Genomic DNA, 56,387 nt, shown 5'->3' with positions numbered 1-56,387 from the left:
CTCCCTGCCCTACGCATGGGAGATGATCAGCTCTCTGGTGGCTCAGCTGAAGGTGGACGGTGGAGAGTTCGCCGACAACCAGACGCCCCCGCCGGACGAGCAGGCACGTGGTCAGCTGCTGCGCGCGCTCGCGAGTGATGCGATCCGCGGCGCGCTCCAGCGGCACTTCGGGGTGCGCCTGGCATTCCAGAACTGCCACCGCGTCGCGGTGTTCCCGCTGGACCCGTCGGTCGACGAGCGTCTGGCCCGCTTCACCTCGGTGAGGGGCCAGTTGCTCAACCAGTCGCCCGAACTGCGGGACTGCTAAACGCTTGCTGCCGTTCCGGGCCGAGACCGTGCGACTCGCTCCGGAGCGGCAGCCCCCGTACCTCCGACGACCTGTCAGGTGAGCAGCGGGAGCACTTCGGTGCCCAGCCGCGCTACGTTCTCCTCCGTGGCCGCCAGATCTCCCGACCCCTCCACCAGGAGCGCGAAGCGGGTGATGCCCGTCCGCTCGGCGGTGGCGGCGAGCCGGTCGGCGGCGAGCCGGGGCGGGCCCACCGGATGAAGACCGCACAGCAGCTCCGTGTACGCGACCGGATCGCGCATCACCCGGTGCCGGCCGTCGACCGTGACATGGGCCTCCAGGCCCTGCCGCAGCCAGCCCGGCATCGCCTTCACCAGCGTCTCCACCGCCTCCTGGGGACGGTCGGCGATCTGGGCCACCCCCGCGGACACGTGTCCGGCCTCGCGGACGCTCTCGGGCGAGCGGCCCGCGGCGAGCGCGGTGGAGCACCACAGGGCGACCATGTCGGCCTTCTCCTGGTCCCCGCAGTGCATCCCGAGCAGCATCGGCAGGCCCTTCTCCGCGGCGAGCCTCACCGTCTTCGGAGAGGTGCACGCGACGACCACCTCGGGGCCGCCGGGGCTCTCGCCGCCGTCCTCGGTGAGCAGCTCGTCGGCCCGGGGGACCACGGTGACCTCGCGGAAGCCGTACCGCTCGCCGCGCCCGGCCACCTTCGGCCTGCCCAGCCAGTCGAGCAGCAGCTCCAGGGATTCCGGGAAGCCCTTCTCGTACGCCTCCAGGCCCCCGCCGAACACCTCCAGATCCACCCAGGGGCCTCCCCGGCCGACGCCGAGTGTGAACCGGCCGCCGCTGGTGAGATGGAGCAGCGCGGCCTGTTCGCCGAGCGCCACCGGATGCTGGGTCGACAGCACGCTCACCGCCGTGCCCACCCGGATCCTGCGGGTGCGGCCGAGCAGCAGCGCGGCCAGCGTGACGGCGGACGGGCAGACCCCGTACGGCACGAAATGATGCTCTGCCAGCCAGACCGAGTCGAGGCCGGATTCCTCCGCGACCTCGGTGGACCGGACAGCGCGATGCAGCGCTTCACCCGGCCCCTGCCCCGGAAACTGGGCTGCCAGTACGAACGTTCCCACACGCATCGCCAATTGCCTCCTTGCGGCCGACGCGGCTCTCCCCTATTGAGCAACAACGTCTGACACGTGCCAAAGGCACGGTCCACCGGCAGGTTGTTGCGATTTTCCGGTAACTCACCCCTCCCTGGAGCTCCCGTGACACCGCCCCAGGAGGCTCTGGACGACCGGTTCGGCCGAATGGCCCTACGCTGGACGGGAACTGCCCAGCCTGCCCCGTGAGGTGTCACGTGTCCCCGCGCCGCAACCGCCCCCGAGGCGGCGAGAGTCCCCACGACAGCACAGCGGAGCCGCTGGGCCGGTACGGCGGCGGCGGACGTGCCGAGGAGTGGCAGGGCGAGCAGTGGTCGGTCCGCCCGGTCAGCGGCGCGAGCGCGGCGGGCAAACGGTACCGCTGCCCCGGCTGCGACCAGGAGATCCCGTCCGGCGTCCCGCACCTGGTGGCCTGGTCCGAGTACGGCGGGATCGACGACCGCAGGCACTGGCACAAGGCGTGCTGGAACGCGAAGGACCGCCGCACCACACAGGTGCAGCGGTCCAGGAACGCGCCTCGCTACTGAGCCCTTCGGGGCGGGCCCTACACGTCCCGGCGGTCCAGAGCGGCGAACGCCCCGAGCAGCGCCACGGCCGTGACCCCGAGCATGATCCACAGCGGGTCCCAGCCGGACGGCCCCGATTCGGCGACCGAGGTGGAGTAGAACGCGCTGAGCTGGTTGGGGATCGAGTACTCGAAGAGCTTCATCCGCAGGCCGGAGAGGGACTCCGCGAACATGAACATGGCCATCACGAGCGGCAGCAGCACCACGCCGATCATGATCGTGATCGCACCGGCGGAGTGCCGGATGAGAGCGCCGACCGCGAGCGAGAGCAGCCCCAGCGTCGCGATGTAGAGGCCGACGCCGACCGTCGCGCGCAGCCAGTCGCCGCCGGAGGGCGGTGCGCTGTCGATGATCGCCGTCTGCAACACCGCGACCAGCGCGGTCGTCACGGTCGTGATCACGAAGGTGAGCAGGAAGAAGACGATGGCCTTCGCGCTCAGCACCCGGGCCCGGCTGGGGCAGGCGGTGAGCGTCGTGCGGATCATGCCCGTGCCGTACTCCGACGCGATGGTCATCACGCCGAGCGTGATGACGCAGATCGAGCCCAGCAGCACCCCGAAGAAGCCGAAGCTGAGCACCGGCGTCGAGTCGAGACCGGCCCCGGAGGCGTTGACCGCGACCGCGGCGAGCAGCCCGATCCCGACCAGCAGCACGATCATGACGCCGAGCGTCCACATCGTGGAGCGCACCGAGCGGATCTTGGTCCACTCGGAGGCGATCGCATCGCCGAGCGTGGCCCGGCGCACCGGGATCGGTGAGGTGTACATACCGGCCGGTGCGGCCGACGGGCTGTGCGGCGGGGCCGGGACCTGCTGCTGGTACGGCGCCTGCGGGGTCGGCGGCGTTGTCATCGGGCGTCCTCGCTGGTCTCGCGCTTGGTCAGGTCCGGGGTGGCCGGTGCCGGGGCGGCCGGGGCCGCCGCGTACGGGTTCTGTCCGGGCGGCGGCGGGGCGTACCAGTTCTGCTGCGGCATCTCCGGTGGCTGTGGCGCGTACCCCTGCTGCGCGTACCCGTCGGGGACCGGCTGCTGCAGACCCGCCTTCTGGTCCGCCGTCGAGCGGTAGTCCACGGCGCCCTGGGTCATCCGCATGTACGCCTCCTCCAGCGAGGCCTGGTGCGGCGAGAGCTCCCACAGCCGGACGTCCGCCTCGTGCGCCGCATCGCTGATCCGCGGCAGCGGCAGCCCGGTGACGCGCAGCGCCCCGTCCGGCTCGGACATGACCTGTCCGCCCGCCTCGGTGAGCGAGGCCGTCAGCTTCTCGCGCCGCTCCGCGAGGCCGTCCGCGACCCGCACCCGGGCGAAGTCGGCCGAGTTGGCCGAGATGAAGTCCTTGATGCTCATGTCGGAGAGCAGCTGGCCCCGGCCGATCACGATCAGATGGTCGGCGGTGAGCGCCATCTCGCTCATCAGGTGGCTGGAGACGAAGACCGTACGCCCCTCGGACGCCAGCATCTTCATCAGATTGCGGACCCAGAGGATGCCCTCGGGGTCCAGGCCGTTGACCGGTTCGTCGAAGAGCAGCACCTGCGGGTCGCCGAGCAGCGCCGCCGCGATGCCGAGCCGCTGGCCCATGCCGAGCGAGAACCCCTTGGACCGCTTCCGGGCGACGTCCTGGAGGCCGACGACGCCGAGCACCTCGTCGACCCGGGCGGCCGGGATCCCGGCGAGCTGGGCGAGCGAGAGGAGGTGGTTACGGGCGCTGCGCCCGCCGTGCACCGCCTTCGCGTCCAGCAGCGCACCCACCTGGCGCGGCGCGTTCGGCAGGCTGCGGAAGGGGTGGCCGCCGATCGTCACATGGCCGGAGGTCGGCTGATCCAGGCCCAGGATCATGCGCATGGTGGTGGACTTGCCCGACCCGTTGGGACCGAGGAATCCGGTGACGGCGCCCGGCCGCACCTGGAAGGAAAGGTTGTGCACGGCCGTCTTCGCGCCGTAGCGCTTGGTCAGGCCGACTGCCTCGATCATGCTCCAGCCCCATCGACTCACATCTGTCGTCGGGGCCCAGGCCGTCCGGCCGCACGCCCCCGTAAGAGTTAGGAGGATATCCAGGCATTGACGGTTCCGGCCAAGCCGTTGCGGTTGAGCATCGGTCCGGTCGGAGCGGACGGAAGGCTTCCGGGCAGTCCGCGGGCACCGGCCGCCGACGCCGTCGAGGCGGCCGTTACGCGTCCCGCCTCTTCAGTACGACATAGCCGCCGATCAGCGCGGCAGCCACCCAGGCGACCAGAATCCCGAGCCCGCCCCACGGCCCGTACGGGGCCGGGTTGCTGTTCATCGCGTCGGGGACCACCTGCATGATCTTGGAGCCGGCCTGGTCGGGGAAGTAGCGGGCGACCTTCTTCGCCCCCGGCACCGCCGACAGGATCTGGGAGATCAGGAAGAAGAACGGCATCAGGATGCCGAGCGACAGCATGGAGCTGCGCAGCATCGTCGCGACGCCCATCGAGAAGATCCCGATCAGCCCCATGTAGATGCCGCCGCCGACGACCGCGCGCAGCACGTTTTCCGCGCCGATGTCCGTGTGGTGGTCGCCGAGCAGGGCCTGCCCGAGGAAGAACGAGACGAAGCTGGTCGCGATGCCGACCACCAGGGCCAGCGCCCCGGCCACCGCGATCTTGCTGAACAGGAACGAACCGCGCTGGGGCACCGCCGCCAGCGAGGTGCGGATCATGCCGGAGCTGTACTCCGTACCGACCACCAGCACCCCGAAGACGACCATGGCCAGCTGACCGAGGACCATGCCGGAGAAGCTGATCAGGGTCGGGTCGAAGGTGACTCTCTCCGCCACCGGGAGCTCGTCGAACTGGGAGTTCATCAGGGCGCAGAGCGCCGCGCTCATCGCGACGGTGACGACGAACGCGGAGATCAGCGTCCAGACGGTCGAGGAGACCGTACGGATCTTGGTCCATTCGGAGGTCAGGACCGCGGGTACCGATGCCATCGTCGTCACACCTCCTTGCCGCTGCCGGCGGCGGGGCCACCGGTCTGCTGGTTCCACTGTTCGCCCCACTGCGGGCCCGTCGGCGGTGGCGCCGCGGCATGGTCCGAGTGCGCGTGGTACTCCACGGAGTCCGCGGTCATCTGCATGAACGCCTCCTCCAGGGAGGCCCGCTGGGCACTCAGCTCGTGCAGCACGATCTGGTGCTGCGCGGCGAGCTCGCCCAGCGCCTCGGTCGTGGCACCGTCGATCTCCAGCGTGCCGCTGCCGGTCTCGACCACAATCAGCCCCGCCTCGTGCAGTACGTCGCGCAGCCGCTCCTGCTGCGGCGAGCGCAGCCGTACGTAACTGCGGGAGTTCTGATGGATGAAGTCGGCCATCGAGGTGTCGGCGAGCAGCCTGCCCTGGCCGATCACGATCAAGTGGTCCGCGGTGAGGGCCATTTCGCTCATCAGGTGCGAGGAGACGAAGATCGTCCGGCCTTCCGCGGCGAGCGCCTTCATCAGATTGCGGATCCAGTGGATGCCCTCGGGGTCCAGGCCGTTGACCGGTTCGTCGAAGAGCAGCACCTGCGGGTCGCCGAGCAGCGCCGCCGCGATGCCGAGCCGCTGGCCCATGCCGAGCGAGAACCCCTTCGACTTCTTCTTCGCCACCGCGGTCAGACCCACGGTGTCCAGCACCTCCGCGACCCGGCTCTCCGGGATGCGGTTGCTCTGCGCAAGACAGAGCAGATTGTTGTAGGCGCTGCGTCCGCCGTGCATCGACTTGGCGTCCAGCAGCGCCCCGATGTACTTCAGGGGTTCTTCCAGGTCGCGGTAGTGCTTGCCGTCGATGCGCACCGAACCGCTGGTCGGGTTGTCGAGATCGAGCATCATCCGCATCGTCGTGGACTTGCCCGCCCCGTTGGGCCCCAGAAAACCCGTCACCATTCCGGGCCTGACCCGGCAGGACAGCCGGTCGACGGCAACCTTGTTGCCAAAGCGCTTGGTGAGGCCATCGAGCTCGATCATGCGTTCACGCTAGAACGGCCGCGCGCCCGGCGCCACCACAAGGGCGGAACCGGGCGCGTCAGTGTCACTCCAGGGGTACAGCTGCAGTACCCGGGGGTCAGCGACCCTGCTGAGCCGGGACACCACGGGTGACCGGCTCGTCGTCGGCGGGGGCGCCGGCCGCGGCGACCGCGGCACCGGTCAGCGTGGCCAGCATCTCGCGGACGTTGGTCAGCTGGGCGTTGATCGAGTCGCGGCGGTTGGTGAGCGCCGCCAGCTCGCGCTCCGATTCGCTGCGGATCCGGTCGGCCTTGGCGTTCGCGTCGGCCACGATGTCCTCGGACTGGCGCTGCGCGGTCTCCACCGTCTGACGGGCCCGGCGCTCGGCGTCCGTACGGAGCTTCTCGGCCTCCAGGCGGAGCTGCTCGGCGCGGTGCTCGATCTCGGCGAGGCGCTTCTCGGCCTTGGCCTGACGGGACGCGAGGTCGCGCTCCGACTGGTCGCGGCGCTTGGCCAGGTTGGTCTCGAAGTCCGCGGCGGCCTGGGCGGCCTTGGCGCGGGTCTCCTCGAAGAGGGCATCCGCCTCCTCGCGCTTCTGCGCGGCGTCCTTCTGGGCCTCCGTACGCAGCGAGCCGGCCTCGCCCTTGGCCTTCTCGACGATACGGACGCCCTCGTCCTCGGCCTTCGCCTTGCGCTCGGCGGCGAACGTCTCGGCGTCGTTGCGCACCTGCTGGGCGGCCGACTCGGCGAGCTCACGGTGCTGCTCGGCGGCGCGACGGGCCTCCTCGCGCAGGTCCTTCGCCTCCTCCTCGGCCAGGCGGAGGATCTTCTCGACGCGGGCGCCGAGTCCGGCGTACGACGGCTCCGCGTCGTTCACCTGGGCCTGGGCGTTCTGCGTTTCGAGGTGGAGCTCCTCGATGCGCTTCTCCAGAGAGGTGATGCGGGTCAGGGCACTATCACGGTCGGCGACGAGCTTGGTAATGCGGTCATCCACCTGACCGCGGTCGTATCCACGTCGCACGAGCTCGAAGCCGAAGGGGGAGGAAGGGTCGCTCATGAGGTTCCTGTCGAATGAGACCGGTGAGGTGTTAGGGGGAATCCTAGGGGCCGGAACGGCGTGTCACCGAGCGGATGTGCTTTTGATCTGGAGAATGACACCTCTTTTGGGTGGCTGGGCCCCGTAGCCCTTGCCACTCGGAGGGTTGAACGTTCTTGACGGAGCATGGGAAAAGGCAAGGCGACTACCCCTCGGACGACTTGCCACTCGATCGAGTGCCCGCCGAGGCACCGGCCTTGACGCCGCCGGTGGAACCGCCCGCGCCCTTGCCGCCGCCCGTCGGCGTCTCGAAGGACTCCAACGCCTCCAGCACGTCCTGGACTCGGGAGATCTCGGTGTTGATGTCCTCGCGCCGGCGCACCAGCAGATCCAGCTCACGCTTGCCCTCGTCCACCGTACGCTTCGCCTCGGCCTCGGCGTCGGCCCGCAGCTTCTCGGCCTCGCGGACCAGCGTGGCCTTCTTCTGCTCGGCCTCCTTCAGCAGCGACTCGGCCCGCTTCACCGCGGCGATCCGGACCTTGCTCGCCTCCGAATTGGCGTCCGCCAGCAGCTCCTTGGCCTTGGCCGCCGCCTCGTCGCGCTGCTCCGTCGCCGCCTTCATCAGGTTGTCGACGCGCTCGCCCGCCGTCTTCATCTGCTCGGACGTCTCCCGCCGGGCGCGGTCGTGCAGCTCCTCGATCTCGCCCTCGATCCGGGCCCGCAGCTCCTCGGCCCGCTCCCGGATCGCGGTGGAGTCCCGGCGCGCGCCGACCAGCAGCTCGTCCGCGTCCGTACGGGCCCGCTCCACCAGGGAGTTGCCCTCGACCGTCGCCTCCGAGGTGATCCGCACGGCTTCCTTGCGGGCCGCGCCGACCATCGTGTCGGCCTGCTTCTCCGCCTCGGTGGCGGCGCGCAGCGCCTCCTCCTGGGCCTTGTTGATGAGCTGATCGGCCTGCTCCGCGGCATCGGCCCGGCGCTTCGCCGCGGCCTCCCGGGCCTCGTCGAGCAGCCGGTCCGCCTCCTGGCGGGCCTCCGCGCGCATCTGCTCGGCCGCCGACTCCGCCTCCGCGTGCAGCCGCTCCGCCTCCTCGCGGGTGCGGGCCGCGTGCTCCTGCGCCGAGCCGACGGTGGCCGCCGCCTCCGCGCGCAGCCGCTCCGCCTCGTCCGCGGCCTCGTCCGACAGCCGGGCCGCCTGCTGCTTCGCCTCGTCGACCAGCGTGGTGGCCCGTTGGGTCGCCTCTTCCACGAGGCCGGTGGCCTGCTGCGTCGCCTCTTCCACGAGCGTGGTGGCCCGCTGTGTCGACTCCGTGCCGATCCGCTCGGCCTCGCTCGTGGCCTCGCCCACCAGCCGGTCGGCCTGGGCCGCCGCGTCGGAACGCATCCGGTTGGCGTCCTCGCGGGCCTCGGCGCGGCTGCGCGAGGCGTCCTGCTCGGCCGAGGCCAGCGCGTCGGAGGCCTCGGTGCGCATCCGCTGGCTGTACTCGGCGGTGTCCGCCCGCAGCCGCTCCGACTCGGTGATCGCGTCCGCGACGGTCCGCTCGGCCATCGCCTTCGCGGCCTCGGACTCCTCCTGAGCCTCCCGGCGGATCCGGGACGCGTCCTCGCCGGCCCGCTCCCGCTCCGCGTGCGCGTCGGTACGGACCCGGTCCGCCTCCTCCTGCGCCTCGGACTTCGTCCGCTCCGCCACGTGCTCGGCGGTCGAGCGCAGCCCGGCGATCTCCGCCTCGGCCTGCTCCTGCAGCCCGCTGACCGAATCCCGCACCTGCTGGGCGGTCTGCTCGGCCGCGGAGACCAGCTCGGTCGCCCGGCTGTCCGCCTCCTCGACCAGGCGCTGCGCCTCGGCCTGCGCCTGCTCGACCCGCTTGCGGGCGGAGGCGAGCAGCTCCTCGCTCTGCTCGCGGGCCCGCTCGCGCTCCTGGTTCGCCTCGGTGCGCGCCGCGTCGAGGGTCTCCTCGGCCTCCCGGCGGCGCCGGTTGGCCTCCTCCTGGGCGGCGGCCAGCGCCTCGGCGGCCTCCGTGCCCACCCGCTCCGCGGCAGCGGCGGCCTCGGACCGAACCCGGTCGGCGCTCTCCTGCGCCTCGGACTTGAGCCGCTCCGCCTCGGCGGCCGCCTCGGAACGCAGCCGTACGGCGACGGCCTCGCCCTCCGCACGCGACTGCGACGCGTCCGCCACGGCCTCGTCGCGCAGCCGCTCCGCCTCGGTCTCCGCCTGCTCCCGCAGCGTCCGGATCCGCTCGGCGGCCTCCGTGCGCAGCCGCTCGGACTCCTCGTTCGTCTCGCGCCGGATGCGCTCCGCCTCGGCGCGCGCGTCGCCCAGCGCCTGCTCGGCGCCGGCGACCCGGGTCTCGGCCTCGGTGTGCAGCCGGGTCAGCTCCTCGGCCGCCTCCGCCTGCCGGGCCGCGACCGCGCGCTCGGTCTCCTCGCGCAGCTCCGCCGCCGCCTGCTCGGCCGCGGTGGTGGTCGAAGCGGCCTGCTCCTCGGACTCGGTACGCAGCTGCTCGGCCTCGGCGCGGGCCCGCTCCAGGGCCTCCTCGGCCTGCTTGCGCAGTGCGCCGGCCCGCTCGGCCGCCTCGCCGCGGACCCGCTCGCTCTCGGTGCCGGCGGTGGACCGCAGCTCCTCCGCGTCCGCCTTCGCCTTGGCCAGCAGCTCCTCGGCGGTCTTCGCGCCCTCCTCGATCTGCTGGACCGCCTCGCGGCGGGCCTCGCCGCGGATCCGCTCGCCCTCGGCGACCGCCTCGGAGCGCAGCTGTTCGGCCTCGCCGCGCAGCCGGCGCGCCTCCTCCTGGAGCTCGACCGTCTTGGCCCGGTACTCCTTGGTGTCGTCCTTGGCCGCGCCCTTGAGCTGGTCGGCCTGCTCGGCGGCCTCGCCGCGCAGCCGGTCCGCCTCGGCCTCCGCCTCGCGGCGGATCCGGTCGGCCTCCTCGCTCGCCGCCCTGGTGGTGGACTTCGCGTCCTCGGACGCCTTGGTCAGCACCTCCTCGGCGCTCCTGGCGGCCTTGGCGAGCTGCGCCGCGGTGTCCTCGGCGGCGGCCGTGCGGGCCTTCTCGGACGCCTCGGACTTCAGCCGGTCCGCTTCGGCGCGGGCGTCGGCGAGCGCCTGCTCGGCCTCCGCCTTGAGCGTCTCGGCGTCCTTGGTGGCCTCGCCGACCAGCCGGGCGATCTCCGACTTGGCCGTACGGGTGCGCTGCTCGTTCTGCGACTCGGCGGCGGCCAGCCGCTTGACGGCGGCCTCCTTCGCCTCGGCGGTGACCTTCTCGGCCTCCAGCCGGGCCTCGCGCAACCGGGTCTCGGCCTCCTGCATGCGCTGCTCGGCGGTCCGGTTCAGCTCGGCGGTACGCTGCCGGGTCTGCTCGGTCTCGGCCGTCGTCGACGTACGCAGCTGCTCGGCGTGGCTGGTGGCCTCCTGCGCCTGGCTGGAGGCGGCGTCCAGCAGCCGTTCGGCGTCCTTGCGGGCGCGCAGCAGGATCGCCTCGGCCTCGCTCCGGGCCGTCTCCGCCTCGGAACCGAGCCGCTGCCGGGTCTCCTCCGCCAGCCGGCTCGCCTCGGCGCGCGCGGCCGACAGGGACTGCTCGGCCTCGGCCCGGGACTCCTCCAGCAGCCGGCGGGCCTGGGACTCCGTCCTGGCCCGGAGCTGCTCGGCCCAGGCGACGTTCTCGTTGACGTGGGACTCGACGGTCTGGCGGCGCTCCGCCAGCTCCTGGTCGAGCCGCTGGCGCCGCTGCACCGCCTCGTTGTGCAGCTCGGCCTGGAGCCGGGCCTGGTGCTCGGCGTGCTCCTGGAGGATCCGCTGCGTCTGCGCGCGGGCGTCGCGGAGCTCCCGCTCGGCGTCGGTGCGCAGCTGTTCCGCCTGGATCTGGGCGTTACGGAGCAACTGCTCGGCCTGATAGCCGATGTCCGCGCTGTCGTACGCGGGACGGGTCGCGAGATTGCGCCGAGCCTCGTGCAGCTTGGCGCGCAAGACCTCGACCTGGTAACCGAGGTCCTCGGCGTGCTGGACGGCCTTCTCCCGGTCGGTCTTCAGCCGGTCCATCTCGGCTTCGAACCGCGAGAGATGGTCGTCTTCAGCTCGGTGGCTCTCCTGGCGTTCGTAGCCCCGCACTGCGCGGTCCCATCCGTCCCCTGGTCGCAACTCTCCAACGAGTACCGTTCACCGGTGAACGGTCCCCCGGGGAATGGTGACAGATCAACGGCTGGGGACGCGGCGCGGCCCCGACCCGGCCCCGGCCCGGAACAGCCCACTCTACCGGGCCAGGTATCCGGAGGTCAGTGCTCCGCTGCGGACGTGACCAGTTCGGTGAGGACTCCGTGGCAGTCCTTGGGGTGCAGGAAGGTGATCCGGGACCCCATCGAACCCGTCCTGGGCTCCTCGTACAGCACCCTGACACCCTTCTCCCGGATGTCCGCGGAATCCGCGTCGACGTCCGCGGTGCCGAAGGCGATGTGGTGGACGCCCTCCCCGTTCTTCGCCAGCCACTTGCCCACGGCCGAGTCCTCCCGGGTCGGCTCCAGGAGCTGGAGGTAGGAAGCACCGCCGTCGGACGTATCGTTGATCTTGAGCATGGCCTCCCGTACGCCCTGCTCCTCGTTGATCTCGGAATGGAACACCTCGAACCCGTAGGTCGAGCGGTAGAACTCGACGGTCCTGTCGAGGTCGAAACAGGCGATCCCGATGTGATCGATTCGCGTCAGCATGGAACCAGTGCAGCGCCACACGGATGGTTACGCAACGTGCGCGCCGTCACACCCGCTGCCGGATGACGGGCGAGGTACCGCTCAGTACATTCAAGTAAACCCTCGTTCACTCCTCATCCCAAGGGGCGCCCCTCATGTCTGGAACGACCGGTACCACCTCAGTGATCGTCGCGGGCGCGCGTACGCCCATGGGCCGCCTCCTCGGCTCGCTGAAGAGCTTCTCCGGCGCCGACCTCGGCGGTTTCGCCATCAAGGCCGCGCTGGACCGGGCCGGCATCGGCGGCGACCAGGTCGAGTACGTGATCATGGGCCAGGTGCTCCAGGCCGGTGCGGGCCAGATGCCGGCCCGCCAGGCCGCCGTCAAGGCGGGCATCCCGATGAACGTTCCCGCGCTCACCGTGAACAAGGTGTGCCTGTCCGGGCTCGACGCGATCGCACTGGCCGACCAGCTGATCCGCGCGGGTGAGTTCGACGTCGTCGTGGCCGGCGGCCAGGAGTCCATGACCAACGCCCCGCACCTGCTCCCCAAGTCCCGCGAGGGCCACAAGTACGGTGCGATCGAGATGCTCGACTCCATGGCGTACGACGGTCTGACCGACGCCTACGAGAACATCCCGATGGGTGAGTCCACCGAGAAGCACAACAACCGCCTCGGCCTGAGCCGCGCCGACCAGGACGAGATCGGCGCCCTCTCGCACCAGCGCGCCGCCGCGGCCCAGAAGAACGGCCTCTTCGAGGCCGAGATCACCCCGGTCGAGATCCCGCAGCGCAAGGGCGACCCGGTCCTCTTCGCCAAGGACGAGGGCATCCGCCCGGAGACCACCGTGGAGTCGCTCGGCAAGCTGCGCCCCGCGTTCTCCAAGGACGGCACGATCACCGCGGGCACCTCCTCGCAGATCTCCGACGGCGCCGCCGCGGTCGTCGTCATGAGCAAGGCCAAGGCCGAGGAGCTGGGCCTGGACTGGATCGCCGAGATCGGCGCCCACGGCAATGTGGCGGGCCCGGACAACTCGCTCCAGTCGCAGCCGTCCAACGCCATCAAGCACGCCCTCAAGAAGGAGGGCCTGGAAGCCGGCGACCTCGACCTGATCGAGATCAACGAGGCGTTCGCCGCCGTCGCCGTCCAGTCGATGAAGGACCTCGGCGTCACCCCGGACAAGGTCAACGTCAACGGCGGTGCCATCGCGCTCGGCCACCCCATCGGCATGTCCGGCGCCCGTGTGGTGCTGCACCTGGCGCTGGAGCTGAAGCGGCGCGGCGGCGGCACCGGTGCGGCGGCGCTGTGCGGCGGCGGCGGTCAGGGCGACGCACTGATCATCCGTGTTCCGGGCAAGTAACAGGCAGTACGCGGCAGCAGTACGCGGTACACGTAGAGCAAGCGAGTGAGCGAGCGAACGGAGCGGTGATGGTGGACGTCCCCACCCTGGTCGAGCAGGCACGTGCGGGCCGGCCGCGGGCCGTGGCCCGGCTCATCTCCCTGGTGGAGGGGGCGTCGCCGCAGCTGCGCGAGGTGATGGCGGCCCTGGCGCCGCTGACCGGCAACGCGTACGTCGTCGGCCTCACCGGCTCGCCCGGTGTCGGCAAGTCGACATCGACGTCTGCGCTGGTCTCGGCGTACCGGAAGGCCGGCAAGCGGGTCGGCGTGCTCGCCGTCGACCCGTCCTCGCCGTTCTCCGGCGGGGCGCTCCTCGGCGACCGGGTCCGGATGTCGGAGCACGCCTCCGACCCGGGCGTCTACATCCGCTCCATGGCCACCCGCGGCCATCTGGGCGGCCTCGCCTGGTCGGCACCGCAGGCGATCCGGGTGCTGGACGCGGCGGGCTGCGAGGTGATCCTCGTGGAGACGGTCGGCGTCGGCCAGTCGGAGGTGGAGATCGCCTCCCAGGCCGACACCTCCGTCGTCCTGCTGGCACCCGGCATGGGCGACGGCATCCAGGCGGCGAAGGCCGGAATCCTGGAGATCGGCGACGTGTACGTCGTCAACAAGGCCGACCGGGACGGCGCGGACGCCACCGCGCGCGAGCTCAACCACATGCTGGGCCTCGGCGAATCGCGGGGCCCGGGCGACTGGCGGCCGCCGATCGTGAAGACGGTCGCCGCCCGGGGCGAGGGCATCGACGAGGTCGTCGAGGCGCTGGAGAAGCACCGGGCGTGGATGGAGGAGCACGGAGTGCTCGCCGAGCGGCGTACGGCACGGGCGTCCCGCGAGGTCGAGACCATCGCCGTGACCCGGCTGCGCGAGCGCATCGGCGACCTGCACGGCGACCGTCACCTCGGCGCGCTCGCCGAACGCATCGTGGCGGGCAGCCTCGATCCGTACGCGGCGGCCGACGAACTGGTGGCGGGGCTCACCGGCGAGGTGTGATCCGGAGCGACGGAGTACGGCCGGACGGGTGGGTCCGGGGCGGCGTGCGGGCCGCTTCCGGACCCGCCCGTCCGTGTCTCCCGGACATCCCGCCCGGCGCTGCGGCGGATGACGTGTCCGTGGCAGGATTACCGCCGGATACGGGCGCGGGACGCCCGTGGGTCCATGCGTGGCGACGGGGGGAGTGGCGCATGTTGGGTCCGCTGCGGGAGGACTCGCCGAGACGGATCGGTCCGTACGGGATACGGGCCAGGCTCGGCGCGGGCGGCATGGGAGAGGTCTTCCTCGGCGTCCGCGACGACGGCGGTGACCCGGTTGCCGTCAAGACCGTCCGCCGCGACGTGGCCAAGGACCCCGGCTTCCGCAGCCGCTTCCGCCGCGAGATCACCGTCGCCCGGTCCGTCGCCGGACCCCATCTCGCCCTGCTGCTCGACGGGGACGCCGACGCCGAAGTGCCCTGGCTCGCCACCGGATACGTGGCGGGGCCGACCCTGTCCGCCGCGGTACGCCGGGCGGGCGCGATGGACGAGGCCGAGGTACGGATGCTCGGCGCCGGACTCGCCCGCGCCCTGGCGGCCGTCCACGCGGCCGGGATCGTCCACCGAGATGTGAAGCCCGGCAACGTGATGCTCGCGGCGGACGGCCCGAGCCTGATCGACTTCGGGATCGCCCGCGACTTTGGCGCGACCCCGCTCACCACCACCAGCCGCATGGTCGGCAGCCCGGCCTTCATGTCCCCGGAGCACGTGGCGGGCAGCGGACGCGTCGTGCCCGCCTCGGACGTCTTCTGCCTGGCCTCCGTGCTCTGTTACGCCGCCACCGGACGCGACCCCTTCGGCGACGGCCCGGTCGCCGCCGTGCTCTACCGGGTCAAGTACGTCGAGGCCGATCTCGACGACGTGCCGGACGCGTTGCGGGCCGTACTGGAGCGCTGCCTGGTGGCGGACCCGGCCGCCCGCCCGGCCGCCGCCGAACTCGCGGAGCTGCTCGACCCCGGCGCGGCGGCCCGGTGGCCGGACCCGGTGGCGCAGCACATCGCCGAGCACGGGCGCGAACTGGCCCGGGTCGTGGCGCTGGGCGGCCCGCTGCTGCCGGGGTACACGCCCACCGAGGCGGCCGCCGTGAGCGGCCCGGACCTCCATCAACTGCCCACCCAGGGCCCCGGCCCGACCCCGCCCGTCGCCCCCGACCCGCACAGCGCCCCCACCCAGGGCCCCGGCCTCGCCCCGCCCACCCCTGTGGGCACCACCCAGGCCCCGCCCCCGCGCGGCTCCCGTCGCGCCCTGGCCGTCGCGCTCGCCGCGCTGATCGTGCTGGGTGCGGCGACGGGCGGGATCCTGGCCTGGCGCGACAAGGGCGGCACGCCCGGCGGGACGGCCCGGGGCGGCGGTCCGGCCGAGGGCGTCAAGATCGTGGCGGGCGTGGACGAGAACGGCGGCCCGGACGCCTCGGGCACGGTCCCGTACGGCCGCGATGTCCGTCCGGCGGGGTGGAAGAAGCCCTGGAAGGGGAAGTTCGCCGGGTCACCGATCGGCTGCGCGGCGGGCCGGGACGTGGTGGTCTGCCGGAAGGCGGACGGCACGTACGAGGCCTTGTCGGCGGCGGACGGGCACCGGATGTGGTCGCTGGACACGGGTGAGACCTCGCGGTCGGCGGGCTGGGGGCCGACCGGCCAGTTCTTCATGCCGGCCGGCGCCACCCGCCCCACGGTGTACGACGACACCGTGCTTCTTGCCGCGGGTGACCGGCTCCAGGCGCTGGACGCCCGTACCGGCAAGGTCCGCTGGGCGGTCCGGGGCGGCGGGGCGCACGACCTGGAGAGTGCCCCGATGGTCGTCGGCGGCCTGGTCCTCGCCGCCACCACCTGGTCGTCCGAGGGGGCGGAGCTCGCCGCGTACGACCTGCGCAGCGGCGCCCGGAAGTGGCACCAGCCGCTGGCCCCGGAGGTGGTCGCCAAGGGCGCGAGGCGCAATTTCTGGCCGGTCGCCACCGACGGCGAGACGGTGTACGCGATCAGCATGGAAGGGCCGAAGGCGTTCCGGGCGAAGGACGGCACGCTGCTCGGCGCGGTGCGCGGTGAGGGCTCGTCCTGCGGGGAGCTGCGGTTGTGGGGCGCGTCCGCCTACTGCTCCGTCTACACCGACAACGAGGACCCCTCCGGCTTCGGTACCGACACCAGCGTGCTGCGGCTCGACGCGGCCACGCTCGCCGAGCAGGGAAGGGTCCCGCTGGACTCGGGGCTCGTCGCTCAGGCGACCGTCACCGCGCTCGACGAACGGGCGGTGGTCCTTCGCCGGGGCTACGAGTACGTGCCGGACGTGCCCGACGAGCTCGTCGTCATCGGCCGGGACAAGGGCAGGACCCTCGGCAGGTTCCCGCTCGCCGTGAAGGCGGGCGAGGGCATGAGCAACCCGGTGTCCGACGCCCTCATCGTCGCCGACACGGTCGTCTGGGCGGACAGCACGACGCTGTACACCGTCCCGATCCGCCCCGACGGCACGCTGGGCGCGCTGGGCAGGACCCGGCTGGAGGGTGCCCCGGGCCCGAGCCCCACACCGGAGTACGACATGGGCAACGGCGTCGACCTGGACCAGGAACTGAACGACCCGCAGGTGCTGCCGGTCGGTGGCGTCGTGCACGTCGTGTACGACGACGGCACCACGGTCTCCGTACCGCTGCCCGGATGAACCACGAACCGCTTGAGGGGACCGCGCAGTGATCGAGCCGCTTCCACCCGGCAAGGCCCGGCTGATCGGCCCGTACCAGCTTCTCGGACTGCTGGGCGCCGGCGGCATGGGCGAGGTGTATCTCGCCCGGCCCGCCGGTGCGCCGGACCCCCTCTCCGGGCTGGTCGCGCTGAAGACCGTACGCGCCGATCTCGACCTCGACGACGGCTTCCGGATCCGCTTCCGGCGTGAGATCGACGCGGCGGGTGCCGTGCGCAGCCCGCACACCGCGTCCCTCGTCGGCGGTGACGCGGGCGGCCGGCTGCCCTGGCTGGCGACCGAGTACGTCCCCGGCCCCTCGCTCGCCGAGGCGGTGATCCGGGGCGGGCCGATGCCCGAGCCGGTGGTGCGCGAGATGGGCGCCGGTCTGGCCCGCGCGCTCGCCGACATGCACGCGGTGCGCGTGCTCCACCGCGACCTCAAGCCGGGCAACGTGCTGCTCGGCGCCGACGGGCCGAAGGTGATCGACTTCGGGATCGCCCAGGCCTTCGACGCCACCCAGCTGACCCGGACCGGTGTGGTCGTCGGCAGCCCCGGCTACATCTCGCCGGAACACGTCAACGGCTCACGGGCGCTCGTACCCGCGTCGGACGTCTTCTGCCTCGGTGCGGTGCTCGCCTTCGCGGCGACCGGCCGGGGCCCGTTCGACGACTCCGACATGGCTGCCGTGATCTTCCGGATCGCCCAGGGCGAGGCCGAACTCTCCGGCGTACCGGCGCAGTTGCGCGCGGTGATCGAGGAGTGCCTGCGCGGCGAGGCCGGGGCCCGGCCGACGCCGCAGCAGCTGGCCGAGATGCTGGTGCCGGGCCGGACCACCCCAGGAGCCTTCCCCTGGACGGAAGCGGTACGGGGGCAGCTGGCCGCGCACGCGGCGGCGGCCCGCGCCGCCGCCGAGGCGGCCGCCCCGGCCCGCGTCGCACCGCCGGCCCCGTCCGCCGCCCCGCACCCCGGCGGCCCCGCCTTCGCCCCGACGCCGGTCGTGCCGGTGGCCGTACCGGGAGACCGGAAGGGCAACAAGGGGCTGTGGATCGCGTTGGCGGCGGCGGCCACGGTGGTGTGCGTGGTGCTGGGCGCGGTGCTGCTGCCGGGACTTTTCGAGGGGGACGGCGGGAGCGACGACAACGCGGGCGGAAGCGGTGGCGGCGCGGGGCCTACCGCTTCCGCCTCGGACGCTGCGCGGACGAAGGCGGGGCCTGCGGTCGTGCCGGGCGCGGACGCGGGCCACACCGGGGACTTCGGGGCGGCCGCCACCGACGTCTCCAGGAAGCCGGCGGACTGGAAGGCGTGGAAGGCCAAGATCGATAACGGGCCGGTGGAGTGTGTACTGGCCGACACGTCCCTGGTCTGCGGCGGCCCGCAGCGCATCACCGTGCTGGACGCCGCGAACGGTGAACAGCGCTGGCGGACCGAGCCGGGCGGGGCGGGCAGCGGACCGGCCTCGGTGGCCGCCGTCATCGGCACCACCGTCTACGCCTTCCAGGACGGCGCCCTGGTGGCGCTCGGCCTGGACGACGGAGCGCGGAAGTGGCGGGAGCCGCTGCCCGAGGGCACCCGGGTGACCGACTCCGTCCAGTCGGACGGAGTCCTGTACTACGCGACCCGGGCCACCGGCACGGGCGCGTCCCGGCTCCTCGCCCACCGGCTCACCGGCAGCCACACCGCTGTCTGGGACAAGCCGTGGAGCGACCGGGCCACCACGGCGCAACTCGCCCTCGCCGACGGCCGGCTCGTCGCGGTCGGAGCGGGCATCACCGTCCTGAAGAGTGCGGACGGTACCCCGCTGGCCGACGTCGCCGCCGATGACGTCACCTGCCGCACCCCCGTCCTGAAGGGCAAGAACCTTCTCTGCTCGGGACCGGACGGACTGACCGTCGTCGATGTGACGGACCCCGAAGGCCGCCGGTCGTACGCCCCCGGCGTGGACGTCGCCTACCGGCCCACCGTGTCACGGGACGGCACGATCGTGATCAGCGACAAGAAGCAGGTGTACGCGCTCCGGCTCTCCGACGGCCAGCTGGTCTGGTCGACGACCGAGGCGTCCGAGGGGCTGGAGACCGAGGGCGCCCCGGCCCTGGCCGGGGACCAGGTCGTCCTCGTCGCGGGATACGGCACGGAGGCCCTCGACCTGACGCCGCCCGACACGGGGAACGTGGAGAGCACGGGCTCCAAGCTGTACACGGGCTGGCCCGCGCCCCCGGGCGATCCGCTCGATCCGGCGACGGTCTCGCTGATCGCCCAGGGCGACGTCCTGTTCATGGGCTTCGCCGATGGCACGGTCCTCTCGGGCAACGCCCCCTGAGGCCCTGGGCCGCGTCCGGCCTAGTCGTCGTCCCCGTCACGGTCGTCGTCGTGACCGTCGCTGTCGTGACCGTCGTCGTCCACGTGGCCGGACGTCACCTTGCCCGTGTTCGCGTCGACGTTCAGCTCGTGCTGCTTGCCGTCCTTGCCCTGGACGTCGACCTCCCAGTGCAGAGCCTGGTCGCTCCGGCCGTCGTGGTCGTCCAGGTCGACCGACGTCACGGTCCCGGGGTTCGCCTTCAGCGCGGCGTCGACCGCCGAGTCCAGCGACACGGCGGCGGACCGGGGCGCGTGCAGGTCGCGGTCGTCGCCCTGGTCGTCGTCATCGTCGGAGGTGTGCTTGGCGAGCACCTTGCCGTTGCCCGCGTCCACCGTCACGTCGTGCCAGACCTTGTCAGAGCCGTACACGTCGAGCTCCCAGACGAGCCCGCCGTCCTCGTCGTCCAGCTCGGCCTCGGTGACCGTGCCGGGGACGGCCTCGACGGCGGCCGCGACCGCTTCCTTCACGTCCACCCGGGCGGTGCCGTCGCTCGCCACGCTGCTCTTGACCTCGCGGTCGTGGCTGTCGTCGTCCGCGACGGCGACCGCGGTGGCGGCTCCGCCGCCGGCGAGCACGGCCGCGGTGACGGCGGCGATGACGATCTTGCGCTTCATGAGGGTTCCTCCCCGATCGGGTGGCCGGTTTCGACGAGGACCACATTGCCGGGGTGATGCTGAACGCAGCCTGAAGCCACCTGAAGCCGTCTTCAGGTTCGGTTTGCGACCCTGTGCGTATGCGCCTGTTGATCGTGGAGGACGAGAAGCGGCTCGCGACGGCCCTGGCCGCGGGGCTCACCGCCGAGGGCTTCGCCGTGGACGTCGTGCACGACGGCCTCGAAGGGCTGCACCGGGCCGCCGAAGGGGCGTACGACCTCATCGTCCTCGACATCATGCTGCCCGGGATGAACGGCTACCGGGTCTGCGCCGCCCTGCGCGCCGCCGGGCACGAGACGCCCATCCTGATGCTGACGGCGAAGGACGGGGAGTACGACGAGGCGGAGGGCCTCGACACCGGGGCCGACGACTATCTGACCAAGCCCTTCTCGTACGTGGTGCTGGTGGCGCGGATCCGGGCGCTGCTGCGGCGCCGGGGCGGCGGCTCCGGCTCGCCGGTGGTCACCGTCGGAGCCCTGCGCATGGACACCGCCGCCCGCCGCGTCCACCTCGGCGAGGCCGAGATCACCCTCACCACCAAGGAGTTCGCGGTGCTGGAACAGCTCGCGCTGCGGTCCGGGGAGGTGGTGAGCAAGGCGGACATCCTCGAACACGTCTGGGACTTCGCCTACGACGGCGACCCGAACATCGTCGAGGTGTACGTGAGCACGCTGCGGCGCAAGCTCGGCCCGGCCGCCATCCGCACGGTGCGCGGCGCCGGGTACCGGCTGGAGGCGCTGTGAGGTCGGTCCGGGCCAGGGCCGCGCTCGGCGCCACCGTGGTGGTCGCCCTCGCGCTGATCGGCGCCGGGCTCTCCGTACTCCTCGTCCTTCGTGCCAACCTCACCGACCAGGCGGGGCTCCAGGCCGAGGTGGTGGCCCGGGAAGTGGCCGGGCAGCTCGCCCTCGACGTGCCGTACGACCGGCTGGAGATGCGCGACGAGGAGGACCATCCGGTCCAGGTGACCGACGAGGACGGGCGGGTGGTCGCCGTCTCCAAGGACCTCCGGGCGATCTCCGGCACCGGCACGGACCGGGTCACGCCCGTCCCGGCCCCGCCCCCGGCCGCCGGGGCGTCCGGCAGCGCGAGCGACGACGACAACGGGGGCGACGACGGAAGCGATGACGACGACGGTCACGCCACCCCCGCCCCCGGCCGCGGTGAAGTCGACTCCGACGAACCGGACTTCATCAACGGCACCGCGAACGTGGACGGCGAGACGGCCGACTACCGTTTCGCGTCCGTGCGGGCGACGACCCCCGCCGGGGTGACGCTGACCGTGCACGCGGGTGCCCCGCTGGCCGCCGAGCAGGAGGCCGTGGGCACGGTGCGCGGCGCGATGCTGATCGGGCTGCCGTTGCTGCTGCTCGTGGTCTCCGGGGTGACCTGGCTGGTGACCCGGCGGGCGCTGCGCCCGGTCGAGGGCATCCGGCGCGAGATGGCCGCGATCACCGCGTCCGAGGACCTGAGCCGACGGGTGCCGGAGCCCGGCTCGCGCGACGAGGTCGCCCGGCTGGCCCGTACGACCAATGAGACGCTCACCGCTCTGGAGGCCTCCGTCGACCGGCAGCGGCGGTTCGTCGCGGACGCCTCGCACGAACTGCGCAGCCCGATCGCCTCGCTGCGCACCCAACTGGAGGTGGGCGCGGCCCATCCGGAGCTGCTGGACCTGCCGGGCGCGGTCGCCGACACCGTACGGCTCCAGGCGCTGGCTGCCGATCTCCTGCTGCTGGCCAGGCTGGACGCGGGGGAGCGGCCGGGCCGTACGGTGCTGGACCTGGGCGCGCTGGTCCGCGAGGAGGTCTCGCAGCGCACCGGGGACCGGATCGCGGTGACGGTGTCGGTGCCGGACTCCGGGCCCTTCGAAGTGGCCGGATCACGCGGGCAGTTGGCGCGGGTGATCGGCAATCTGCTGGACAACGCGGAGCGGCATGCGCGGAGCACGGTGACCGTCTCGGTGCGGGCGGCGGAGCGGGGCGGCGTGGTCGTCGCCGTCACCGACGACGGGGCGGGCGTGCCGCCGGACGAGCGCGAGCGGATCTTCGAACGTTTCGTACGGCTCGACGACGCCCGCACCCGGGACGACGGCGGCGCGGGTCTCGGCCTGGCCATCGCCCGGGACGTCGCCGTCCGGCACGGGGGTCGGCTGACGGTCGACAGTGCGCGGGAGGGCGGCGCCCGGTTCGAGCTCAGGCTGCCCGGCGCCGGCTGAACGCCGCGCCGGGCGAGCGCCGCCCCGGCTGAGCACTGCCTCGGCCGAACGCCGCGCCGGCGGGGTCACGCGCGGTGCGCGTCACCGGTGCCGGACGCGGCCCCGCCGCTGGTCACGCCTTGCCGCGTCGTCCCCGCAGATGCTCCGCGATCGGGGTCAGCGCCGCGTGCAGGTCCGCCAGCGCCTCCGGCGTCAGCAGGTCCATGAAGTGCTTGCGGACCGACGCCACGTGGTGCGGCGCCACCTTGCGCATCGTCTCCGCGCCGTCCTCGGTCAGGACCGCGTACAGACCGCGCCGGTCGGACTCGCAGTTCTCCCTGCGGACCAGGCCGGCGTTCTCCATGCGGGTGATCTGGTGCGAGAGCCTGCTCTTGGACTGCAGCGTCGCCGCGGCTAGGTCACTCATCCGCATGCGCTGGTCGTCCGACTCCGAGAGATTGACCAGGATCTCGTAGTCGTTGTTGGTCAGGCCGAACGGCTGGAGATCCTTCTCCAGTTGGTGCATCAGCAGCCTGCTGACGTCCAGGTGGGTGCGCCAGGCGCACTGCTCCGCGTCGTTCAGCCAGCGGGTGGCCGTCTCGGTCTCCATATATGGATTCTACCTAAGAAGTTGAAAGCCGGACGAAGTAGGGGGGTGTGACGGTCTGTACCGGTCCGGAGACGGGTCCGGCCGCGGGGTGCAGACGTTCGACGTCACGCTCCGCAGCCTACCGTTCACAAACCGAAGCGACGCTGGAGGTCCCCGAGCTGACCGGGCATACGGGGTGAGGCGCCAGGTTGACCGCCGCCGCCCGGAACCCCGGCCTGCCCCGGCACCGGACCCGTCGGCTGTTCGGCCATCAGGATCTCGGTCGACTGGAGCAGCACCGTGCCTGCGCCGACGAACTCGAACTGGTGCTCCTCGCCCGAGGTGCCCCCGATCCCCGTCAACGACCGCAGCCCGCCCAGTACGCCCGTCATGTAGCCGTGGTCGTAGTGGTGGCACGGCGAGGGGCAGTCCGCCCAGCCCACCAGGGCCTGCGGGTCGACCCGCAGCGGCGGCTCCATGAAGACCACCGGGCCGTTGGAGGCGGCCACGAACTTGCCCGTGCCGATCAGGGTCAGAAATCCCGGAACGATCGACTGCTTGAGTGCCAGCGACGGCTGGTAGGCGAGGAGATTGCCCGACCTGATGGTCAGGTTCCCCTCGTCCAGGTCGTAGGAGTTCACGTCGAAGGCCCGGTCCGCGAGCAGCATCTTGCCGCTGCCCTCGGCGACCACCCAGTCGCTCGCGTGCAGCGGTGAGTGGAAGCTCGTACGGATCAGCCGCTCGAAGCGGCCGTGACCGATGCCGTTGAAATCGATCTGCCCGTAATAGGCGATCATCTTGCCCTTCTGCAGGAACCACTGGCTCCCCTTGAGCTCCACGCAGAAGGTGTACGAGTTGACGTTGTCGTCCGACGGCAGCGTCATCGGGTCGAAGACCACGGGCGTGCTCACAGCTTCTCCTCCGAGGCCTGTACGTACACCGCGCCACTGCCGCTCAGCTCCAGCTGGAACGCCTCGCCGGAGCCGCGCCCCACCATGTCGCGCCAGCCGAGTGCGGTCGAGAGTTTGTTCCGTACGTCGCCGTGGTGCGCGACGTACGCCTGCGGGTCCACATGGACGTCGCGGCCGGGAGTGATCGGCAGCTCGATCACCCCGCCGTGGGCCATCACCGCGACCGCACCGTGGCCCTGGAGCGTGGTGGTGAACAGCCCCTGTCCGGTCACCTGGCCGCGCACCATGCCCATCACGCCACCCTGCGAGCCCATGAACATCGTGCCCTGCTGGAGCGTCCCGTCGAAGGCGAGCAGCCGGTCGGCCTCCACGTAGAGGGTGTCCCCGGCCAGATCGATCACCTGGATGTGATGGCCGCCGTGGCCGAACATCACCGTTCCGCTGCCCTCGACCGTCATCAGCGGGGTCGCCTCGCCCGCCACCCGCCGGCCGATCATCGACATCACGCCGCCCTGGCCGCCCTGGATGTTCGGCGTGAACGACACCTCGCCGCGGTAGGCGAGCATCGCGCCCCGCTGGCTGTACATCTTCTGGCCGGGAACCACCGTCGCCTCGACCATCTTCGAGTTGATCTCGCGGAACGGCATCAGACATCGCCCCCGATGGTGTTCCGCTCGCTCGGCTGGACGTAGACCACGCCCTCGCCCTCGAACCGGATCTGGAAGGACTCCCCGGAGCCCTCGCCGATCAGCGTCCGGAAGTTCACCCCGGACTGGAAGTGCTGCTGGAGCTTGCCCTGGTGGGCGATGTAGGCGCCAGGGTCGACGAACAGCGGGTACTGGGCCGAGACCCGCAGCGCCACCGCCGCGCCGTCCGACATGATCGCCACCTGGCCGGTGCCCTCGACGGTGGTGGTGAACAGGCCGTTGCCGCTCGCCCCGCCGCGCAGGCCGGTGAAGGTGGTGCCGGTGCGCAGTCCGGCGTCGGCGCACAGCAGATTGCTCGCCTCGACGTAGAGCTTGTCGCTGTGCAGCGAGACGAGGTTGATCTCGCTCGCGCGGTCCGCGAAATAACAGGTGCCCTGGCCGGTCACCTCCATCACGGACATCTGCTCGCCGGTCAGCCGCCGGGTCACCATGCCGCGCAGCCCGTCACCGCCGCCGGTCATCTTCTTGAACGTCATCCGGCCGTCGTAGGCGACCATCGAGCCGTTCTTCGCCTTGACGGCGTCACCGGCCAGGTCGACGGCGAGCGTTCTGCTGCCTTGGAGTCGGAACATTGCCACGGAGCGACGTTAGCGCCAGGCCGCCCGGCCCGGACAGGGCCCGGGGGAGGATCTCCGGCCCCGAACCGCCCCTGATACGCATCCGGTACCGGACCCGTACGCAACCGGGACGTATGACCCGGCGCCTGCGACACCCGGTATCGGGCCCCGGCGCCGGGCACCGACCGCGTCGATGTCACAATGGGTCCGCTTGTGCCTGTATTCACAAGCTGTCACCGTCCTCCCACCGAAGGTGCCCCCGTGGACATCAAGACCGCTACCGCCCTGCACCGGCTGCGCCTCATCTCGATTCCCGAGGCGCTCTCCTTCCCGGCGCTGATCATCTTCGGCTCGGTCCTCAGCCGGGTCTCCGACATCGACTTCCTGATGATGCCGCTGGGCATCCTGCACGGCGTGCTCTTCGTGATCTACGCCGTCCTGCTGCTCGATGTCTGGGCCAAGACCAAGTGGCCGCTGAAGCGCGTCGCGCTCTTCTTCCTGCTCGCACTGCTGCCGTTCGGCGGGCTGTACGGCGACAAGCTGCTCAAGCGCTACGAGGCCGACGGCGTCATCGCCGCCCGCGCCCGCCGCGAAGGCGTGGTCAGCGCATGATCGTCGCGTTCTCGGTCAGCCCGCTGGGTGTCGGTGAGGACGTCGGCGAGTACGTCGCCGACGCCGTCCGGGTCGTCCGCGAGTCCGGCCTGCCCAACCGCACGGACGCCATGTTCACCTCCGTGGAAGGTGAATGGGACGAAGTCATGGACGTCGTCAAGCGTGCCGTCGCCGCCGTCGAGGCCCGCGCCGGACGCGTCTCCCTCGTACTGAAGGCCGACATCCGCCCCGGCGTCACCGACGGCCTGACCTCCAAGGTCGAGACGGTCGAGCGCTACCTCGCGGACTGACGCCCCGCCCGCGACGCCCCCGTGACGAGCCCCCGGCCCCCGGTCCGGGGGCTCGCCTCATTCCGCCCGGCCGCGCTCCGGCACGGCCAGGGCGATCCCGAGCGGAGTCCGCTCGTACAGCACCTGATGCCCGTACCGGCGCGACGTCAGCAGCCCCGCCGCACGCAGCACCGACAGATGCTCCGACACGGAGGACACCGCGAGGCCCAGACGGTGCGCGAGCGCGCTCGGGCCGGCTGGTTCGTCGAGCGCGCACAGGACATCGGCCCGGCCACGCCCCAGCAGCCGGGCGAGCACCTGCGGGGTGCGGTCGGCGGGTTCCGTCCACAGCCCGCCGATGCCGCGTGCCGGGTAGACGATCGCGGGCTGCCACGGCGGTTCGAAGCCGCTGACCGCGTCCGGCCAGCAGAAGACGCTGGGAATCAGGACCAGCCCCTGCCCGCCCAGCACCCGGGTGTGCCTGCCGCGCGTCCCGATGATGGTGAGCGTCGAATCCGACCAGCTCAGCTGGGGGCTCAACTCACCCAGCAGCCGCTCGAAGCCGACCGCGGCGAGCCGCCGCGAGTGGTAGGCGATGTCCGCCTCCAGCAGCGCGCGCAGCCGTGGCCAGTGCGGCTCGATCAGCACCCGCCAGGCCTGCTCCAGCAGGTCGGCCAGATACCGGGCGGTCCCGACCGGATCGGCGAGCATCGCCTGTCCGGTGGGGGAGCGCAGCAGTTCGGGCCGGTTGGCCAGTGACAGTGCGATGTCCCGGCGGGCGACCTCCGGATCGACGGACCGCACCCCGGCGATCTCCTCCTCGAAGGTGGTGACCGGACCGGGCGGCGGCGGGCTGAAGAAGTCGGGGTTGTGCCCGCGCCGTGCCATCAGCTGCCAAAGCGGCCCGAGTTCGAGGCCGTCGGCCGCGTCGCGGATCAGCCGGAGCCACGGCAGGTGGTACCCGTGCCGCTCGGGCTGGGCCAGGACGCGCACGGCCGCCTGGGTCTCGCCGAGCGGTGACAGTGCGAACCGGCAGCGCAGCAGATCGCCCCCGTCGAGGTGCAGCTGGAACGACATGCGCGGCCTCGTAACTTTCGGTGTGGGCCGAAAGTCTACGGAGAGCCGCCGCAGGCCCCCAGGCTGCGACCATGCCGTCAGACACCGAAAACCCAGCGGTCCCTCCCGCCCCCGGGGCGACCGCCCCCGACACGGCCGACGCCGGTACCTCCGGCGGCTACCGCGCCGTCTTCGCCGTCCGGGAGTTCCGGGCGGTCTTCGCCGCGCATCTGCTCTCCCTCCTCGGCGTCGTCGTCAGCGAGCTCGCTCTCACCGTCCTGGTGTACGGGCTCACCGGTTCGCCCCTGCTCAGCGCGCTCACCTTCGCGCTCGGCCTTCTCCCGTACCTGGTGGGAGGCACCCTCTTCGCCGGGGTCGCCGACCGCTACCCCGCCCGCCGGGTCCTCGTCACCTGCGATCTGATCTGTGCCGGCTGCGTCACCGTGATGGTGCTGCCGGGCACCCCGGTCGGCGGACTGCTCGCGCTGCGCTGCCTGATCGCCGCCGTCTCACCGGTCTTCACCGGGACGCGGATGGCCGCGCTCACGGACATCCTGGGCGAGGGCGAGCACTATGTCCTCGGCCGCTCGCTGCTGCGGATCGTCTCGCAGAGCGCGCTGCTCGCCGGCTTCGGGGCGGGTGGGGTGCTGCTCGCCGTGTTCTCGCCCCGGGGTGCGATCACGGTCACCGTGGTGACCTTCCTCTGCTCGGCTGCCCTGCTCCGCTTCGGCACCCGCGACCGGCCCGCCAGGTCCGACGGGGACCGTCGTGACGCCCTGCTCAAGGAATCGCTCGCCGGAGCCCGCGACCTGCTCGGGAACCGCAGGATCCGCGCGCTGATGCTGCTCTTCTGGGTGCCCCCGCTGTTCGTCGTCGCACCGGAGGCGCTGGCCGTCCCGTACGCGGACGAGATCGGGGCCGGCCCCGTCGTGCTGGGACTGCTGATGTGTGCGATGCCCATCGGTCAGATCGTTGCCGAACTCTACGTCGGCACGGCGCTCGGCTCCCGGCTGCGCGCCCTGGTCGTGCTGCCGGCCGCCGTCGCGGGACCGCTGCCCCTGGTGGTGTACGGACTGCGCCCAGGCACGGTCGCGATCGCGCTCGCGCTGGTGCTCGCCGGGGCGGGCGGGGCGTACGTCATCGGCCTCGACCAGTGGTTCGTCGAGGCCGTCCCGGAGGCGCTGCGCGGCAGGGCCATGACCCTGCTCACCGCCGGACTGATGACGCTCCAGGGGGTCGGTATGGCCCTTGCCGGGCTCGCCGCCGAGTTCCTCCCTGTGCACCAGGTGGTCGCCGGAGCCGGTGCGGTCGGCGCCCTCTGTCTGCTGCCGCTCGTCCTGGAGGTCAGGAGGACCGCCCCCGCCCACCGTATTCGGACCGAAGTTCGAGACGGGGCTGACCAGCATATGACCAGTGGGTAAGGTCGGTGCCGTGCCGAAGCCGCTCAGTCTCCCCTTCGATCCCATCGCCCGCGCCGACGAACTCTGGCAGCAGCGCTGGGGCCCGGTGCCCTCGATGGGGGCGATCACCTCGATCATGCGCGCCCAGCAGATCCTGCTCGCCGAGGTCGACGCGGTGGTCAAGCCGTACGGACTGACCTTCGCCCGCTACGAGGCGCTGGTGCTGCTCACCTTCTCCAAGGCCGGCGAGCTGCCGATGTCCAAGATCGGCGAGCGGCTCATGGTCCACCCCACCTCCGTCACCAACACCGTGGACCGACTGGTGCGCTCCGGCCTGGTCGCCAAGCGCCCCAACCCCAACGACGGCCGCGGCACCCTCGCCTCCATCACCGACAAGGGCCGCGAGGTCGTCGAGGCGGCGACCAGGGACCTGGTCGACATGCAGTTCGGGCTCGGGGCGTACGACGCCGAGGAGTGCGCGGAGATCTTCGCGATGCTGCGCCCGCTGCGGGTCGCCGCCCACGACTTCGAAGAGGCGTAGCGGAGGAAACACAGGGCGTAGAACGGCGTTTCGAGAGTCCGGCCCGCTGCAAGATCGCCCCGGCCGTCCGGTTAGTCTCGATGCCATGAAACGCAGTGTGCTGACCCGGTACCGGGTGATGGCCTACGTCACCGCCGTCATGTTGCTGGTGCTCTGCACCTGCATGGTCTTCAAGTACGGATTCGAGACGGGCGAGGGCCTGACGCTCGTCGTCTCCCAGATCCACGGTGTGCTCTACATCATCTACCTGATCTTCGCCTTCGATCTCGGCTCCAAGGCGAAGTGGCCGATGGGCAAGCTCCTCTGGGTGCTGATCTCCGGCACCATCCCGACGGCCGCGTTCTTCGTCGAGCGCAAGGTCGTCCGCGAGGTCGAGCCGCTGATCGTCGACGGCGCCCCCGCGACCGCCAAGGCCTGACCCCGGTCCGCGCCGCCCGAACCGCCCCGTGCGAAGCACCGGGCGGTTTGCCATCGACATTTACTAGGACGTCCTAGTAAATTCGATGGTATGGACGCTGACGCGATCGAGGAAGGCCGCCGCCGCTGGCAGGCCCGTTACGACAAGGCCCGCAAGCGTGACGCGGACTTCACCACACTCTCCGGGGATCCGGTGGAGCCCGTGTACGGCCCCCGCCCCGGGGACACGTACGAGGGGTTCGAGCGGATCGGCTGGCCCGGTGAGTACCCCTTCACCCGGGGGCTCTACCCGACCGGCTACCGCGGCCGGACCTGGACCATCCGCCAGTTCGCCGGCTTCGGCAACGCCGAGCAGACCAACGAGCGCTACAAGATGATCCTGGCCGCGGGCGGCGGCGGGCTCAGCGTCGCCTTCGACATGCCGACGCTGATGGGCCGCGACTCCGACGACCCCCGCTCGCTCGGCGAGGTCGGGCACTGCGGTGTGGCCATCGACTCCGCCGCCGACATGGAGGTCCTCTTCAAGGGCATCCCGCTCGGCGACGTCACGACGTCCATGACGATCAGCGGCCCCGCCGTCCCGGTCTTCTGCATGTACCTGGTCGCCGCCGAGCGCCAGGGGGTCGACCCGGGCGTGCTCAACGGCACGCTCCAGACCGACATCTTCAAGGAGTACATCGCGCAGAAGGAGTGGCTCTTCCAGCCCGAGCCCCATCTGCGCCTCATCGGCGACCTGATGGAGCACTGCGCCCGCGACATCCCCGCCTACAAGCCGCTCTCCGTCTCCGGCTACCACATCCGCGAGGCCGGGGCGACGGCCGCGCAGGAGCTCGCGTACACCCTCGCCGACGGCTTCGGCTACGTGGAGCTCGGCCTCTCCCGCGGCCTGGACGTCGACACCTTCGCGCCCGGCCTCTCCTTCTTCTTCGACGCGCACCTCGACTTCTTCGAGGAGATCGCCAAGTTCCGCGCGGCCCGCCGGATCTGGGCCCGCTGGATGAAGGAGACGTACGGGGCGAAGACCGACAAGGCGCAGTGGCTCCGCTTCCACACCCAGACCGCCGGTGTCTCGCTCACCGCCCAGCAGCCGTACAACAACGTCGTACGGACGGCCGTCGAGGCGCTCTCGGCGGTGCTCGGCGGCACCAACTCGCTGCACACCAACGCCCTCGACGAGACCCTCGCGCTCCCCTCCGAGCAGGCCGCCGAGATCGCCCTGCGCACCCAGCAGGTGCTGATGGAGGAGACCGGCGTCGCCAACGTGGCCGACCCGCTGGGCGGTTCCTGGTACGTCGAGCAGCTCACCGACCGGATCGAGGCCGACGCCGAGAAGATCTTCGAGCAGATCAAGGAGCGCGGCACCCGGGCCCACCCGGACGGGCAGCACCCCATCGGGCCGATCACCTCCGGCATCCTGCGCGGCATCGAGGACGGCTGGTTCACCGGCGAGATCGCCGAGTCCGCCTTCCGCTACCAGCAGTCGCTGGAGAAGGGCGACAAGCGGGTCGTCGGCGTCAACGTCCACCACGGCTCGGTCACCGGCGACCTGGAGATCCTGCGGGTCAGCCATGAGGTCGAGCGCGAGCAGGTCCGGGTGCTCGGCGGCCGCAAGGACGCCCGCGACGACGCCCGGGTCAAGTCGGCGCTGGACGCGATGCTGGCCGCCGCCCGCGACGGCTCCAACATGATCGCGCCGATGCTGGACGCGGTACGGGCCGAGGCGACGCTCGGCGAGATCTGCGGCGTCCTGCGCGACGAGTGGGGCAGCTACACGGAGCCGCCCGGCTTCTGACGAAGGGGTGCTACGCGGAGGCCGCGGCCTTCAGCCCCGCGAGCAGCAGCACGGTGAAGCGCCGGGCCCAGTCCGTGTCGACGGGCTCGGCGCTCACCAGGGCCCGGTGTACGACCGCACCGGCGATCACATCGAAGATCAGATCCGCGGTCGCGGCCGCCGCGGCCTCGTCCTGCTCGACGGGCAACTCCCCGCGCTCCTGTGCCCGTCGGCGGCCCTGGAGCACCAGCCGCTTCTGCCGGTCCACGATCGAGTCGCGGATCCGGGTCCGCAGCGCCTCGTCGCGCGTCGACTCCGCGACCACCGCCATCAGCGCGGTCTGGGTCTCCGGCCGCTCCAGCAGCGCGGCGAACTGCAGCACCACCGCCTGCACATCGGCCGACAGGCTGCCCAGATCGGGCAGTTCCAGCTCGTCGAAGAGGACCGCGACGGCGTCCACGACCAGCTCGTTCTTGCCCGCCCACCGCCGGTACAGGGTCGTCTTGGCCACCCCGGCCCGCGTCGCCACATCGCTCATGGTCAGCTTCGACCAGCCGAGGTCGACCAGCGAGGCCCTGGTCGCCTCCAGGATCGCTTCATCTGCCGCGGCACTGCGCGGACGTCCCGTTCGAAGGGGTTTGGGGTGGCTGCGGCTCAGCATGCCGTGACCATACCGGTCAGTAAGTAGAAGCGGCCGGTCCCGGTCGCCGTGAGGCAGATCACCGATAGCACCTGTGCGCGAGGGGTGGCCGGCAGTTACGCTACGGGTCGTAGCGTAAGGACGACGATCATGCCGTCGTGACGCCGCAACCGAATGACAGCCACAGGCGCCGGGTGGGGACCCGGCGCCGAACCGGGTCTTTCAGGGGCCCTCGGCCGTGTCCGTGAAATCACGGCCTCGAACCGTGTCCGCCCGTACGCCCCGCACACCGGCCGGGGCTGCGGACGGGCGCGGTTCCCGTATCGCTTTCCGGATCGGCGCACCGAGGGGGGAGGATGTACGTATGCAGCCTAGGAACATGTCCATGAGCGGCGTCGTCGACCTCGCCGCGGTGAAGGCGGCCGGCGAGGCCAAGGTGAAGGCGGAGCAGGCCCGTGCGGAGGCCTCCCGGCAGGGTGGTGGTGGCGCGGTACCGCCGTCCGCCCTGGTGATCGATGTCGATGAGGCAGGCTTCGAGAACGATGTCCTGCAGCGTTCCGCCGAGGTCCCGGTCGTCATCGACTTCTGGGCCGAGTGGTGCGAGCCGTGCAAGCAGCTGGGCCCGCTCCTGGAGCGCCTGGCCCGTGAGTACAACGGCCGCTTCGTGCTGGCCAAGGTCGATGTCGACGCCAACCAGATGCTGATGCAGCAGTTCGGTATCCAGGGCATCCCGGCGGTCTTCGCCGTCGTCGCCGGGCAGGCCCTCCCGCTCTTCCAGGGCGCGGCCCCCGAGGCCCAGATCCGGCAGACGCTGGACCAGTTGATCCAGGTCGGCGAGGAGCGGTTCGGGCTCACCGGGATCGTGGTCGACCAGGACGCCGCCGACGGGACGGCCGACCAGGCTCCGGCCGAGGCGCCCGCAGGGCCGTACGACGCCCTGCTCGAAGCGGCCGTACAGGCCCTGGACGCCGACGACTTCGCCGGTGCCGTCCAGGCGTACAAGAACGTCCTGTCCGACGACCCGGCCAACACCGAGGCCAAGCTCGGCCTCGCCCAGGCCGAACTCCTCTCCCGGGTCAAGGACATGGACGCCCAGCGGGTCCGCGAGGAGGCCGCCGCGAAGCCGGCCGATGTCGCGGCGCAGCTCGCCGCCGCCGATCTGGATCTGGTCGGCGGTCATGTCGAGGATGCCTTCGGCCGGCTCGTCGAGACGGTGCGGCGCAACTTCGGCGACGACCGGGACACCGCGCGGCTGCGGCTGCTGGAGCTGTTCGAGGTGATCGGCCCCGACGATCCGCGGGTCGTCGCCGCGCGTACGGCGCTGGCGCGGGTCTTGTTCTGATGTGACAAGCGGCCGCGGTACCCCGTCGGGGACCGCGGCCGTTTTCGCGGTCGGGCGATAAGAGACGGCCCTGCTTTACCAAATCTTGATAAAGCAAGGGCCTGTTACTCGCAGTAAATCAAGCATTGGGATCTGTCCGTATTGGCGCAGCGATCCCCCTTTCGTCCCTCACCCCGAAGCCACCCTGTGTGGCCGGGCGGTACCAGCCGGTCGCGCATCGGTTATCGGGCCGTTACTAGCGAGTAACGAACCCCCTTGTGTCACGGGCGGGAATGCACCACGATCGGCCACGCTCGGTCCAATAACGCCAGCCCGGCTGCCAGTCGGTGCGGCGGCCCTGTTGGGTCCCCACCGAGTGGGCCGGCGGCAGTGACGCGGGCTCCGGACAGGGGGGTTCCTGTCGTCCGGCAGGGCCTGTCCGATACAGGTTGCGCGAATGCGTGGCCAGTGGTTGTCGCTCGGGGGTGATCGCCGGTGATTCGGACGCGGTTCATGCCTCCGTCCGCGGGCGCTCTCCTTGCCGAGGACGTAGCACTTCTCCCATCCCAGGACGGGCCCAGGCCCGGACCGGAGATGTACGTCCGAGAAGGAGGAAAATTATGAGTTCCCAGGTTCGTGGCGGCACCAGATGGAAGCGTTTCGCTCTGGTCATGGTGCCGAGCGTCGTCGCGACCGCGGCGGTGGGTGTCGGTCTCGCGCAGGGTGCCCTCGCGGCGTCCTTCAGCGTGTCCGGCCAGAGCTTCAAGGTGAGCACCGACAAGCTCGTCGGCCATGACTTCGTCCAGTACGGCTCCGTCGCCACCGGTATGAACCCCGAGGGCAAGAACGGGGCTCACGCCGTTGCCGTGTCCGGCTTCAGCGATGCCACGATCACCAACATGTGCCAGTCGGTGGTCACTCCGAACCTGCCGTTCGGTCTGGGCACTGTCACGCTGCAGCTGAAGGCGGGCACCGACCCGAAGAAGCCGGTCGAGGCGACCAACCTGTACCTCGATGTCGCCGAGCTCGACGCCGACGCGTACTTCGAGAACATCGACATCGGTGTCGCCGCCGGTGACATGGGCAAGCCCGGCATCCAGGCCGGTACCGAGAAGGCCGTCAACCCGAACGGCTTCGCGCAGCGCGCCAAGACGGTGACGCTGACCGACGTCAAGCAGACGGCATGGGCGACCACCGCCGGCACCTTCAAGCTCAGCAACCTGAGCCTGCGGCTGAAGTCCGGCGACAAGCCTTGCTACTAGGGCACTTGCCCAGGGTGGCCGGGGTTCCGCCACGGATCTCCGGCCACCCGCCCCTTCTCTTCTCACAGCAGTACCGGTTCCAGGGAGCTGTTTTCCATGAGCCCCGAGTCCACAGGGCAGAACGAGCACTACCTCCGCGTCTTCTGGCGGAGATTCCGCACCTGGCGGGGTAACCGGCCGTTCTGGGCGGGCCTGTTCACCATCGTGGGTGGTCTACCCATCGCGTATTTTCCGTACGCCAACATGCACCTCGGCAACGTCACACTGGCGATGTCCACCACTGCGGGTGCCGGTTCCCTGATCATCGGGATCCTGCTCATCACGCTGGGCCTCACCATGTGGTTCCACCACATCGTGAGGGTGTTCGCCGGAGTCGCCGCGATCCTGCTGGCGCTGATCTCGATACCCGTCGCCAACATCGGTGGCTTCCTGGTCGGCTTCCTGTTCGCCCTGCTGGGTGGAGCGCTCTCCATCTCCTGGGCCCCGGGCGAGCCGACGCCGGACTCCGGGCCGGCCGGCATGGCGGGGGAGAAGTCCGGGGCCGTCCCCGGCACGCAGGAGTCCGGACCCGAGTTCCACAGCACGGCAGCGGTGCCCCAGCAGCAGCCGGAGCAGTACGACACGACAGTTGAGGTCGACGGCGGGAGGCACCGTGCGGGGTGACGAGAGGCAGCTGAACTCGACCGGGGAGGATTCCGGCACGAGAGGCGGACCGCGCCACGCGGCCCCCAGGAAGTCCTTGCTGACGAAGCTGCACATACCCGCGGGCAAGGCGTTCGCGCTCGCCGCGATGCCGACGGCCGTCTTCGTGGGCATGGGGCTCACCCCCAAGCTCGCGCTGGCCGACGACAGCTCCGACATCCCGTTCGCGCCCGGTCCCTGCGTGACCCGCTCCGACGAACCGAGCGAGGAGCCCTCGCCGTCCGCGTCGAAGTCGCCGACCCCGTCCCCCTCCGCCACCGACTCCGGTGACAAGGGCGGTTCGGCGACCCCGAAGCCCTCGACGACCCCGTCCGCGAGCGACGAGGCCCAGCCGAAGGCGAAGGCCGCCGAAGCCGGAACCCGGGCCGACGCACCGGCCGCCACGCCGAGCGCCTCGCCCACCCCCACGAAGTCGACGAACCCGCTCGACCCGCTGGGCGTCGGCGACGCGCTCAGGGACCTCTTCGACGGACCGGACAAGGAGACGGCGAGCCCGTCCCCGAGCGCGAGCACCGCTTCCCCGAAGCCCTCGGCGACCGACACCGCCGAGAAGCCCGCGGAGAAGTCCGCGGACAAGCCCGTCGAGAAGGCCGCCGACGCCGCGAAGGAGACGGCCGACAAGACCGCCGCCGCCATCCGCGAGGCCGCCGACAAGGCAGGCAAGTCGGTCGAGGAGCTCGACGAGGACGTCAAGGGACTCGACGCCAAGAAGGACGAGGACATCCCGGACGGCGCCAAGGAGCGCTTCCCGTGTCCCACCGCCGACCCCGAGGCACTGGCCGCGGCCGATCTGGAGACCGGCGTCCCGCTGCTCCCGGACGACCCGTGGATCCTGGAGAGCTCGATGCTCACCCTCAGCGGGCTCGACTACAAGGGCATCGTCGAGGTGAAGACGTACGGCGGCAAGGTCAAGAAGGTGCTGAAGTTCACCGCCAGCTCCATCGACATCGACAACCTTCACCAGAAGACCGTCGGTCCGGCCGGAACGACGGCCCATGTCGAGGCGCGGAAGGGCTCCAAGTCCACCATCCGCCACGGCACGGTGACGATGTACACGGAGGAGCTGAAGGGCAACCTCTTCGGCCTCATCCCGGTGACGTTCAGCCCGGAGACACCGCCTCCGCTGAACGTGCCCTTCGCCTTCTTCACCAAGGTCAAGGTGACCCAGGCCGGCCAGTTCGGCGGCTCGCTCAGGATTCCCGGGCTGCACAACTACTTCACCGGCGGCAACAGCTAGCCGGCACCGTCCCGTCCGGGAGCCGCAAAGGGCCGTGGGCCGCACTCGTCAGGAGTGCGGCCCACGGTCGTTCGTCCAGGCGTGACGGGCACGTCAGTCGCGGCTGCCGCCGCCGACGTGGTGCACCCGGACCATGTTGGTCGTGCCCGGGATGCCGGGGGGCGAACCGGCCGTGATGACCATGGTGTCGCCCTCGTTGTAGCGGCCCAGCTTCAGCAGCTCGCCGTCGACCAGGTCGACCATCGCGTCCGTGTTGTCCACGTGCGGCACGACGTGGGCCTCGACGCCCCAGCTCAGCGCGAGCTGGTTGCGGGTGGACTCGTCCGTGGTGAAGGCCAGGATCGGCTGCGCCGCGCGGTAGCGGGAGAGCCGGCGGGCCGTGTCACCGGACTTGGTGAAGGCGACCAGTGCCCGGCCGTTCAGGAAGTCCGCGATCTCGCAGGCCGCACGGGCCACCGAACCACCCTGGGTACGGGGCTTCTTGCCCGGGACCAGCGGCTGCAGGCCCTTGGAGAGCAGCTCCTCCTCGGCGGCCACGACGATCTTCGACATCGTCTTGACCGTCTCGATCGGGTACGCGCCCACGCTGGACTCGGCCGACAGCATGACCGCGTCCGCGCCGTCCAGGATCGCGTTGGCGACGTCGGACGCCTCGGCGCGGGTCGGCCGCGAGTTGGTGATCATCGACTCCATCATCTGGGTCGCGACGATCACCGGCTTGGCGTTCCGCCGGCAGAGCTCCACCAGGCGCTTCTGCACCATCGGGACCTTCTCCAGGGGGTACTCGACGGCCAGGTCACCGCGGGCGACCATCACGCCGTCGAACGCCATGACGACGCCCTCCATGTGCTCGACGGCCTGCGGCTTCTCGACCTTGGCGATGACGGGGACCCGGCGGCCCTCCTCGTCCATCACCCGGTGGACGTCCTTGACGTCGTCGGCGTCCCGCACGAAGGACAGCGCCACCAGGTCGCAGCCCATCCGCAGGGCGAACCGCAGGTCGTCGACATCCTTCTCGGACAGGGCCGGGACGTTGACCGCCGCACCGGGCAGGTTGATGCCCTTGTGGTCGGAGATGACACCGCCCTCGATGACGATGGTCTTCACCCGGGGGCCCTCGACCGCAACGACCTTCAGCTCGACGTTGCCGTCGTTGATCAGGATCGGGTCGCCCTTGGCGACGTCGCCCGGCAGGCCCTTGTAGGTCGTGCCGCAGATCGACTTGTCGCCGGGGACGTCCTCGGCGGTGATGGTGAACTCGTCCCCGCGGACCAGCTCGACGGGGCCCTCGGCGAACTTCGCCAGGCGGATCTTCGGGCCCTGGAGGTCGGCGAGCACACCGATCGCCCGCCCGGTCTCGGCGGCGGCCTTGCGGACCCGGTCGTAACGACCCTGGTGCTCCTCGTGGCTGCCGTGACTGAAGTTGAAGCGGGCCACGCTCATGCCGGCCTCGATCAGAGCGACGAGCTGCTCGTGCGAGTCGACGGCGGGACCGAGTGTGCAGACGATTTTGGAACGGCGCATGAGGCGGATCCTATCGGTTTGTTTCGCTACGGAATATTCCGTCTGGTGGAAGGTACAAAGGGGCGCGGGGGTGCTCAGTTGTGGGCTTGTCCGACCGCGTCTCGGGCCTGGCCGACGGCGTCGGGGACGGCCCGGCCGGCCATGCCGTGGGCCTGTCCGATGAGCGCGAAGGTCTGTACGGCTATCTCCAGTTCCTCGTCCGTCGGCACCACGGCGACCGCGACCCGCGCGTAGTCCGGCGAGATCAGCCGGGGCTCGTCGGACCGTACGGCGTTCAGATCCGCGTCCACCGCCAGGCCGAGCTCCTCGAGACCGGCGACGGCAGCCTCCCGCACCGGTGCCGAGTTCTCCCCTACCCCCGCCGTGAACGCCACGGCATCCACCCGGCCGAGGACCGCCGAATAGGCGCCGATGTACTTCTTCAGCCGGTGCACGTAGATGTCGAAGGCCAGCGCCGCACGCTCGTCGCCCTCGTCGATCCGGCGCCGGATCTCCCGCATGTCGTTGTCGCCGCAGAGGCCGACCAGACCGCTCTTCTTGTTGAGCAGTGCGTCGACCTCGTCCGCCGACATCCCCGCGACGCGCATCAGATGGAAGGTGACGGCCGGATCGATGTCCCCGGAGCGGGTGCCCATCACCAGCCCTTCCAGAGGCGTCAGCCCCATCGAGGTCTCCACGCACCGGCCACCGGCCACCGCCGACGCCGAGGCGCCGTTGCCCAGGTGCAGCACGATGACATTGACCTCCTCGGGGGTGCGTCCCAGCAGTTCGGCGGTCCTGCGGGAGACGTACGCGTGCGAGGTGCCGTGGAATCCGTAGCGCCGGATGCGGTGGGCGTCGGCGGTCTCCGTGTCGATCGCGTACCGCGCCGCGTACTCCGGCATCGTCGTGTGGAAGGCCGTGTCGAAGACCGCCACCTGCGGAAGGTCCGGCCGAAGCGCCCGAGCGGTACGGATGCCGGTGATGTTCGCCGGATTGTGCAGCGGGGCCACCGGGACCAGGCGCTCGATCTCCTCCAGTACCTCGTCGTCGATCACCACGGGCTCGGTGAACCGCAGTCCGCCGTGCACCACCCGGTGGCCGATCGCCGCCAGCTGCGGGGAGTCCAGGCCGAGCCCGTCGGCCGCCAGTTCCTCCGCCGCCGCCTTCAGCGCCGCCTCGTGGTCGGCGATCGGGCCGGTGCGCTCACGCCGCTCGGCCCCGCCTCCGGTCAGCGGGGTGTGCACCAGCCGGGAGGTCTCCTCGCCGATCCGCTCGACCAGCCCCACCGCGAGCCGGGTGCGGTCGCTCATGTCCAGCAGCTGGTACTTCACCGACGAGGAGCCGGAGTTGAGGACCAGCACGCGGTACGCGCCCGCCGTGGTGGAACCCGCTGTGGTCGGGGTGGTCATCCGTTCACTCCTTGCCCTGAGCCTGGATCGCCGTGATGGCCACGGTATTGACGATGTCCTGGACGAGCGCGCCCCGGGACAGGTCGTTGACGGGCTTCCGCAGCCCCTGCAGCACCGGTCCGACGGCCACCGCGCCCGCCGAGCGCTGCACGGCCTTGTAGGTGTTGTTCCCGGTGTTCAGGTCCGGGAAGATCAGCACCGTCGCCTGGCCCGCCACCTCGGAGCCCGGCAGCTTCGTCGCGGCGACGCTCGGCTCCACCGCGGCGTCGTACTGGATCGGGCCCTCGATCCTCAGGTCCGGCCTGCTCGCGCGGACCCGGTCCGTCGCCGCGCGCACCTTGTCGACATCGGCGCCCGATCCCGAGGTCCCCGTCGAGTACGACAGCATCGCGATCCGCGGGTCCACGCCGAACCGGGCGGCGGTGGCCGCCGACTGCACCGCGATGTCGGCGAGCTGCTCCGCGTCCGGGTCCGGATTGACCGCGCAGTCGCCGTACACCAGCACCTTGTCGGCGAGGCACATGAAGAAGACGGAGGAGACGATCGAGGCGTCCGGCTTCGCCCTCCCGTCGCCCGCCACCGCCCTGCCTGACGAGCTTCGCTCGGCTGCCTTCGTCTTGATGATCTCGAAGGCGGGACGGATGGTCGCCGCGGTGGAGTGCACCGCCCCGGAGACCATGCCGTCCGCGAGCCCCTCCTGGACCATCAAGGTGCCGAAGTAGTTGACGTCCGCGACGACGTCGTACGCCAGCTCCACCGTGACCCCGCGGTGGGCCCGCAGCTGGGCGTACCGCTCGGCGAAGGTCTGGCGCAGTTCGGCGGTCTGCGGGTCGATGAGCTGCGTGCCGGCGAGGTCGATGCCGAGGTCGGCGGCCTTCTTGCGGATGACGTCGGGGTCGCCGAGCAGGGTGAGGTCGCAGACGTCGCGGCGCATCAGTACGTCGGCGGCGCGCAGCACCCGCTCCTCGGTGCCCTCCGGCAGCACGACCCGGCGCCGGTCGGCGCGGGCCTGCTCCAGCAGTTCGTGCTCGAACATCATCGGGGTGACGCGGCCGCTGCGGGCCACCGAGATCCGCTCCAGCAGGGCGCCGGTGTCCACATGGCGCTCGAAGAGGCCCAGCGCGGTCTCCGCCTTGCGGGGCGTCGCGGCGTTCAGCTTGCCCTCCAGGGCGAAGAGCCGGGCCGCGGTGGGGAAGGATCCGCCGGCCACCGACACGACCGGGGTGCCCGGTGCGAGTCGCGCGGCCAGCCTGAGTATCTCCTCGCCGGGGCGCTCGTCCAGGGTCAGCAGCACCCCCGCGATGGGCGGCGTCCCGGCGCTGTGCGCGGCCAGCGAGCCGACCACCAGGTCCGCCCGGTCCCCGGGCGTGACCACCAGGCAGCCCGGCGTCAGCGCGTTCAGCATGTTCGGCAGCATCGCACCGCCGAAGACGAAGTCCAGCGCGTCCCTCGCCAGCCCGGAGTCGTCGCCGAGCAGGACCGTGCCGCCGAGCGCCGCGGTGATCTGGGCGACGGTCGGCGCGGAGAGCGCCGCGTCGTCGGGCAGGACCGAACAGGGGACGGGCAGCGTGGCCGTCAGCCGCTCCGCGATGGCGTCGCGGTCCTCGGCCGCCACCCGGTTCACGATCATCGCGACCACGTCGCAGCCCAGTCCGGCGTACGCGCGGTGGGCGTTGCGGGTCTCGGCCCGCACCGATTCCGCGGTCTGTCCCTTGCCGCCGACCACCGCGATCAGCGAGGCGCCGAACTCATTGGCCAGGCGGGCGTTGAGGGCCAGCTCGTCGGGGAGCTGGGTGGCGGCGAAGTCGGTGCCGAGCACCAGCACCACCTCGTACTTCTGGGCCACCTGATGGAACCGGTCGACCAGCCGGGAGACCAGCTCGTCCGTGCCCTGTTCCGCCTGGAGCGCGGACGCCTCGTGGTAGTCAAGCCCGTAGGCCGATGCGGGGTCCTGAGAGAGCCGGTAGCGGGCCCGCAGCAGCTCGAACAGACGATCGGGTCCGTCGTGGACGAGCGGCCGGAACACCCCGACCCGGTCCACCTGACGCGTCAGGAGCTCCATGACTCCCAGATCGACGACCTGCCGGCCGTCTCCCCGGTCGATCCCGGTCACGTACACGCTGCGCGTCACGCGTGTTCTCCCGTCCAATTGCGGTTTGGGATGGTATTGCCATGTTGACGATACCCGCGGGCACCGAGGCGTCGCCCGCCGGGCGAAGCGGCCCGCGCGGGGGCCGCGGAACCGTCCCGGAGGACGGCGAACGCGAGGTCCAGACCAGGCGTGGGACAATCGTCGTGGCTCACGGTACGGGGGATTCAGTGGACGTCCGCCGAAATGCACGGCACTAGCGAGCAGGAGACAAGGCACGATGCGCATCGGAATTCTCACCGCAGGCGGCGACTGCCCAGGTCTGAACGCAGTGATCCGGTCGGTCGTGCACCGAGCCGTGGTGGGCCACGGCGATGAAGTCATCGGCTTCGAGGACGGTTTCAAGGGCCTCCTCGACGGACACTTCCGCCCCCTTGACCTCAACGCGGTCAGCGGCATCCTCGCCCGCGGCGGCACCATCCTCGGCTCGGCCCGGCTGGAGCGCGACCGGCTGCGCGAGGCCGCCGAGAACTGCGCCGAGCTGAGCCGCCGTTACGGCATGGACGCGCTCATCCCGATCGGCGGCGAGGGCACCCTCACCGCGGCCCGGATGCTGTCGGACGCGGGCATGCCCGTCGTCGGCGTCCCCAAGACCATCGACAACGACATCTCCGCCACGGACCGGACCTTCGGCTTCGACACGGCGGTGGGCGTCGCCACCGACGCCATAGACCGCCTCAAGACCACGGCCGAATCGCACCAGCGGGTCATGGTCGTCGAGGTGATGGGCCGGCACGCGGGCTGGATCGCGCTGGAGTCCGGAATGGCGGGCGGCGCGCACGGCATCTGCCTCCCCGAGCGCCGCTTCCAGGTCGAGGACCTGGTGAAGATGGTCGAAGAACGCTTCGCGCGCGGCAAGAAGTTCGCGGTCATCTGCGTGGCCGAGGGCGCGCACCCGGCGGAGGGCTCCATGCCGTACGCCAAGGGCGAGATCGACCAGTACGGCCACGAGCGCTTCCAGGGCATCGGCAACCGGCTGGCCATCGAGCTGGAGACCCGGCTCGGCAAGGAGGCCCGGCCGGTCATTCTCGGCCATGTGCAGCGGGGCGGCACGCCGACCGCGTACGACCGGGTGCTCGCCACCCGCTTCGGCTGGCACGCGGTGGAGGCGGCGCACCGGGGCGACTTCGGCCGGATGACGGCACTGCGCGGCACCGACATCGAGATGGTTCCGCTTGCCGACGCGATCACACAGCTCAAGACGGTGCCCAAGGACCGGATGGACGAGGCCGAGTCGGTCTTCTGACCCGCTCCGGCCCCGGCCGCACGGCAGCGGCCCCGCTCGAACGACCCTGCGGCCCTGACTGTCCCCCCGTGGACGGTCAGGGCCGCTCGCCGTTCCCCCGGCGTCCGGGCGCCGTTCCGGATGGTCGGATCCGGACGGGCCGCGGTGCCGGAAACAACTCTTGAGCCGACGGACCGGATCAACAAGGCTTATCCCTGTCCGGGACATGTCCCAACCTTGTCCGGGCGTGGAATCCAGGGGAGAGGCACAGCAGATGGTCGTCGAGGGCAGAGCTCCGGATCCTCGTGGGGCGCGCAACGCGCCCGAGTTCGTAGCCCTGTTGGGGGTGCTCAAGGAAGCGTCGGGTCTGACGTACCGCGAACTGGCCCAGCGGGCCGACGCGGTCGGGGACGTGCTGCCGCGCTCCACGATCGCCAACATGTTGGGGCGCACGTCGGTCCCGCGCGAGGAGCTCCTCGCCGCCTTCGTACGGGCCTGCGGCTGCGGGCCCGAGGAGGTGGCGGATTGGCTCGCCGTACGCAAGGAACTCGCCGTGCACGGGGAGCGGGCCGGGACGGGGGAGGAGTCCGGGGCGGCACCGGAAGCCACCGCCGGGCACTCGTCCGAGCCGCCCACCGTCCCGTTCCCCGAACCGGCACCGGCCCGGCGCCCCCGGTTCAGGAAGGTTCTGGCGGCCGCCTTCGGGCTCGTCGTGCTCGCCGCCGCCGCGGTGACCGTCACCCTGCTCGTACGGGACGACGGGAAGGAAGCCACCCCCGTGAGCGGGCCCGTGGCCGGGCGGACGGTGCAGATACGGTCCGTGCACTCCGGGTTCTGCCTCTCCGAGAAGCGGGGCAGCGACAGCGGGCGGCTGTACCAGGTGCCGTGCGAGCAGGAGACGATCCCGAGTTTCTCCCTCAAGCCGCTGGACGGCGACGCCTGGCGGATCGTGACCGATCACCCGGACTACGACCTGGGCTGCACCGGGATCTGGGACGGGATGCGGGATGCCGGAGCCGGGTTGCAGGACCAGGAGTGCGGCAAGCGTGGCGATGCGGAGGAGTTCCTGATCGAGCCCGTCGGCCGTCCCGTCGAGGGGTACCGCATCCGGCCCGCCCACACCCGCCTGTGCGTCGGTGCCGAGGGGAACAGCAAGGACCGCGGCGCCAAGCTGGTGCAGACGGGCTGCGACGGAGCGGGCCGGGGGAGCCTGTTCTCCTTCGACCCGGTGGTCACGGAGACGGCCGGCGGCTGAGCGCGTACGAGGGAAGGCGCCGGGCGGCTCAGTGGCCGTCCGGCCCCGGCACCCCCGCCGCCCGCCAGAACCGTTCCAGGATCTCCGCCAGGAACACCCGCCCCGAGTCGCCCGTGGCCCCGGCCCGCTCCGCACCCGTGCTGCTCCAGCTCAGCGTCGACACCATCAGCGCCTGGTAGTCGGTGTGCAGTTGCTCCAGCACGTCCTGGAGGAACCCGCGCTCCAGCGGCACCAGCCTGGACACCGGCCGCAGATGGGCCTGCCAGCGCGTGGTCACCGCACCGCGCAGCAGCTCCGCGAGCTCCTCGTCCCGTCCGGACACCGTCACGAACCCGGCGGGCGTCAGCCCCAGCACCTCGGCGAGCACCGCGGACTGGCGTTCGTTGCCGCGCCAGCGCCCCGAATCCTCCATCCGCAGATACGCGGAGGTGGACAGCCCCAGCAGCCGCGCCAGCTCCTCCACTGCCAGCTCCTTGGCCACCCGGTGCTCCCGCAGGGTGCGCGCGGCGGTGAGCAGTTCGCCCGGCGAGCACCACAACACCCCGGCCAGCGCAGTGAGTTCGTACTCGTTCGGCGAGGCGAGCCCGCGCTCCCAGGCGACCACCGTCTCGGTGCTGACCCGGAGCCCGTACTGGGCCCCGAGCCCGTAGGCGACATGGCCGGGAAGCATCCCCAGGGCCTCGCGCAGTCGGCGGGCGGCGGGGGCGTTGAACGGCGGGGACGGGTGCACGGCCCCACGGTAGGAGTCAAGGCATCGAATGACTACGGTGTGTTCCACCGATATCCACGGATCGTAGGAACGTCCTAGACCCGCGACCGGCTTCCCGTGCCGTCCCGCGCCGGGGCGGGCGGAACCATCCCGCGGGCCGTCGGCGGAGCGGCCCGCGGGATGGCGGTCGAGGCCGGTCAGAGCGGTCGGGCCGTGGCGACCAGGCGTCCCTCGTGGTCCATCACGGAGATGGACCGGATGTCGGGAAGGCGCACGGCACTCGCCCCCGTCACGGCGGCGCTGCCGTTGGGAGTGATCGCCCAGGTGGCCGCCTGCTCCTTTCGGCCGTCCACCGAGGAGACCTGGAGGACGAAGGGTCCTGGTGCTCCTGCGGGCAGATCGGCCAGGGTGACGCTCACCGCGGTGCCCCAGGGCTTGTCCGTGAGCGTGGCACGGCCGGACACGGAGTACCCGGCGGCCGAGGTGAAGGCGGTGGCCGGGCCGTCCGGGCCGGCCGGGTGCCGGAACCGCAGCATCGAGCCCACTCCGAGCCCGGCGACCACGATCAGGGCCGCGGCCAGTGCCAGCCACTGCCGACGGGCCCGGCGCCTGCGTACGGCATCGGCGGTGCGGACCTGCTCCAGCAGGCGGCCGAGCCCGGCCGACGAAGCCGGCGGCGCCGCGTCGGTGCCGGTCTCGCGTGCGTCCGGGGGGCGGGGCGCGGGCATGGCCGGGGCGCGGCGGAGCAGTCCGGCCAGCGGGGCCGAGCTCGCGAGCTCGTCACGGCATTCCCGGCACATGGGCAGGTGGGACTCCAGGACGCGGCGGTCGGTCTCGCCGAGACCGCCCAGCACATATGCGCCGATCAGCATGCGCACGTCATCGTGGTCGGTGCTCACCGCAGAACTCCCATTTCTTCAAAGGCTGCGCGCAGGTTGCGTACGGCGTAGTAGGCGCGGGACTTGACCGTTCCCTCCGGGATCGTGAGTCGTGACGCGGACTCGGCAACGGTCAGCCCCTCGAAGTACAGAGCCTGGATCACATCACGGTGCTCGCCGGACAGGCGTTCCAGCGCCGCGGTGATCACGTGGCCCTCCAGCGCCGCCTCCACGTCATCGGCAGAAGGTACGGCCGCGAGCGCCTCGTCGTCGTAGAGCGGTTCCGGACGCCGCTGCTCGGCACGCCAGCTGTCGGTGAGCACGTTGCGGGCGATCGTGAAGAGATAGGAGCGGATGGTGACCTGGCTCGGTTCGATCCTGTCGATGCTGCGCCATGCCCGCAACAGAGTCTCCTGCACCATGTCCTCCGCCTGCTCAGGGCTGCGCACGTACCTGCGCACGAAGGAGAGCAGCACATCGTGGTGCTCGGTGTACAACGCAGTCATCAACTGCTCGTCCGGCGTCACGCTCGATGTCCTCGTCTCGCGGGCTGGGGTCGCTCGGAGCACCGCCGGGCCCGAACCGCGGGCGGCTGACAGTCCGCGCCCCGGGGCGGCGCGGAACCGGATCCGGTCCATCCGACTCACTTCCATACCTGACCGCATCGGCTGAGCCGTCTTGGAGGACGGCTGCGACCTGCGGCTTCTGGTGTCCTGAGGCACTGATCGTGCGCCTCGCAGCTACGTGTACGACGAGCGGGGGGTCCGAGTTCACCCGCGGATTGAACCGGGTGCGACAGGCGGTCGTACACCTGGCCGCAAGCCCCCGACACTCAGGAGAACAAGTCATGAGGAACAACAAGCTCGGCTGGACCCTCGGTGCGAGTGCGGCCGTGATCCTCGGCCTCGGCGCCACGGCCTTCGGACTGTCCAGCGCGAACGCGTCGAGCCTGGACAGGCCCTCCGCCGCGAAGCACCCGGTCAAGGTGAAGGTCGTCGCGCCCGAGCGCGGGGACAACGCGGGCGTGGAGGGCAAGGGCTGGATCGTGGACCTGAAGCTCTCCTTCCGGGGCAAGACCCTGGCCCAGACCGGCTACAACGGGCTCCAGCTCACCGGCCCTGCCGCGCACAACGACACCGCCCCCTTCCCCGGTACGTTCTCCACCGGCCGGGACGAAAAGGTCCCTGGACTGGTCGTGCTGGACTCCACCACCAACAGCACCCTCCCCGGCTTCTCCGGGCCGGGTACCAACCTGGCCAATCTGTTCAACCTCTCCGGCGTCACCGACCGCACCCCGCACACGACCGAGCTGTGGGACACCTGGATCGTCGGCGCCCCCATCGTGGGGCAGAACGTCGACACCACTCTGACCGTGGCGGTCGTCGACGACCTCGACCACGACGGCATCTACAACGACGCACCCGCCGTCGTGAAGGATCTCGACGGCGACGGGAAGATCGGCGCCAAGGACCTGGAACGGATGGGCGTCGCCTCCAACATCGTCACCGTCCCCTTCCACATCGCCGCCGACCCCGCCTGAACACCACCGGGTCAGGAGGAACGCCGCTGCCGGCATCCGGCCCCACCCCACCATCAGGAGCTGCTCCCGTGAAAATTTCGAAGACCCGTGCGGCCCTGGCGGCCTCCACGGCACTGCTGGTCGCCTCCGGCGCGGCGCCGGGCGTCGCCGCCCCTGCGTCCGGGCACGACCGCACCTCCGTGGCGCTCGCCTGGTACGACACCACGGCCGACACGATCGCGACGGCCGGATCGGCGCTGCCTCCGGTGACCAACAACCGCACCTGGGCGATCAGCTGGATCGCGGCGGCGCGGGCCCTGCAGCATGTGCCGTCCGGGGTCGACCGCGGGGACTACCAGGACGCGGCGCTGGCCGCCGCGGTGCACCGTGCCCTGGTCGAGCTGGCGCCCACCCGTGCCCCGGAGCTGGATGCCGCCCTGCGGGAGACCCTGGACCGGACCCCCGACGGCCCGGCCGAGACCCTGGGCGTCGCGGCGGGCGAACGCCAGGCGCTGGAGGTCCTGCACGACCGCGAGGGCGACGGCCTCGACGCGGCCTCCGTGAACGCCCCCTTCACCGTGCCGCCGGCCGCGCCGGGCGTCTGGCAGCCCACCCCGCCCGCGTTCGCGCCCGCCATCCAGAACGGCAGCCGGTTCGCCCGGCCCTTCCTGCTGAAGAGCGCCGACCAGTTCCGGCTGCCCGCGCCGCCCGCTCCGACGTCCGAGCGGTACCGGACCGACCTGAAGGAGGTCCGGGACTTCGGCGAGCTGAACAGCACCGCGCGCACCGCGCGGCAGACCGACACGGCCAACTTCTGGTTCGACTCGTCGCTCGCCCTGTGGACCAAGCCGATTCGCGTCGCGCTCGCCGCCGCGTCCCACCAGTCGCCGGCCAAGCAGGCCGAACTCGTCGCCCTGGCCCACGCCACATTGGTGGACACCCAGATCGCCACCTCCGACAGCAAGTACACCTACCCGCTGTGGCGCCCCGTCACCGCGATCCGGGCCGGCGTCGGCGACATGGCTGCCGACCCGTCATGGACTCCGTTGCACACCACCCCGGCGCACCCGGACTACCCCAGCGGCCACAACACCTACGCGGGCGCGACGGAAACCGTTCTCACCGCCCTCGTGGGACCGCGCACGGCCCCGTTCACCCTGACCAGCGGCACAGCACCGGGCGTCGTCCGTAAGTACACCGCATGGCACCAGCTCACGCTGGAGAACATGGACGCGCGGGTCTGGCTGGGCATCCACACCCGACTCGCGGACGAGGCCGGGGTCGAAGTGGGCACCGATGTCGCCAGGTACGGCCTGAGCCACGCCCGGTCGTTGTTCCAGGAGCACTGAGGCGGCCGGGCGAACACCGCCGTCCGCGCCCGCGTCCACGTCGAGTCGGCGAGGACGCGGGCCCGGGTGCCGTCGCTCCGTCAGCCGTTGCGGGTCACCCACCGGTAGTGCAGCTCCGGGCGCCCGATCTGGCCGTACTGCGGACTGCGCACCGCGCGCCCCACCGTCACCAGATGCTCCAGATAACGGCGCGCGGTGATCCGCGAGATGCCCAGCTCCTCCCCGGCCGCCGCCGCCGTCACCCCGTCCGGGGCGGCCCGCAGGGCGCGGGTGACGGCCTCCAGCGTCGGGCTGCTCAGCCCCTTCGGCAGCCGGGCCGGCTGCGGGGCGCGCAGTACGCCGATCGCCCGGTCCACCTCGTCCTGGCCGCTCGCCTCACCGGCCGCCGCCCTGAACTCCGCGTAGCGCACCAGCCGGTCGCGCAGGGTGGCGAAGGTGAACGGCTTCAGCACGTACTGGACGACCCCGAGCGACACCCCCTCCCGGACCACCGCCAGATCGCGCGCCGACGTCACCGCGATGACATCCGCCGAGTGCCCGGCCGCGCGCAGCGAGCGCAGCAGTTGCAGACCGTGTCCGTCGGGCAGGTACAGATCCAGGAGCAGCAGATCGACCGGGGTACGCTCCAGCGCCCGCACCGCCTCCGCCCGCGAATGCGCGACGGCCGCCACCGTGAATCCGGGGACACGGCCCACGTACAGCCGGTGGGCGTCGGCGGCGACGGGATCGTCCTCGACGATCAGTACCCGGATCACGCCGTGGCCTCCTTCGTGGTGTGCGTCGTGGGCCCGGCGAAGGCCAGCGGCAGCCGCACGGTGAAGCGCGCCCCGCCGTCCGCCCCGCCGTCCAGGGCGACCGTGCCGCCGTTGCGGTGCACCGCCTGCTGTACGAGGGCGAGCCCGATGCCCCGGCCCGCTCCATGCGTCGACCAGCCCCGCTCGAACACCTCGGCGGCGTCCGCCGGATCGATCCCGGCCCCGGTGTCGGCGACCCGCAGCAGCAGTTCGCCCTCCCCGGCCAGCGCGGTGACGGTGACCCGGGCACGGGTGGCCCGCCCGTTCCCCGCTCCCCGCTGGCCGGGCACGGACCCGGTGCCCGGCACACCGGTCACCGCCTCCGACGCCGCGTCCACCGCGTTGTCGATCAGATTGCCGAGGATCGTCACCAGATCCCGGTGCGACAGTGTCGCCGGCAGGTCGCCGTCGTCGATCAGGCTGTCGTCCGCGAGCACCAGCTCCACCCCCCTTTCGTTCGCCTGCGCCGCCTTGCCGAGCAGCAGCGCGGCCAGCACCGGTTCGGCGACCGCTCCCACCACCCGGTCGGTGAGGGCCTGGGCCAGTTCCAGCTCGGCGGTGGCGAAGCCCACCGCCTCCTCGGCCCGGCCCAGTTCGATCAGCGAGACGACGGTGTGCAGCCGGTTCGCCGCCTCGTGCGCCTGCGAGCGCAACGCCTGGGTGAACCCCCGCTCGGAGTCCAACTCACCTGAAAGCGCCTGGAGTTCCGTGTGATCGCGCAGCGTCACGACGGTGCCGCGCTGCTCCCCGCCCACCACCGGACGGGTGTTGACCACGATCACCCGGTCCGCCGTCAGATGCAGTTCGTCGACCCGCTCCTCGGAGGCGAGCAGCGCACCGGTCAGCGGCGCCGGCAGCTCAAGCTCGGCGACCCTGCGCCCCACCGCACCCGGCCCCAGACCGAGCAGCTCCCGGCCCGCGTCGTTGATCAGCGCGATCCGGCGCCGTCCGTCGAGCATCAGCAGCCCCTCGCGCACCGCGTGCAGCGTGGCCTGGTGGTAGTCGTGCATTCGGCTCAGCTCGGCGGCGTTCATGCCGTGCGTGTGCCGACGCAGCCGGGCGTTGATCACATACGTGCCGATGCCGCCGAGCGCGAGCGCCCCGCCCGCCGCCAGACCCAGCGCCCCGAGCTGCGCCCGCACCTGCGAGGAGACCCGCTCGACCGTGATGCCCGCACTGACCAGCCCGATGATCCGGGAGCCGTCCCGGACCGGGGTGACGACCCGGATCGAGGGGCCGAGTGTGCCGGTGTACGTCTCCGTGAACGTCTCGCCGCGCAGCGCCCGCGCGGTGTGCCCGAGGAACGTCTCACCGATCCGGTCGGCGTCCGGGTGCGTCCAGCGGACCCGCTCCGGGGACATGATCGTGACGAAGGTGATCCCGGTGTCCCTGCGGACCTGCTCCGCGTACGGCTGAAGCACGGCGGACGGGTCCGGGGTGCCGATCGCCGCCCGTACCGACGGCGAGTCGGCGATCGCCAGCGCGGCCGACCTGACCTGCCGGGTCGCGGTCTCCTTCGCCTGCGCGCGGCCGGAGACGTACGCGAAGAACGCGCACCCCGCCACCACGGCCGCCACCAGCACCACCTGCATGGCGAAGAGCTGACCGGCCAGGCTGCGCGGGCGGGTCCGGGGACGGGGGAGACGCATGGCACCAGTCTGCCTGGCCGAAAACACATGAACGAAATGCACGCAACGGTGACCGGCGTCACAGGGAGCGAGATATTCACCAGGGGTTTTTCCGGCCCGGATCCGCCGGACAGCCCTTGCACCCCCCAGGGACGGGGGAGTGATCCGGACGAGCCGAGGAGAACCCCCGTGGGAGTGGCAGCCGCCAAGCGGGACCGCACGCACTATCTGTATCTGGCCGTGATCGCGGCGGTGGCGCTCGGCATCCTGGTGGGCTTCGTGGCCCCGGGATTCGCCGTCGAGCTCAAGCCGATCGGCACCGGCTTCGTGAACCTGATCAAGATGATGATCTCGCCCATCATCTTCTGCACGATCGTGCTGGGCGTCGGCTCGGTGCGCAAGGCCGCCAAGGTCGGCGCGGTCGGCGGCCTCGCCCTCGGCTACTTCCTGGTGATGTCGACCGTCGCACTGGCCATCGGCCTGCTCGTCGGCAACCTCCTGGAGCCCGGCCAGGGCCTCCACCTCACCGAAGCCGTACGCGCCGCAGGTGAGAAGCAGGCGACCGGGGCGAGCGAGTCCACCACCGACTTCCTGCTCGGCATCATCCCGACCACGATCGTCTCCGCCTTCACCGAGGGCGAAGTGCTCCAGACCCTGCTCGTCGCCCTGCTCGCGGGCTTCGCGCTCCAGGCCATGGGCTCGGCCGGCGAACCGGTGCTGCGCGGCATCGGCCACATCCAGCGCCTCGTCTTCCGCATCCTCGCCATGATCATGTGGGCGGCCCCGGTCGGCGCGTTCGGCGCGATGGCGGCGGTGGTCGGCGAGACCGGTGTGGACGCGCTGAAGTCCCTCGCGATCATCATGATCGGCTTCTATCTCACCTGCGCGATCTTCGTCTTCGTGGTGCTCGGCGCCATCCTGCGGCTGGTCGCCGGGGTCAACCTGATCGCCCTGCTGAAGTACCTGGGCCGCGAGTTCCTGCTCATCCTCTCCACCTCCTCCTCCGAGTCGGCCCTGCCCCGGCTCATCGCGAAGATGGAGCACCTCGGGGTCAGCCGCCCGGTCGTCGGCATCACCGTGCCGACCGGCTACTCCTTCAACCTCGACGGCACCGCGATCTACCTCACGATGTCCTCGCTCTTCATCGCCAACGCGATGGGCGACCCGCTGAGCGCCGGTGAGCAGGTCTCGCTGCTGCTCTTCATGATCGTCGCCTCGAAGGGCGCGGCCGGAGTCACCGGCGCGGGCCTGGCCACCCTCGCGGGCGGCCTCCAGTCGCACCGCCCCGGCCTGGTGGACGGCGTCGGCCTGATCGTCGGCATCGACCGCTTCATGAGCGAGGCCCGCGCCATGACGAACTTCGCGGGCAACGCGGTCGCCACCGTCCTGGTCGGCACCTGGACCAAGGAGATCGACAAGGAGCGGGTGGACAAGGTGCTCTCCGGCGCGCTCCCGTGGAACGAGCAGATGCTCAACCAGGACGCCGACGTGCACGGCGTCCCGGAGCCGCGCGACGGCGAACAGCAGCACGCGGTGGCGAAGGCGTAACCACCGGGCACCGGAAAGGGGCCGTCGCGGGAACTCCCGCGGCGGCCCCTTCGCGCTTGCCTTGACGTCGGCGTCAAGGTCTACCGTCGAGGACATGCGAATCGGGGAGCTGGCCGAACGGGCCGGGACGACCACGCGGACTCTGCGCTACTACGAGTCCCGCGGACTGCTGCCGGCCCGGCGGGCCGACAACGGCTATCGCGCGTACGACGAGGACGACCTGCGGCTGGTCCAGCAGATCCGGACCCTGCAGGACTTCGGGTTCGAGCTGGAGGAGACCCGGCCGTTCGTCGAGTGCCTGCGCGCCGGCCACCCGGCCGGTGACGCCTGCCCCGCCTCGCTCGCCGTCTACCGGCGCAAGCTCGGCGAGCTCGACGCGCTCATCGAACAGCTCCGGACGGTCCGCGCCGAGGTGGGCGCCCAGCTCGCCAGGGCCGAGCTGGAGGCCGGGGCGGCGCTCCCCGGCGGTCCGGAACCACGTTGTGAACTGGGAGGATGACAGATGATTCATGCAGAGGGCGTGGCCGAGGTCACCGACTCCACCTTCGACACCGAGGTACTCGCGGCAGACGGCCCGGTGCTGGTCGAGTTCACCGCCGACTGGTGCGGCCCGTGCCGCCAGCTCGCCCCCGTGCTCAGCGCCGTCGCCACCGAACTGGCCGGCCGCATGGAGGTCGTCCAGCTGGACATCGACACCAGCCCCGGCATCGCGAGCCGGTACGCGGTGCTCGCGGCGCCGACCCTGATGGTGTTCCGGGACGGCGAACCCGTGAAGTCGATGGTGGGCGCCCGCCCCAGGCGCAAGCTCCTCCAGGAACTGGAGGAGGTCTTCGAGACGGCGTGAGGCGGGCGCGACCGGGACTGCGGAACGTCCCTGAGGAAATCCCTACAGGATTTCGATGGCATCGACCTTCGGCACGTTCGAATATTTGATGTTCGACCACCGGGGGATTTTCACCACGTCGCCATTGGCGTCGTAGTACTTCACGTCGTTGTTCCCCGTGGAGATCTGGTCGACCCACCACCCGCCGAAGTTGGTTTTCCCGCGATTCGCATAGCAGTCCACGCTGTCGTGCCCGCTGCCGTCGTGCGACCAGATCTTCAGGAAACCTGCGTCCGGGTCGCAGGTCACGTGGTCGATGGCGGAAGCGGTTCCGGCGGGCCCGGCCAGGGTGAACGCGGCGGCTGCGGCAAGCGCCGCAGCCATCGTGCGCACAACATTCCTCTTTTTCGAGGTCATGGTTTCCCCTTGAATTGAATATGGAACCAAGAGCCCACTTCGACGACGTGGACATCGGTGCTGAGTAAGCATCGTACGAAGTGGATCACCAATTCAGGAGGGCCTGGAGGGGAAATCACCTGAACGTGAATGCCTGCCGTCAGACCGGCCGGAACCAGACCGTCGCCAGCGGCGGCAGCGTCAGCAGGATGCTGCCGGGACGGCCGTGCGCCGCCACCGGTTCGGGCTTCAGCGGTCCGCGGTGGAGTACGTCGCTGCCGCCGTACCGCGCGGCGTCGGTGTTGAGGACCTCCGTCCACGCGACCCGGTCCCCGGGCACGTCCGGGACGCCCACGCGGTAGTCGTGCCGCACCACCGGGGAGAAGTTGCTGACCGCGAGGAGCGGTGAGCCGTGCGCGTCGTAGCGCAGGAAGGCGAAGACGTTGTCCTCGGCGGCGCCCCCGTCCACCCAGTCGAAGCCCTCCGGGACGGTGTCGCGCTGCCAGAGCGCGGGGGTCTCGGCGTACACCGCGTTCAGGTCGCCCACCAGGGTGCGTACGCCCCGGTGGTCGCTCTCCGCCGCGTACGAGGGGTCGAGCAGCCACCAGTCCGGGCCGTGGCCCTCCGACCACTCCGCTCCCTGCGCGAACTCCTGTCCCATGAACAGGAGTTGCTTGCCCGGGTGGGCCCACATGAAGCCGAGGTAGGCCCGGTGGTTGGCGCGCTGCTGCCACCAGTCGCCGGGCATCTTGGAGACCAGCGAACGCTTGCCGTGCACCACCTCGTCGTGCGAGATCGGCAGGACGTAGTTCTCGCTGTACGCGTACACCATCGAGAAGGTCATCTCGTTGTGGTGGTACTTGCGGTGCACCGGCTCCTTCGACACGTACACCAGCGAGTCGTGCATCCAGCCCATGTTCCACTTCAGCCCGAAGCCGAGACCACCGAATCCGCCGTGCCCGACATGGTGGGTGGCGCGGGTGACGCCGTCCCAGGCGGTGGACTCCTCGGCGATGGTCACGACACCCGGATTGCGCCGGTAGACGGTGGCGTTCATCTCCTGGAGGAAGGCGACGGCGTCCAGGTTCTCCCGGCCGCCGTGCTCGTTCGGGGACCAGTCGCCGTCCTTGCGCGAGTAGTCGAGGTAGAGCATCGAGGCGACGGCGTCCACCCGCAGCCCGTCGATGTGGAACTCCTCGCACCAGTAAGTGGCGTTGGCCACCAGGAAGTTGCGCACCTCGGTGCGCCCGAAGTCGAACTCCAGCGTGCCCCAGTCGGGATGCGCCGCCCGCGACGGGTCCGAGTGCTCGTACAGCGGACGGCCGTCGAACTCCGCCAGCGCCCAGTCGTCGCGCGGGAAGTGCGCGGGCACCCAGTCGACGATCACCCCGATCCCGGCCCGGTGCAGGGAGTCGACGAGGAACCGGAAGTCGTCGGGCGTGCCCATGCGCGAGGTCGGGGCGTAGAACCCGGTGACCTGATACCCCCAGGAACCGCCGAAGGGATGCTCGGAGACCGGCATCAGCTCCACATGCGTGAACCCGAGATCCCTTACGTAGGAAGGGAGTTGGTCGGCGAGTTGGCGGTAGGTCAGGCCCGGCCGCCAGGACGGCAGGTGCACCTCGTACACCGAGACCGGTGCCTCGTGCACCGGGACGTCCCCGCGGTGCGCCATCCACTCCTGGTCCCGCCACTGATGGTGCGAGGCGGTCACGATCGAGGCGTTGGCGGGCGGCACCTCGGCGTACCGGGCCATCGGGTCGGCCCGCAGCGTGTGCGAGCCGTCCGGGCGGCAGATGTCGAACTTGTAGAGCGCGCCCTCCCCGATCCCGGGCAGGAACAGCTCCCACACCCCGGTGGAGCCGAGCGAGCGCATCGGGAAGCCGGTGCCGTCCCAGTAGTTGAAGTCCCCGACGACCCGCACACCGCGGGCGTTGGGCGCCCACACGGTGAACCGGGTGCCCGCCACCCCCTGGTGCTCCATGGGCTGCGCGCCGAGGGCGGTCCACAGCTCCTCGTGCCGCCCCTCGCCGATCAGATGCAGATCGAGATCGCCGAGCGCGGGCAGGAAGCGGTACGGGTCCTGGATCTCGATCTCGTTGTCGTCGTAGGCGACCAGGAGCCGGTAGTCGGGCAGCGAGGGCATCGGCAGCAGCCCGGAGAAGAAGCCGTCGCCGTCGTCGTGCAGCTGCGCCCGCAGCCCCTTGGCGAGCACGGTCACCGACCGGGCGTACGGGCGCAGCACCCGGAAGGTCACCCCGCCGCGGACCGGGTGGGCGCCGAGCAGGTCGTGCGGGGCGTGGTGCTCACCGGCGAGCAGCCGGCCCCGGTCGGCGTCGTCGAGTGGGTGGGCCTGGCGTACTCCCCGGGCGGCGGTGGTGGTCCGGCGGGGGCGGGGCGATGCGGCGCCGGCCCGCTCGGACGCCGGCTTCTTCTTCCGTCCGGCCGGGGCGGCCGGTTCCGGCGAGGGCGGTGCCGCGGGGGCCGCCACCGCCTCGGGCGCCGGTGGTTCGGCTCGGGGGGCCTCGGTGGGGGCGGGCGTTCTGCGGGACGGCTTGCGGGCGGTCACGGGGGACAGCCTCCTCGGAAGGGGTTGGGGGAGGAAGGGGGAGCGCGTGCCCGGCCGTCAGGCGTCGGCGGCGGCCAGGCGGTGGATCGCGGCCATCGGGACCGGCAGCCAGTCGGGCCGGTGCCGTGCCTCGTACAGCACCTCGTACACCGCCTTGTCGGTCTCGTGGGCGCGCAGCAGCTCCGGTTCGCCGCGCGGGTCGGCGCCCGAGGCGCGGGCGTACCCCTCGCAGTAGGCGGTCCGGCAGCGGGCCGCCCAGTCGGCGTTCCACGGGCGGTGCGAGCGGGCGGCGTAGTCGAAGGAGCGGAGCATCCCGGCGACGTCGCGCACCGGGAGCTGCGGCCGGCGGCGTTCGGGCAGTGGTTTGGCCGGTTCGCCCTCGAAGTCGATCAGTGACCAGAAACCGTCGGCCGCGCGGAGCGTCTGGCCGAGGTGGAGATCGCCGTGCACCCGCTGGGCCGCCCAGTCGCGCCCCCGGTGCCCGAGTGCGGCCACCGCGTCGAAGGCGGTGCGCAGCCCGGGGACGTACGGCACGAGTTCCGGCACCGCCTGGGCGGCGGCCTCCAGCCGGCGCACCATCGCGGCGGCCAGGTGCTCGGTCTGGGCGCGGTGCAGGGCGGGCGTCGGCAGGGCGGCGGCCAGCGCGGTGTGCACCTCGGCGGTGGCCCGGCCCAGCGCGTGGGCCTCGGCGGTG

General features: G+C 71.4%; 51 protein-coding genes (2 of these 51 running past the window's edge). 25 read left to right on the top strand and 26 right to left on the bottom strand.

All coding sequences use genetic code 11. The annotated features are described in order from the left end of the window. Nucleotides 1-307 carry the 3' portion of an SCO5389 family protein gene (locus OG842_RS12385; protein ID WP_124716348.1) on the top strand. Its footprint begins 86 nt before the window's first position, so the window shows 307 of its 393 coding nt (coding positions 87-393); the start codon falls outside the window, past its left edge; its stop codon occupies nucleotides 305-307. Between the two features lie 74 nt (nucleotides 308-381). On the opposite strand, the gene OG842_RS12380 is transcribed toward OG842_RS12385, so the two are convergent. After that, a complete protein-coding gene (locus tag OG842_RS12380; RefSeq protein ID WP_266729663.1) occupies nucleotides 382-1,425 on the bottom strand; it encodes an LLM class flavin-dependent oxidoreductase in 1,044 nt (347 codons plus the stop codon). A 221-nt stretch (nucleotides 1,426-1,646) separates the two neighbouring features. On the opposite strand from OG842_RS12380, the gene OG842_RS12375 reads away from it, so the two are divergent. Further along, a complete protein-coding gene (locus OG842_RS12375; protein ID WP_266729662.1) occupies nucleotides 1,647-1,976 on the top strand; it encodes an ATP/GTP-binding protein in 330 nt (109 codons plus the stop codon). A gap of 17 nt (nucleotides 1,977-1,993) precedes the next feature. On the opposite strand, the gene OG842_RS12370 is transcribed toward OG842_RS12375, so the two are convergent. From OG842_RS12370 to mce, 7 genes are all read right to left on the bottom strand, one after another. Further along, entirely contained in the window at nucleotides 1,994-2,866 is an 873-nt protein-coding gene (locus OG842_RS12370) for an ABC transporter permease subunit (RefSeq protein ID WP_266729661.1), read from the bottom strand. Continuing rightward, nucleotides 2,863-3,981: an ABC transporter ATP-binding protein gene (locus tag OG842_RS12365; RefSeq protein WP_266729660.1), complete on the bottom strand. Its 1,119-nt coding sequence runs from the start codon at nucleotides 3,979-3,981 to the stop codon at nucleotides 2,863-2,865. The genes OG842_RS12370 and OG842_RS12365 overlap by 4 nt, the downstream gene beginning before the upstream one ends. 196 nt (nucleotides 3,982-4,177) lie before the next feature. Continuing rightward, nucleotides 4,178-4,957 (bottom strand): ABC transporter permease subunit, encoded by a 780-nt coding sequence (locus OG842_RS12360; RefSeq protein ID WP_266729659.1) that lies wholly within the window; start codon nucleotides 4,955-4,957, stop codon nucleotides 4,178-4,180. 5 nt (nucleotides 4,958-4,962) lie between these two features. Beyond that, on the bottom strand, nucleotides 4,963-5,964 hold the full coding sequence (locus tag OG842_RS12355; RefSeq protein ID WP_266729658.1) for an ABC transporter ATP-binding protein: 1,002 nt from the start codon (nucleotides 5,962-5,964) through the stop codon (nucleotides 4,963-4,965). Nucleotides 5,965-6,061: 97 nt separating this feature from the next. Continuing rightward, nucleotides 6,062-7,000 carry a cellulose-binding protein gene (locus OG842_RS12350; RefSeq protein WP_266729657.1) on the bottom strand — a complete coding sequence of 313 codons (939 nt, stop codon included), beginning with the start codon at nucleotides 6,998-7,000 and terminating at the stop codon, nucleotides 6,062-6,064. Between the two features lie 184 nt (nucleotides 7,001-7,184). Further along, entirely contained in the window at nucleotides 7,185-11,078 is a 3,894-nt protein-coding gene (gene scy / locus OG842_RS12345) for a polarized growth protein Scy (RefSeq protein ID WP_266729656.1), read from the bottom strand. A 164-nt stretch (nucleotides 11,079-11,242) separates the two neighbouring features. Continuing rightward, nucleotides 11,243-11,671 (bottom strand): methylmalonyl-CoA epimerase, encoded by a 429-nt coding sequence (mce, locus tag OG842_RS12340; protein WP_093544046.1) that lies wholly within the window; start codon nucleotides 11,669-11,671, stop codon nucleotides 11,243-11,245. A 134-nt stretch (nucleotides 11,672-11,805) separates the two neighbouring features. On the opposite strand from mce, the gene OG842_RS12335 reads away from it, so the two are divergent. The 4 genes from OG842_RS12335 to OG842_RS12320 all read left to right on the top strand — a co-directional run bounded on the left by OG842_RS12335 (nucleotide 11,806) and on the right by OG842_RS12320 (nucleotide 19,061). Continuing rightward, nucleotides 11,806-13,008, top strand: coding sequence for an acetyl-CoA C-acetyltransferase (locus OG842_RS12335; protein WP_266729655.1), 1,203 nt, complete (start codon nucleotides 11,806-11,808; stop codon nucleotides 13,006-13,008). A gap of 68 nt (nucleotides 13,009-13,076) precedes the next feature. Further along, nucleotides 13,077-14,036 (top strand): methylmalonyl Co-A mutase-associated GTPase MeaB, encoded by a 960-nt coding sequence (meaB, locus tag OG842_RS12330; protein WP_266729654.1) that lies wholly within the window; start codon nucleotides 13,077-13,079, stop codon nucleotides 14,034-14,036. A 191-nt stretch (nucleotides 14,037-14,227) separates the two neighbouring features. After that, on the top strand, nucleotides 14,228-16,723 hold the full coding sequence (locus OG842_RS12325; protein ID WP_266729653.1) for a protein kinase domain-containing protein: 2,496 nt from the start codon (nucleotides 14,228-14,230) through the stop codon (nucleotides 16,721-16,723). Between the two features lie 28 nt (nucleotides 16,724-16,751). Beyond that, nucleotides 16,752-19,061 (top strand): protein kinase domain-containing protein, encoded by a 2,310-nt coding sequence (locus OG842_RS12320; RefSeq protein WP_266729652.1) that lies wholly within the window; start codon nucleotides 16,752-16,754, stop codon nucleotides 19,059-19,061. Between the two features lie 20 nt (nucleotides 19,062-19,081). Here OG842_RS12320 and OG842_RS12315 read toward each other — a convergent pair whose 3' ends face one another. Continuing rightward, nucleotides 19,082-19,714, bottom strand: a complete 633-nt coding sequence (locus OG842_RS12315; protein ID WP_266729651.1) for a PepSY domain-containing protein — start codon at nucleotides 19,712-19,714, stop codon at nucleotides 19,082-19,084. Between the two features lie 119 nt (nucleotides 19,715-19,833). Here OG842_RS12315 and OG842_RS12310 point away from each other — a divergent pair, with 119 nt between their 5' ends. Together OG842_RS12310 and OG842_RS12305 are read left to right on the top strand one after the other, a co-directional pair. Next, nucleotides 19,834-20,496: a response regulator transcription factor gene (locus OG842_RS12310; protein WP_266729650.1), complete on the top strand. Its 663-nt coding sequence runs from the start codon at nucleotides 19,834-19,836 to the stop codon at nucleotides 20,494-20,496. Further along, on the top strand, nucleotides 20,493-21,965 hold the full coding sequence (locus OG842_RS12305) for a sensor histidine kinase (RefSeq protein WP_266729649.1): 1,473 nt from the start codon (nucleotides 20,493-20,495) through the stop codon (nucleotides 21,963-21,965). Before OG842_RS12310 ends, OG842_RS12305 begins: the two co-directional genes overlap by 4 nt. Before the next feature lie 112 nt (nucleotides 21,966-22,077). Here OG842_RS12305 and OG842_RS12300 read toward each other — a convergent pair whose 3' ends face one another. The 4 genes from OG842_RS12300 to OG842_RS12285 all read right to left on the bottom strand — a co-directional run bounded on the left by OG842_RS12300 (nucleotide 22,078) and on the right by OG842_RS12285 (nucleotide 24,723). Next, nucleotides 22,078-22,554: a MarR family winged helix-turn-helix transcriptional regulator gene (locus tag OG842_RS12300; protein WP_266729648.1), complete on the bottom strand. Its 477-nt coding sequence runs from the start codon at nucleotides 22,552-22,554 to the stop codon at nucleotides 22,078-22,080. Nucleotides 22,555-22,679: 125 nt separating this feature from the next. Next, nucleotides 22,680-23,444, bottom strand: coding sequence for an AIM24 family protein (locus tag OG842_RS12295; RefSeq protein WP_266729647.1), 765 nt, complete (start codon nucleotides 23,442-23,444; stop codon nucleotides 22,680-22,682). Further along, entirely contained in the window at nucleotides 23,441-24,091 is a 651-nt protein-coding gene (locus OG842_RS12290) for an AIM24 family protein (RefSeq protein WP_266729646.1), read from the bottom strand. The genes OG842_RS12295 and OG842_RS12290 overlap by 4 nt, the downstream gene beginning before the upstream one ends. Next, on the bottom strand, nucleotides 24,091-24,723 hold the full coding sequence (locus OG842_RS12285) for an AIM24 family protein (RefSeq protein WP_266733550.1): 633 nt from the start codon (nucleotides 24,721-24,723) through the stop codon (nucleotides 24,091-24,093). Before OG842_RS12285 ends, OG842_RS12290 begins: the two co-directional genes overlap by 1 nt. A gap of 246 nt (nucleotides 24,724-24,969) precedes the next feature. On the opposite strand from OG842_RS12285, the gene OG842_RS12280 reads away from it, so the two are divergent. Together OG842_RS12280 and OG842_RS12275 are read left to right on the top strand one after the other, a co-directional pair. Next, a complete protein-coding gene (locus OG842_RS12280) occupies nucleotides 24,970-25,320 on the top strand; it encodes a DUF3817 domain-containing protein (RefSeq protein ID WP_093544066.1) in 351 nt (116 codons plus the stop codon). Next, nucleotides 25,317-25,610 (top strand): MTH1187 family thiamine-binding protein, encoded by a 294-nt coding sequence (locus OG842_RS12275; protein ID WP_014048385.1) that lies wholly within the window; start codon nucleotides 25,317-25,319, stop codon nucleotides 25,608-25,610. The genes OG842_RS12280 and OG842_RS12275 overlap by 4 nt, the downstream gene beginning before the upstream one ends. Before the next feature lie 57 nt (nucleotides 25,611-25,667). Here OG842_RS12275 and OG842_RS12270 read toward each other — a convergent pair whose 3' ends face one another. Further along, a complete protein-coding gene (locus OG842_RS12270; protein ID WP_266729645.1) occupies nucleotides 25,668-26,666 on the bottom strand; it encodes an ArsR/SmtB family transcription factor in 999 nt (332 codons plus the stop codon). Between the two features lie 71 nt (nucleotides 26,667-26,737). Between OG842_RS12270 and OG842_RS12265 the strand changes: the two genes are divergently transcribed. The 4 genes from OG842_RS12265 (at nucleotide 26,738) to OG842_RS12250 (ending at nucleotide 30,795) form a co-directional block, all read left to right on the top strand. Then, the gene (locus OG842_RS12265) at nucleotides 26,738-28,066 is read left to right on the top strand and encodes an MFS transporter (RefSeq protein WP_266729644.1); all 1,329 of its coding nucleotides are present in this window, start codon (nucleotides 26,738-26,740) and stop codon (nucleotides 28,064-28,066) included. Nucleotides 28,067-28,076: 10 nt separating this feature from the next. Further along, nucleotides 28,077-28,586 carry a MarR family winged helix-turn-helix transcriptional regulator gene (locus OG842_RS12260; protein ID WP_266729643.1) on the top strand — a complete coding sequence of 170 codons (510 nt, stop codon included), beginning with the start codon at nucleotides 28,077-28,079 and terminating at the stop codon, nucleotides 28,584-28,586. An 85-nt stretch (nucleotides 28,587-28,671) separates the two neighbouring features. Next, entirely contained in the window at nucleotides 28,672-29,004 is a 333-nt protein-coding gene (locus tag OG842_RS12255) for a DUF3817 domain-containing protein (RefSeq protein WP_266729642.1), read from the top strand. Between the two features lie 90 nt (nucleotides 29,005-29,094). After that, entirely contained in the window at nucleotides 29,095-30,795 is a 1,701-nt protein-coding gene (locus OG842_RS12250) for an acyl-CoA mutase large subunit family protein (protein WP_266729641.1), read from the top strand. A gap of 10 nt (nucleotides 30,796-30,805) precedes the next feature. Here the strand turns inward: OG842_RS12250 and OG842_RS12245 are convergent, their stop codons facing one another. Continuing rightward, a complete protein-coding gene (locus tag OG842_RS12245) occupies nucleotides 30,806-31,435 on the bottom strand; it encodes a TetR/AcrR family transcriptional regulator (protein WP_266729640.1) in 630 nt (209 codons plus the stop codon). A gap of 358 nt (nucleotides 31,436-31,793) precedes the next feature. Between OG842_RS12245 and OG842_RS12240 the strand changes: the two genes are divergently transcribed. The 4 genes from OG842_RS12240 to OG842_RS12225 all read left to right on the top strand — a co-directional run bounded on the left by OG842_RS12240 (nucleotide 31,794) and on the right by OG842_RS12225 (nucleotide 35,936). After that, on the top strand, nucleotides 31,794-32,756 hold the full coding sequence (locus OG842_RS12240; RefSeq protein ID WP_266729639.1) for a tetratricopeptide repeat protein: 963 nt from the start codon (nucleotides 31,794-31,796) through the stop codon (nucleotides 32,754-32,756). A 599-nt stretch (nucleotides 32,757-33,355) separates the two neighbouring features. Next, entirely contained in the window at nucleotides 33,356-33,997 is a 642-nt protein-coding gene (locus OG842_RS12235; RefSeq protein ID WP_266729638.1) for a DUF6230 family protein, read from the top strand. A gap of 96 nt (nucleotides 33,998-34,093) precedes the next feature. After that, on the top strand, nucleotides 34,094-34,660 hold the full coding sequence (locus OG842_RS12230) for a DUF6114 domain-containing protein (RefSeq protein ID WP_266729637.1): 567 nt from the start codon (nucleotides 34,094-34,096) through the stop codon (nucleotides 34,658-34,660). Beyond that, complete coding sequence (locus OG842_RS12225; protein ID WP_266729636.1) at nucleotides 34,650-35,936, top strand: hypothetical protein; 1,287 nt, start codon at nucleotides 34,650-34,652, stop codon at nucleotides 35,934-35,936. Before OG842_RS12230 ends, OG842_RS12225 begins: the two co-directional genes overlap by 11 nt. A 93-nt stretch (nucleotides 35,937-36,029) precedes the next feature. Here the strand turns inward: OG842_RS12225 and pyk are convergent, their stop codons facing one another. The 3 genes from pyk to pta form a co-directional block, all read right to left on the bottom strand. Beyond that, nucleotides 36,030-37,460, bottom strand: coding sequence for a pyruvate kinase (pyk, locus tag OG842_RS12220; RefSeq protein ID WP_266729635.1), 1,431 nt, complete (start codon nucleotides 37,458-37,460; stop codon nucleotides 36,030-36,032). A gap of 74 nt (nucleotides 37,461-37,534) precedes the next feature. Continuing rightward, on the bottom strand, nucleotides 37,535-38,851 hold the full coding sequence (locus tag OG842_RS12215) for an acetate kinase (protein ID WP_266729634.1): 1,317 nt from the start codon (nucleotides 38,849-38,851) through the stop codon (nucleotides 37,535-37,537). Between the two features lie 4 nt (nucleotides 38,852-38,855). Then, nucleotides 38,856-40,982, bottom strand: coding sequence for a phosphate acetyltransferase (gene pta / locus OG842_RS12210; RefSeq protein ID WP_266729633.1), 2,127 nt, complete (start codon nucleotides 40,980-40,982; stop codon nucleotides 38,856-38,858). A 238-nt stretch (nucleotides 40,983-41,220) separates the two neighbouring features. On the opposite strand from pta, the gene OG842_RS12205 reads away from it, so the two are divergent. Both OG842_RS12205 and OG842_RS12200 read left to right on the top strand, forming a co-directional pair. After that, entirely contained in the window at nucleotides 41,221-42,246 is a 1,026-nt protein-coding gene (locus OG842_RS12205) for an ATP-dependent 6-phosphofructokinase (RefSeq protein ID WP_266729632.1), read from the top strand. 226 nt (nucleotides 42,247-42,472) lie between these two features. Next, the gene (locus tag OG842_RS12200) at nucleotides 42,473-43,480 is read left to right on the top strand and encodes a helix-turn-helix domain-containing protein (RefSeq protein WP_266729631.1); all 1,008 of its coding nucleotides are present in this window, start codon (nucleotides 42,473-42,475) and stop codon (nucleotides 43,478-43,480) included. Between the two features lie 28 nt (nucleotides 43,481-43,508). On the opposite strand, the gene OG842_RS12195 is transcribed toward OG842_RS12200, so the two are convergent. The 3 genes from OG842_RS12195 to OG842_RS12185 all read right to left on the bottom strand — a co-directional run bounded on the left by OG842_RS12195 (nucleotide 43,509) and on the right by OG842_RS12185 (nucleotide 45,573). Next, complete coding sequence (locus OG842_RS12195; protein ID WP_266733549.1) at nucleotides 43,509-44,150, bottom strand: helix-turn-helix domain-containing protein; 642 nt, start codon at nucleotides 44,148-44,150, stop codon at nucleotides 43,509-43,511. A gap of 236 nt (nucleotides 44,151-44,386) precedes the next feature. Beyond that, nucleotides 44,387-45,088 (bottom strand): zf-HC2 domain-containing protein, encoded by a 702-nt coding sequence (locus tag OG842_RS12190; RefSeq protein ID WP_266729630.1) that lies wholly within the window; start codon nucleotides 45,086-45,088, stop codon nucleotides 44,387-44,389. Continuing rightward, complete coding sequence (locus OG842_RS12185; RefSeq protein WP_266729629.1) at nucleotides 45,085-45,573, bottom strand: sigma-70 family RNA polymerase sigma factor; 489 nt, start codon at nucleotides 45,571-45,573, stop codon at nucleotides 45,085-45,087. The genes OG842_RS12190 and OG842_RS12185 overlap by 4 nt, the downstream gene beginning before the upstream one ends. Before the next feature lie 341 nt (nucleotides 45,574-45,914). On the opposite strand from OG842_RS12185, the gene OG842_RS12180 reads away from it, so the two are divergent. Both OG842_RS12180 and OG842_RS12175 read left to right on the top strand, forming a co-directional pair. Beyond that, the gene (locus tag OG842_RS12180; protein WP_266729628.1) at nucleotides 45,915-46,607 is read left to right on the top strand and encodes a hypothetical protein; all 693 of its coding nucleotides are present in this window, start codon (nucleotides 45,915-45,917) and stop codon (nucleotides 46,605-46,607) included. Between the two features lie 68 nt (nucleotides 46,608-46,675). Next, nucleotides 46,676-47,935, top strand: coding sequence for a vanadium-dependent haloperoxidase (locus OG842_RS12175; RefSeq protein WP_266729627.1), 1,260 nt, complete (start codon nucleotides 46,676-46,678; stop codon nucleotides 47,933-47,935). Nucleotides 47,936-48,015: 80 nt separating this feature from the next. On the opposite strand, the gene OG842_RS12170 is transcribed toward OG842_RS12175, so the two are convergent. Continuing rightward, nucleotides 48,016-48,690, bottom strand: coding sequence for a response regulator (locus OG842_RS12170; protein WP_266729626.1), 675 nt, complete (start codon nucleotides 48,688-48,690; stop codon nucleotides 48,016-48,018). Further along, nucleotides 48,687-50,378, bottom strand: coding sequence for a sensor histidine kinase (locus tag OG842_RS12165; protein ID WP_266729625.1), 1,692 nt, complete (start codon nucleotides 50,376-50,378; stop codon nucleotides 48,687-48,689). Before OG842_RS12165 ends, OG842_RS12170 begins: the two co-directional genes overlap by 4 nt. A gap of 168 nt (nucleotides 50,379-50,546) precedes the next feature. On the opposite strand from OG842_RS12165, the gene OG842_RS12160 reads away from it, so the two are divergent. The 3 genes from OG842_RS12160 to trxA all read left to right on the top strand — a co-directional run bounded on the left by OG842_RS12160 (nucleotide 50,547) and on the right by trxA (nucleotide 52,749). Beyond that, nucleotides 50,547-51,905: a cation:dicarboxylate symporter family transporter gene (locus OG842_RS12160; RefSeq protein ID WP_266729624.1), complete on the top strand. Its 1,359-nt coding sequence runs from the start codon at nucleotides 50,547-50,549 to the stop codon at nucleotides 51,903-51,905. Between the two features lie 94 nt (nucleotides 51,906-51,999). Continuing rightward, nucleotides 52,000-52,404 (top strand): MerR family transcriptional regulator, encoded by a 405-nt coding sequence (locus OG842_RS12155; RefSeq protein ID WP_266729623.1) that lies wholly within the window; start codon nucleotides 52,000-52,002, stop codon nucleotides 52,402-52,404. Between the two features lie 3 nt (nucleotides 52,405-52,407). Next, on the top strand, nucleotides 52,408-52,749 hold the full coding sequence (gene trxA / locus OG842_RS12150) for a thioredoxin (RefSeq protein WP_323185728.1): 342 nt from the start codon (nucleotides 52,408-52,410) through the stop codon (nucleotides 52,747-52,749). A gap of 42 nt (nucleotides 52,750-52,791) precedes the next feature. Here trxA and OG842_RS12145 read toward each other — a convergent pair whose 3' ends face one another. The 3 genes from OG842_RS12145 to OG842_RS12135 form a co-directional block, all read right to left on the bottom strand. Next, nucleotides 52,792-53,145 (bottom strand): beta/gamma crystallin domain-containing protein, encoded by a 354-nt coding sequence (locus OG842_RS12145; RefSeq protein WP_266729622.1) that lies wholly within the window; start codon nucleotides 53,143-53,145, stop codon nucleotides 52,792-52,794. A gap of 139 nt (nucleotides 53,146-53,284) precedes the next feature. After that, nucleotides 53,285-55,693 carry a 1,4-alpha-glucan branching enzyme gene (glgB, locus tag OG842_RS12140; RefSeq protein WP_266729621.1) on the bottom strand — a complete coding sequence of 803 codons (2,409 nt, stop codon included), beginning with the start codon at nucleotides 55,691-55,693 and terminating at the stop codon, nucleotides 53,285-53,287. 57 nt (nucleotides 55,694-55,750) lie between these two features. After that, nucleotides 55,751-56,387, bottom strand: the 3' end of a protein-coding gene (locus OG842_RS12135; protein WP_266729620.1) for a maltokinase N-terminal cap-like domain-containing protein. 758 nt of this gene lie beyond the right edge of the window; only the last 637 of its 1,395 coding nucleotides appear in the window; its start codon lies off the right edge, out of view — the gene reads right to left on this strand; it ends in the stop codon at nucleotides 55,751-55,753.

The sequence above is a fragment of the Streptomyces sp. NBC_00376 genome, assembly GCF_036077095.1.
Lineage (GTDB): Bacteria > Actinomycetota > Actinomycetes > Streptomycetales > Streptomycetaceae > Streptomyces.
The sequence above is the reverse complement of the archived record's forward strand: the minus strand, read 5'-3'. Positions and strand labels throughout refer to the sequence as shown.

Excerpts from the sequence above, each read along its gene's own strand:
- OG842_RS12145 (WP_266729622.1), bottom strand. The coding sequence starts at position 53,145 with ATGACCTCGAAAAAGAGGAATGTTGTGCGCACGATGGCTGCGGCGCTT.
- OG842_RS12310 (WP_266729650.1), top strand. The coding sequence starts at position 19,834 with ATGCGCCTGTTGATCGTGGAGGACGAGAAGCGGCTCGCGACGGCCCTG.
- mce (WP_093544046.1), bottom strand. The coding sequence starts at position 11,671 with ATGCTGACGCGAATCGATCACATCGGGATCGCCTGTTTCGACCTCGAC.
- OG842_RS12335 (WP_266729655.1), top strand. The coding sequence starts at position 11,806 with ATGTCTGGAACGACCGGTACCACCTCAGTGATCGTCGCGGGCGCGCGT.
- OG842_RS12245 (WP_266729640.1), bottom strand. The coding sequence starts at position 31,435 with ATGCTGAGCCGCAGCCACCCCAAACCCCTTCGAACGGGACGTCCGCGC.
- OG842_RS12275 (WP_014048385.1), top strand. The coding sequence starts at position 25,317 with ATGATCGTCGCGTTCTCGGTCAGCCCGCTGGGTGTCGGTGAGGACGTC.
- OG842_RS12265 (WP_266729644.1), top strand. The coding sequence starts at position 26,738 with ATGCCGTCAGACACCGAAAACCCAGCGGTCCCTCCCGCCCCCGGGGCG.
- OG842_RS12195 (WP_266733549.1), bottom strand. The coding sequence starts at position 44,150 with ATGCTTCCCGGCCATGTCGCCTACGGGCTCGGGGCCCAGTACGGGCTC.
- OG842_RS12185 (WP_266729629.1), bottom strand. The coding sequence starts at position 45,573 with ATGACTGCGTTGTACACCGAGCACCACGATGTGCTGCTCTCCTTCGTG.
- OG842_RS12380 (WP_266729663.1), bottom strand. The coding sequence starts at position 1,425 with ATGCGTGTGGGAACGTTCGTACTGGCAGCCCAGTTTCCGGGGCAGGGG.
- pyk (WP_266729635.1), bottom strand. The coding sequence starts at position 37,460 with ATGCGCCGTTCCAAAATCGTCTGCACACTCGGTCCCGCCGTCGACTCG.
- OG842_RS12350 (WP_266729657.1), bottom strand. The coding sequence starts at position 7,000 with ATGAGCGACCCTTCCTCCCCCTTCGGCTTCGAGCTCGTGCGACGTGGA.
- OG842_RS12235 (WP_266729638.1), top strand. The coding sequence starts at position 33,356 with ATGAGTTCCCAGGTTCGTGGCGGCACCAGATGGAAGCGTTTCGCTCTG.
- OG842_RS12165 (WP_266729625.1), bottom strand. The coding sequence starts at position 50,378 with ATGCGTCTCCCCCGTCCCCGGACCCGCCCGCGCAGCCTGGCCGGTCAG.
- OG842_RS12240 (WP_266729639.1), top strand. The coding sequence starts at position 31,794 with ATGTCCATGAGCGGCGTCGTCGACCTCGCCGCGGTGAAGGCGGCCGGC.
- OG842_RS12180 (WP_266729628.1), top strand. The coding sequence starts at position 45,915 with ATGAGGAACAACAAGCTCGGCTGGACCCTCGGTGCGAGTGCGGCCGTG.
- OG842_RS12215 (WP_266729634.1), bottom strand. The coding sequence starts at position 38,851 with ATGACCACCCCGACCACAGCGGGTTCCACCACGGCGGGCGCGTACCGC.
- OG842_RS12155 (WP_266729623.1), top strand. The coding sequence starts at position 52,000 with ATGCGAATCGGGGAGCTGGCCGAACGGGCCGGGACGACCACGCGGACT.
- OG842_RS12365 (WP_266729660.1), bottom strand. The coding sequence starts at position 3,981 with ATGATCGAGGCAGTCGGCCTGACCAAGCGCTACGGCGCGAAGACGGCC.
- meaB (WP_266729654.1), top strand. The coding sequence starts at position 13,077 with ATGGTGGACGTCCCCACCCTGGTCGAGCAGGCACGTGCGGGCCGGCCG.
- OG842_RS12300 (WP_266729648.1), bottom strand. The coding sequence starts at position 22,554 with ATGGAGACCGAGACGGCCACCCGCTGGCTGAACGACGCGGAGCAGTGC.
- trxA (WP_323185728.1), top strand. The coding sequence starts at position 52,408 with ATGATTCATGCAGAGGGCGTGGCCGAGGTCACCGACTCCACCTTCGAC.
- OG842_RS12205 (WP_266729632.1), top strand. The coding sequence starts at position 41,221 with ATGCGCATCGGAATTCTCACCGCAGGCGGCGACTGCCCAGGTCTGAAC.
- OG842_RS12255 (WP_266729642.1), top strand. The coding sequence starts at position 28,672 with ATGAAACGCAGTGTGCTGACCCGGTACCGGGTGATGGCCTACGTCACC.
- OG842_RS12230 (WP_266729637.1), top strand. The coding sequence starts at position 34,094 with ATGAGCCCCGAGTCCACAGGGCAGAACGAGCACTACCTCCGCGTCTTC.
- OG842_RS12355 (WP_266729658.1), bottom strand. The coding sequence starts at position 5,964 with ATGATCGAGCTCGATGGCCTCACCAAGCGCTTTGGCAACAAGGTTGCC.
- OG842_RS12290 (WP_266729646.1), bottom strand. The coding sequence starts at position 24,091 with ATGCCGTTCCGCGAGATCAACTCGAAGATGGTCGAGGCGACGGTGGTT.
- OG842_RS12370 (WP_266729661.1), bottom strand. The coding sequence starts at position 2,866 with ATGACAACGCCGCCGACCCCGCAGGCGCCGTACCAGCAGCAGGTCCCG.
- OG842_RS12325 (WP_266729653.1), top strand. The coding sequence starts at position 14,228 with ATGTTGGGTCCGCTGCGGGAGGACTCGCCGAGACGGATCGGTCCGTAC.
- OG842_RS12315 (WP_266729651.1), bottom strand. The coding sequence starts at position 19,714 with ATGAAGCGCAAGATCGTCATCGCCGCCGTCACCGCGGCCGTGCTCGCC.
- OG842_RS12250 (WP_266729641.1), top strand. The coding sequence starts at position 29,095 with ATGGACGCTGACGCGATCGAGGAAGGCCGCCGCCGCTGGCAGGCCCGT.
- OG842_RS12360 (WP_266729659.1), bottom strand. The coding sequence starts at position 4,957 with ATGGCATCGGTACCCGCGGTCCTGACCTCCGAATGGACCAAGATCCGT.
- OG842_RS12285 (WP_266733550.1), bottom strand. The coding sequence starts at position 24,723 with ATGTTCCGACTCCAAGGCAGCAGAACGCTCGCCGTCGACCTGGCCGGT.
- OG842_RS12270 (WP_266729645.1), bottom strand. The coding sequence starts at position 26,666 with ATGTCGTTCCAGCTGCACCTCGACGGGGGCGATCTGCTGCGCTGCCGG.